General features: G+C 46.2%; 35 protein-coding genes, 6 tRNA genes and 1 pseudogene. 22 read left to right on the forward strand and 20 right to left on the reverse strand.

Annotation, left to right across the window (positions count from 1 at the left end; all coding sequences use genetic code 11):
* The 3 genes and pseudogenes from ACO0K1_RS15730 to ACO0K1_RS15740 all read left to right on the forward strand — a co-directional run.
* Nucleotides 1–458: pseudogene (locus ACO0K1_RS15730) on the forward strand (hypothetical protein); the annotation flags it as partial.
* A gap of 425 nt (nucleotides 459–883) precedes the next feature.
* Nucleotides 884–1989, forward strand: a protein-coding gene (locus ACO0K1_RS15735; RefSeq protein ID WP_423027393.1) for an IS3 family transposase whose coding sequence is annotated in 2 segments (ribosomal slippage) — nucleotides 884–1139 and nucleotides 1139–1989 — 1107 coding nt in all. Because the reading frame shifts where the segments join, the coding sequence is not laid out codon by codon here.
* 154 nt (nucleotides 1990–2143) lie between these two features.
* A complete protein-coding gene (locus ACO0K1_RS15740) occupies nucleotides 2144–2308 on the forward strand; it encodes a hypothetical protein (RefSeq protein WP_423027395.1) in 165 nt (54 codons plus the stop codon).
* Nucleotides 2309–2457: 149 nt separating this feature from the next.
* Here ACO0K1_RS15740 and ACO0K1_RS15745 read toward each other — a convergent pair whose 3' ends face one another.
* Nucleotides 2458–3180: a hypothetical protein gene (locus ACO0K1_RS15745; protein ID WP_423027397.1), complete on the reverse strand. Its 723-nt coding sequence runs from the start codon at nucleotides 3178–3180 to the stop codon at nucleotides 2458–2460.
* 424 nt (nucleotides 3181–3604) lie between these two features.
* Between ACO0K1_RS15745 and ACO0K1_RS15750 the strand changes: the two genes are divergently transcribed.
* From ACO0K1_RS15750 to ACO0K1_RS15785, 8 genes are all read left to right on the forward strand, one after another.
* Complete coding sequence (locus ACO0K1_RS15750; protein ID WP_423027399.1) at nucleotides 3605–4549, forward strand: pseudouridine synthase; 945 nt, start codon at nucleotides 3605–3607, stop codon at nucleotides 4547–4549.
* Nucleotides 4550–4603: 54 nt separating this feature from the next.
* Nucleotides 4604–4680, forward strand: a tRNA-Pro gene (locus ACO0K1_RS15755).
* A 95-nt stretch (nucleotides 4681–4775) separates the two neighbouring features.
* Nucleotides 4776–4852, forward strand: a tRNA-Pro gene (locus ACO0K1_RS15760).
* A 245-nt stretch (nucleotides 4853–5097) separates the two neighbouring features.
* On the forward strand, nucleotides 5098–6492 hold the full coding sequence (gene gltX, locus ACO0K1_RS15765) for a glutamate--tRNA ligase (protein ID WP_423027401.1): 1395 nt from the start codon (nucleotides 5098–5100) through the stop codon (nucleotides 6490–6492).
* Nucleotides 6493–6570: 78 nt separating this feature from the next.
* Nucleotides 6571–6646, forward strand: a tRNA-Ala gene (locus tag ACO0K1_RS15770).
* 36 nt (nucleotides 6647–6682) lie between these two features.
* Nucleotides 6683–6758 (forward strand) — tRNA-Glu (locus ACO0K1_RS15775).
* Nucleotides 6759–6821: 63 nt separating this feature from the next.
* Nucleotides 6822–6897, forward strand: a tRNA-Glu gene (locus ACO0K1_RS15780).
* Nucleotides 6898–7075: 178 nt separating this feature from the next.
* A tRNA-Glu gene (locus ACO0K1_RS15785) sits at nucleotides 7076–7151 on the forward strand.
* Nucleotides 7152–7519: 368 nt separating this feature from the next.
* Here the strand turns inward: ACO0K1_RS15785 and ACO0K1_RS15790 are convergent.
* Nucleotides 7520–8506 carry a sulfate ABC transporter substrate-binding protein gene (locus tag ACO0K1_RS15790; RefSeq protein ID WP_423027460.1) on the reverse strand — a complete coding sequence of 329 codons (987 nt, stop codon included), beginning with the start codon at nucleotides 8504–8506 and terminating at the stop codon, nucleotides 7520–7522.
* Nucleotides 8507–8829: 323 nt separating this feature from the next.
* Here ACO0K1_RS15790 and ACO0K1_RS15795 point away from each other — a divergent pair, with 323 nt between their 5' ends.
* Nucleotides 8830–10410: a thioredoxin family protein gene (locus ACO0K1_RS15795; protein ID WP_423027403.1), complete on the forward strand. Its 1581-nt coding sequence runs from the start codon at nucleotides 8830–8832 to the stop codon at nucleotides 10408–10410.
* Between the two features lie 116 nt (nucleotides 10411–10526).
* On the opposite strand, the gene ACO0K1_RS15800 is transcribed toward ACO0K1_RS15795, so the two are convergent.
* On the reverse strand, nucleotides 10527–12773 hold the full coding sequence (locus ACO0K1_RS15800; RefSeq protein ID WP_423027405.1) for a TonB-dependent receptor: 2247 nt from the start codon (nucleotides 12771–12773) through the stop codon (nucleotides 10527–10529).
* A gap of 272 nt (nucleotides 12774–13045) precedes the next feature.
* Nucleotides 13046–13351 carry a hypothetical protein gene (locus ACO0K1_RS15805; RefSeq protein WP_423027407.1) on the reverse strand — a complete coding sequence of 102 codons (306 nt, stop codon included), beginning with the start codon at nucleotides 13349–13351 and terminating at the stop codon, nucleotides 13046–13048.
* Nucleotides 13352–13868: 517 nt separating this feature from the next.
* On the opposite strand from ACO0K1_RS15805, the gene ACO0K1_RS15810 reads away from it, so the two are divergent.
* The 3 genes from ACO0K1_RS15810 to ACO0K1_RS15820 are packed head-to-tail and all read left to right on the forward strand — an operon-like array spanning nucleotide 13869 to nucleotide 16471.
* Nucleotides 13869–14942, forward strand: coding sequence for a methionine ABC transporter ATP-binding protein (locus ACO0K1_RS15810; protein ID WP_423027409.1), 1074 nt, complete (start codon nucleotides 13869–13871; stop codon nucleotides 14940–14942).
* Nucleotides 14943–14948: 6 nt separating this feature from the next.
* Complete coding sequence (locus ACO0K1_RS15815; RefSeq protein WP_423027411.1) at nucleotides 14949–15608, forward strand: methionine ABC transporter permease; 660 nt, start codon at nucleotides 14949–14951, stop codon at nucleotides 15606–15608.
* A gap of 38 nt (nucleotides 15609–15646) precedes the next feature.
* Nucleotides 15647–16471, forward strand: coding sequence for a MetQ/NlpA family ABC transporter substrate-binding protein (locus tag ACO0K1_RS15820; RefSeq protein WP_423027413.1), 825 nt, complete (start codon nucleotides 15647–15649; stop codon nucleotides 16469–16471).
* A gap of 151 nt (nucleotides 16472–16622) precedes the next feature.
* Here the strand turns inward: ACO0K1_RS15820 and ACO0K1_RS15825 are convergent, their stop codons facing one another.
* The 3 genes from ACO0K1_RS15825 to gloB all read right to left on the reverse strand — a co-directional run bounded on the left by ACO0K1_RS15825 (nucleotide 16623) and on the right by gloB (nucleotide 19410).
* Nucleotides 16623–17198 carry an elongation factor P gene (locus ACO0K1_RS15825; protein WP_423027416.1) on the reverse strand — a complete coding sequence of 192 codons (576 nt, stop codon included), beginning with the start codon at nucleotides 17196–17198 and terminating at the stop codon, nucleotides 16623–16625.
* A 137-nt stretch (nucleotides 17199–17335) separates the two neighbouring features.
* Nucleotides 17336–18496 carry an elongation factor P maturation arginine rhamnosyltransferase EarP gene (gene earP, locus ACO0K1_RS15830; protein WP_423027418.1) on the reverse strand — a complete coding sequence of 387 codons (1161 nt, stop codon included), beginning with the start codon at nucleotides 18494–18496 and terminating at the stop codon, nucleotides 17336–17338.
* Nucleotides 18497–18612: 116 nt separating this feature from the next.
* Complete coding sequence (gloB, locus tag ACO0K1_RS15835; RefSeq protein WP_423027420.1) at nucleotides 18613–19410, reverse strand: hydroxyacylglutathione hydrolase; 798 nt, start codon at nucleotides 19408–19410, stop codon at nucleotides 18613–18615.
* A 15-nt stretch (nucleotides 19411–19425) separates the two neighbouring features.
* On the opposite strand from gloB, the gene ACO0K1_RS15840 reads away from it, so the two are divergent.
* The 3 genes from ACO0K1_RS15840 to ACO0K1_RS15850 are packed head-to-tail and all read left to right on the forward strand — an operon-like array spanning nucleotide 19426 to nucleotide 21494.
* Nucleotides 19426–20190, forward strand: coding sequence for a class I SAM-dependent methyltransferase (locus ACO0K1_RS15840; protein ID WP_423027422.1), 765 nt, complete (start codon nucleotides 19426–19428; stop codon nucleotides 20188–20190).
* Nucleotides 20191–20195: 5 nt separating this feature from the next.
* Nucleotides 20196–20642 carry a ribonuclease HI gene (gene rnhA, locus ACO0K1_RS15845; protein WP_423027424.1) on the forward strand — a complete coding sequence of 149 codons (447 nt, stop codon included), beginning with the start codon at nucleotides 20196–20198 and terminating at the stop codon, nucleotides 20640–20642.
* Between the two features lie 54 nt (nucleotides 20643–20696).
* Nucleotides 20697–21494, forward strand: coding sequence for a substrate-binding periplasmic protein (locus tag ACO0K1_RS15850; RefSeq protein WP_423027426.1), 798 nt, complete (start codon nucleotides 20697–20699; stop codon nucleotides 21492–21494).
* A gap of 206 nt (nucleotides 21495–21700) precedes the next feature.
* Here the strand turns inward: ACO0K1_RS15850 and ACO0K1_RS15855 are convergent, their stop codons facing one another.
* The 6 genes from ACO0K1_RS15855 to bcsZ all read right to left on the reverse strand — a co-directional run bounded on the left by ACO0K1_RS15855 (nucleotide 21701) and on the right by bcsZ (nucleotide 28667).
* Nucleotides 21701–22471, reverse strand: a complete 771-nt coding sequence (locus ACO0K1_RS15855; protein ID WP_423027428.1) for a hypothetical protein — start codon at nucleotides 22469–22471, stop codon at nucleotides 21701–21703.
* Between the two features lie 99 nt (nucleotides 22472–22570).
* Nucleotides 22571–23200 carry a CatA-like O-acetyltransferase gene (locus ACO0K1_RS15860; RefSeq protein ID WP_423027430.1) on the reverse strand — a complete coding sequence of 210 codons (630 nt, stop codon included), beginning with the start codon at nucleotides 23198–23200 and terminating at the stop codon, nucleotides 22571–22573.
* A gap of 153 nt (nucleotides 23201–23353) precedes the next feature.
* Nucleotides 23354–24289: a transaldolase gene (gene tal / locus ACO0K1_RS15865; RefSeq protein ID WP_423027462.1), complete on the reverse strand. Its 936-nt coding sequence runs from the start codon at nucleotides 24287–24289 to the stop codon at nucleotides 23354–23356.
* 22 nt (nucleotides 24290–24311) lie between these two features.
* Entirely contained in the window at nucleotides 24312–25370 is a 1059-nt protein-coding gene (gene selD / locus ACO0K1_RS15870; protein WP_423027432.1) for a selenide, water dikinase SelD, read from the reverse strand.
* 236 nt (nucleotides 25371–25606) lie between these two features.
* Entirely contained in the window at nucleotides 25607–27058 is a 1452-nt protein-coding gene (locus ACO0K1_RS15875; RefSeq protein WP_423027434.1) for a DEAD/DEAH box helicase, read from the reverse strand.
* 352 nt (nucleotides 27059–27410) lie between these two features.
* Nucleotides 27411–28667, reverse strand: coding sequence for a cellulose synthase complex periplasmic endoglucanase BcsZ (gene bcsZ / locus ACO0K1_RS15880; protein WP_423027436.1), 1257 nt, complete (start codon nucleotides 28665–28667; stop codon nucleotides 27411–27413).
* Between the two features lie 118 nt (nucleotides 28668–28785).
* Between bcsZ and modA the strand changes: the two genes are divergently transcribed.
* Genes modA through ACO0K1_RS15900 form a run of 4 tightly spaced genes read left to right on the forward strand, consistent with a single transcriptional unit; the run spans nucleotide 28786 to nucleotide 31623 of the window.
* Nucleotides 28786–29550, forward strand: a complete 765-nt coding sequence (gene modA, locus ACO0K1_RS15885; RefSeq protein WP_423027438.1) for a molybdate ABC transporter substrate-binding protein — start codon at nucleotides 28786–28788, stop codon at nucleotides 29548–29550.
* Nucleotides 29547–30032 carry a TOBE domain-containing protein gene (locus tag ACO0K1_RS15890; protein ID WP_423027440.1) on the forward strand — a complete coding sequence of 162 codons (486 nt, stop codon included), beginning with the start codon at nucleotides 29547–29549 and terminating at the stop codon, nucleotides 30030–30032. Before modA ends, ACO0K1_RS15890 begins: the two co-directional genes overlap by 4 nt.
* Nucleotides 30029–30724 carry a molybdate ABC transporter permease subunit gene (gene modB, locus ACO0K1_RS15895; protein WP_423027442.1) on the forward strand — a complete coding sequence of 232 codons (696 nt, stop codon included), beginning with the start codon at nucleotides 30029–30031 and terminating at the stop codon, nucleotides 30722–30724. Before ACO0K1_RS15890 ends, modB begins: the two co-directional genes overlap by 4 nt.
* Nucleotides 30721–31623, forward strand: coding sequence for an ABC transporter ATP-binding protein (locus ACO0K1_RS15900; protein WP_423027444.1), 903 nt, complete (start codon nucleotides 30721–30723; stop codon nucleotides 31621–31623). Before modB ends, ACO0K1_RS15900 begins: the two co-directional genes overlap by 4 nt.
* Before the next feature lie 160 nt (nucleotides 31624–31783).
* Here the strand turns inward: ACO0K1_RS15900 and fabI are convergent, their stop codons facing one another.
* From fabI to ACO0K1_RS15935, 7 genes are all read right to left on the reverse strand, one after another.
* Entirely contained in the window at nucleotides 31784–32578 is a 795-nt protein-coding gene (fabI, locus tag ACO0K1_RS15905; protein WP_423027446.1) for an enoyl-ACP reductase FabI, read from the reverse strand.
* 806 nt (nucleotides 32579–33384) lie between these two features.
* Nucleotides 33385–34707, reverse strand: coding sequence for a metallopeptidase TldD-related protein (locus tag ACO0K1_RS15910; RefSeq protein ID WP_423027448.1), 1323 nt, complete (start codon nucleotides 34705–34707; stop codon nucleotides 33385–33387).
* Nucleotides 34707–36149 (reverse strand): TldD/PmbA family protein, encoded by a 1443-nt coding sequence (locus tag ACO0K1_RS15915; RefSeq protein WP_423027450.1) that lies wholly within the window; start codon nucleotides 36147–36149, stop codon nucleotides 34707–34709. The genes ACO0K1_RS15910 and ACO0K1_RS15915 overlap by 1 nt, the downstream gene beginning before the upstream one ends.
* Before the next feature lie 263 nt (nucleotides 36150–36412).
* Entirely contained in the window at nucleotides 36413–38122 is a 1710-nt protein-coding gene (locus tag ACO0K1_RS15920) for an ABC transporter ATP-binding protein (RefSeq protein WP_423027452.1), read from the reverse strand.
* Nucleotides 38123–38130: 8 nt separating this feature from the next.
* Nucleotides 38131–39348 carry an ABC transporter permease gene (locus tag ACO0K1_RS15925; RefSeq protein WP_423027454.1) on the reverse strand — a complete coding sequence of 406 codons (1218 nt, stop codon included), beginning with the start codon at nucleotides 39346–39348 and terminating at the stop codon, nucleotides 38131–38133.
* Nucleotides 39349–39357: 9 nt separating this feature from the next.
* Complete coding sequence (locus tag ACO0K1_RS15930) at nucleotides 39358–40296, reverse strand: ABC transporter permease (protein WP_423027456.1); 939 nt, start codon at nucleotides 40294–40296, stop codon at nucleotides 39358–39360.
* Nucleotides 40297–40306: 10 nt separating this feature from the next.
* Nucleotides 40307–42187 (reverse strand): ABC transporter substrate-binding protein, encoded by a 1881-nt coding sequence (locus tag ACO0K1_RS15935; protein WP_423027458.1) that lies wholly within the window; start codon nucleotides 42185–42187, stop codon nucleotides 40307–40309.
* Between the last annotated feature and the right edge of the window lie 1246 nt (nucleotides 42188–43433).

The raw sequence follows: 43433 nt of genomic DNA on the forward strand, positions 1-43433 counted from the left end.
CTTGGGTAAGATGTGTGTATGTCATTTCGGGCAACTTTGACTTGGAGGTCTGGAAGGCCGGATGCTACTGCATCTTCCCACCTTTAACCATTTATCTTCAGTTGCACTTCATAGTTGAACTCGCGATAGTAAAGACAATCGGGTTTTTCATTTTGTTTTTAATCCTTATGCCGCTTTGTTTTGTTTTTCAGTCAAATAAAGAATGGGATAAAAAAATCGGGAACCTCAGTTACCCTATTTACATAGGTCACCTATTGGTTATTTACATAATCAATTTTATTTTTGGTGAAATCACCCCTGATCACAAAATTCTCATTCTGGGAAAACTTGTCCCTATCGATAGAGTCATTTTTGCGGTTAGCGTGGTCACGATTTCTATTGGTTTTGCGATTTTTTTAGATAAAACTATCGCTACACCAGTTGAATCCATCCGGCGGCGCTTCAAAAAAATTGGTTAATGGCGTGGCATGCAGCCACGACTCGTTAAGTGTGAGTGCTCGTTTTGCTCCGATGAGGATGAAGTTCCCTCAGCTTTATTTGAATAGCTTTATACCAGCGTCTCTGGTGGATCTAGGTTAAGCGCCCGGTGAAATTTGAAGTCAAGTGAGTAAGCGTAGATGATCGTGTCCACTTATTAAGTGGACACTTGTACATTATGGAAGATGGAATCAATACGCCTAGAAGGCGTCGGCGTCACAGTGCCGAATTCACTGCTCAGGTAATTCAAGCCTGCAAACAATCGGGTGTTGATTTGCATCTAAAACTGACCCAGCAAGCAGCAGAACAATTCCCGGAGCGATGGCGAGGTGTAACCCTCCCGTAAAATCAAGCCATGCATAACCAGAGTTCTTGAGGCAAACTTATATGCCAAAGGAGAACAGAAATGCGTAAGAGCAGATTTACAGAGACACAGATCATTGGAATATTGAAAGCGGTTGAAGCTGGTAGATTGGTCAAAGATGTTTGTCGGGAACATAGTGTTTCTGAAGCTACCTATTACCAATGGAAAGCTAAATATGGCGGTATGGAAGCAGCCGACGTAAAGCGCCTCAAAGACTTGGAGGAAGAGAATCGTAAGCTCAAAATGATGGTTGCTGATTTATCGTTAGAGAACCATGCGTTTAAAGAGGTGATCTGTTTAAAGCGCTAACCCCGAACCAGAAACGGGATTTCGTCAAACAACTGCAAGAGGTTGGACTTAGCCAGCGTCAGGCTTGCAAAGCGATGCAACTCTCACGTTCAAGCATGAGCTATCAGCGGCGGATGGTACCGGATGACGACATCATTGCAGTTTTGCAGGAATTGGCAGAACGTTTTCCGGAACGGGGATTTGGCAAGTATTTTCAGTTAATAAGGCGACGTGGCCACACCTGGAATCATAAGAGAGTTTATCGCGTTTATTGTGGACTAAAGATGAACCGGCGACGCATTGGTAAAAAGCGACTTCCAACAAGAGACCCGCAGCCATTGGCAGTACCTGGGGAAATCAACAAGAGTTGGTCAATTGATTTTATGAGTGACGCGTTATGGTGTGGCAGGCGTTTTCGTACGTTTAATGTGGTCGATGATTTTAATCGGGAAGTACTGGCGATTGAAATTGATTTAAATTTGCCCGCGTCCCGAGTCATCCGGGTGCTTGAGAGGATCGTTGCCTGGCGTGGCTCTCCGGCACAGATCAGAATGGACAATGGACCTGAATTTATTTCAGCAACCTTAGCAGATTGGGCGCAAAAGCATGATGTCCACCTGGAGTTTATTGAGCCAGGTAGACCCATGCAAAATGGCTTCATTGAACGTTTCAACCGCAGCTACCGCCAAAGGGTGTTAGATATGTATGATTTTAAGAACTTGCAGGAGGTCAAAGAAAGAACAGAATTGTGGATGAACGATTACAACGAGCAATGTCCACATGATTCGCTCAACGGGATGACACTTATTGAATACCGATTATTTCATCAACCTCAAAACTCTAGTAATACATGGCACTGATTGGGGGAGGTTTACAGGCCAGTAGTGGTAAAGTCCATCTGACACAGGCGCAGCTATCCATGCTGCTCGAAGGAATCAACTGGAAACAGCCGGAACGCACCTAGCCACCACTATCGCTCTTGTAAACGTCCCAGAACATGCGTAGACTCCATGCATGGCGACCACTCCCTCACTTCCAGACGATATCGATGCCCTAAAAGCATTGCTGCTCCAGCGGGATGGCGAACTGCAATCTTTGCGCCAAACGGTCTCCACTCTGGAATTAGCCCTGAGCGTACGCACGCTTGAGATCGAACAACTAACACTCACAATTACATGAATGACGTGTTGGGAAGACTGCCATTGCAACCATTCAGCCGCATCAGCGAACCACTTCCGCACAACTGGAAGCCTTCTCAATAAATCCGATCATCAATCTAAGGATTGGTCAATCTGTGTTGACCGGGTGCTTACCTTAAAACTTAATTCTCAAGCCTTCGTCGTCACCACATTCCCCGTCTTAGGGGCTCCCTTGAGATTATTGCTCAGGTTTTGCAAAAATGTCGTCAGGCTGGTGCTGTTGCCTGATTGCCCTTCGGCTGCTAATAGGTTGTTGAAGCTGGACTGTAACGCGTCGATGGCGGAGTTGGAGTTGCTTGAAGTGCCGCTGCCTGTGCCGCTGCCTGAGCTAGTGCCAGTGCTGCTGCTTGAACTGCCGCTGGTGCTTCCAGTTGCGCCTAATTGTTGGATCAGGCCTTGCAGGCTGCTTTCCAGTTGGCTTACACCACCGCCACCACCGTGATGATGTCCATGATGACCGCCGCTCGCGCTTGCTACTGCGCCTGTGGCTGATGTGCCGTTGCTTGATTGTGTGCTGCTTTGCGATTGAAGCGCGGCAAACAGGCTTTGCGCAAAGGCGGACAGGGCTTGCTGTGGGGATTCTGTTCTGGTGGTGGAGCCGGTCGACGCTGCTGCAGCGGAAGATGTTCCTGCTGTCGATGACGTTCCTGACGTTCCTGACGTGGCTGATGTCGACGAGGTGGAACTTAATGAGGCAATCGCTTGGTTGATCGCGTTGGCAAATGCGCTGACGCCACCATTACCGTTCTGACCACCATCATCACCGTCGTTATCTTGGCCGACACGTGAACGACCATGTGTATGTTGTGTTTGGGTTAATGCGGTGTTTGATCCTATCGATGAAATTGACATGATTCTTCCTTTGAAGTGTTAATTTATGGCGGCTCAAAAACCGTCGACCTGTCGTTCATAACGTTATACATAGCTTATCGGTTGTTTAATTTGACGAATAGAGGGGTATTTGTGGGTAACTTGTATGTACATGTAACGTTGTCTGAAAAAATAGGGTATTTCGAAACATAAAGCGTGAAGTTGACGGAAGTTGTGTCGCTAAATAATAAACTTTTTAGTTATTTCGGTATTTGAGCCAGTTTTTTGGGGTGGCGGGTCAGAGGTTTCGTTGGCGCTTTGTTAGTTCTATAGATTGGTGTCGGAGTTGCTATGTTAAGATGAAGACGATCGGGAGAGTCACAAAATCATGGTTAAAATTGCATTGATAGGGTTGCTCGTCCTGTTTTTTTGCGCATATTGTTGAAAGATTTGATTCAGTATTTCCATGTCACAAGCTTCTCCATTGATTCCTCCATTACCTATTCGCGACGGTGTTTCTCCTAGCTATCTTTGGCTGCCAGAAGGGACGTGGCCCAATTTGATGGCATTTTTGACGTCGTATTTTCCCGATGTAGACGAAGCAACATGGCTTGCACGTTTGGAAAAAAAAGAAGTGCTGGATCTTGAAGGGCGGATTCTGCACAAAAATAGTCCCGTTAAGCGCGGGATGTGCATTTTTTACTATCGTGAAATTGATCATGAAACGCCGATTCCGTTTGAGGCAAAGATCTTGTATCAAGATGAGCACTTACTGGTGGTCGATAAGCCGCATTTTTTGCCAGTGACGCCGGGTGGGCGTTTTTTGCGTGAAACGCTTTTAGTGCGTTTGAAAAAGGAAACTGGCTTGGCGCATTTAAGTCCGATTCACCGATTGGATAGGGAAACGGCTGGTGTGATGTTGTTTTCACATAATCCGCTGACGCGAGGTAAATATCAGTCGCTTTTTCAGCAGCGACATGTCCGTAAAACGTACCATGCGCTGGCACCTGCACTGCCGGAGGCGCTTTTTCCAATCACTCATCGTAGTCGGATGGAGGAGGGGGAAAGCTTTTTTATCATGCGAGAGATTGCTGGTGAGGCAAATTCAGAAACGATAATAGAAGTCGCTGAACGCTACGGTAATGTTAATTTATATCGACTTTTTCCCTTAACCGGAAAAAAGCATCAATTGCGTTTGCACATGACGAGTATAGGTGCTCCCATCATTAACGATGGGTTTTATCCCGTGGCATTACCTTGCAAGGGGGACGATTTTTCAGCGCCCCTGCAATTATTAGCTAAATCAATTGCATTTGTTGATCCTATTAGTGGTATCGAGCGGTTGTTTAGTAGTGAACGGGAATTGGATATCAAACAGATTGCTGGTGTTTTTGCTCGCAGCTCACTTTAGCGAGCCGACAAATCTATTGACAGAGTAGGCCCTGCCAGCTATGATGTTGGTCTTCGGAGTGTGGCGCAGTCCGGTAGCGCACCTGGTTTGGGACCAGGGGGTCCAAGGTTCGAATCCTTGTACTCCGACCAGAATTTAATTTAATTGCTCATAAAATGAGTGATAAAAAAAGAAAATAAAAAGTAAGTACAAAGTAAGTAAAGCGTAAATAATTTAAAAAGTTTTTCGGAGTGTGGCGCAGTCCGGTAGCGCACCTGGTTTGGGACCAGGGGGTCCAAGGTTCGAATCCTTGTACTCCGACCAAAATTAAAAGGCTTGTTGATCAATTCAACAAGCCTTTTTTCATTTTTATTGCCATCTCATTGCTGTTGAAATTCTTCTTTTTGCCTTTGTCGTACTTCGTTGTAAATGCTGGTCGATACGGTAGGTCGTAGCGTCGGTATCATAGTGCTCAGTAAAACGGTAAAATGCTGGTTTTAACTTTATCCGCATACAGATGTCGCTTGTTAGGCGCTTCATAACAAGTAGCACGCGGTGCAATTCATCCCATGACTGTTCGTACTCGTTTTGCTCCAAGCCCTACTGGCTATCTTCATGTTGGCGGCGCTCGTACCGCTTTGTTTAGCTGGGCGTTTGCCCGTCATCATGGCGGCACCTTTGTGTTGCGGATTGAAGATACCGATCTTGAGCGTTCTACACCTGAGGCAGTGCAAGCGATTCTGGATGGTATGAATTGGCTTGACTTGCAGCACGATGAAGGTCCGTTTTATCAAATGCAACGTATGGATCGCTATCGTGCCGTGTTAGCAGAAATGCTGGCAAATGGCACCGCCTATCATTGCTATTCGTCGCCAGAAGAAGTGGAAGCAATGCGTGAGCGTCAACGTGCTGCCGGCGAGAAGCCGCGTTACGATGGCACTTGGCGTCCTGAAGCTGGCAAGACGTTGCCTGCAATTCCTGCTGATCGCCAGCCAGTGATTCGCTTTAAAAATCCTGCAGAAGGTGATGTCAGTTGGATTGACGTCGTCAAAGGGCAGATTACGATTAATAACCGCGAATTAGATGATTTGGTCATTGCTCGTCCAGATGGTACGCCGACGTATAATTTCTGCGTTGCTGTCGATGACTGGGATATGCAGATTACGCATGTGATTCGTGGTGACGATCATGTTAATAATACGCCACGTCAAATTAATATCTTGAATGCATTGGGGGCAAAATTGCCGCAGTATGGCCATGTTCCTATGATTTTGGGGACGGATGGTCAGAAATTATCCAAGCGCCGCGATGCGGTCAGTGTGATGGATTATTTCGATAAGGGCTATTTGCCAGAAGCAATGCTGAACTATCTTGCGCGCTTGGGTTGGAGTCATGGCGATGATGAGATTTTTAGTATGGAGCAAATGTGTAGCTGGTTTGATCTGACGCATTTATCTGGCTCGGCGGCACAATTTAATCCTGAAAAATTAGCATGGATTAACAATCACTACATCAAAGCTGCCGACAATCAACGTCTTGCTGATTTGGTACGTCCTCAGATGGTCAAAGACGGCGCTGAATTTGCTGCTGCGCCGGACTTGGCCGCTGTCATTGCATTGTTCAAAGAGCGTGCGAACACGACGGTTGAACTGGGTCAGGCCGCGATGTTATTTTATCGTCAGCCAGCAGCCGAGGCTGCATTATTGCAGCAGCACGTGACTGATGCAGTGTTGCCAGCGTTGCGCCAATATGCCGAGGCATGCAAGACGGTCGAGTGGACCAAAGCGGCGCTGTCGGCAGCATTAAAACAAGTGCTGGCAGATCATGCTTTAAAAATGCCACAGTTAGCGATGCCCTTGCGTCTATTGTTAACGGGCCAGTTGCAAACGCCATCGATTGATGCAGTTGTTGAGTTATTTGGTCCTGAAGTTGTCATTCAACGTTTAAATGTGATCGCTGTATAGGTTTTAACGGTGTTTTAGCGTGGGTGAGGGCTTTACATTAAAGTGTTCATCCCCTATAATCTCGCTTCTGTTCTGCAAGGGGGTATAGCTCAGCTGGGAGAGCGCTTGCATGGCATGCAAGAGGTCAGCGGTTCGATCCCGCTTACCTCCACCACGTAAGTGTGGTTGTATCAGAACAGTAATACTTGCTGTCCCCATCGTCTAGAGGCCTAGGACATCACCCTTTCACGGTGAGTACAGGGGTTCGAATCCCCTTGGGGACGCCAATAAATTTTATTGTGGACAGCAAGTAAAAATCGAAATACAGGTCAGTAACACGGACAGAATATGTCCCCATCGTCTAGAGGCCTAGGACATCACCCTTTCACGGTGAGTACAGGGGTTCGAATCCCCTTGGGGACGCCAGGTTGAGAAGCTTCTACAAGAGAAGAGTAAAAAGTTTTGCTCTTCGTGCAGGGGATTCGAAGGGGCGAGCTTGCAAGCGAGCCAGCGGCCTGCGCGAGTGTAGGCGAATACCCTTGGGGACGCCAGTTTTATCCATTTGCGTATAGGCAAATGCAGGTCAGTAATAAGGACAGAATATGTCCCCATCGTCTAGAGGCCTAGGACATCACCCTTTCACGGTGAGTACAGGGGTTCGAATCCCCTTGGGGACGCCAGGTAGCAGAAATAAAGCCCGCACTAGCGGGCTTTATTTTTTCCGGAGCAGAGAGGAGCAAAAAGTTTTGCTCCTCGTGTAGGGGATTCGAAGGGGCGAGCTTGCAAGCGAGCCAGCGGCCTGCGCGAGTGTAGGCGAATCCCCTTGGGGACGCCAGGTAGTAGAAATAAAGCCCGCGATTGCGAGCTTTTTTGTTTTTGAAGCATTCTCCCAGAAGCGGGTGAATGATAGTAATGAGACGCGTTGATCCACTAAAAAGTTAAAACAGCGGCGTGATTTGATCTGCAATTTAACCAATCGAGCATTTGCAATCACCCAAAGCCCTTCCCAGCTTCTGGGAGAAGGGATTTGGGTGTTCTTAATGTCAAATTACTTTTTACTCTGATAAATCTTGTCAAACTCCGCGCCATCATCAAAGTGCTTTTTCTGCGCTTGTTTCCACCCACCAAACACATCTTCGACCGTGAACAATGTAATGGGTTTAAAGTTGGCGGCATACTTTTTTGCTGCTAATTCTGAATGTGGACGGAAAAAATGCTTAGCAGCGATATCTTGACCAGCCTCAGAAAAAAGAAACTCAAGGTAAGCAGTGGCTACCTTGCGGGTGCCTAATTTATCAACGACTTTGTCCACTAAGGCAACCGGAGATTCAGCCAGAATGGAGAATTTTGGATAAACGATATCATAATTGCTTTCACCAAATTCTTGCTTAACAAGCTGCACTTCGTTTTCAAAGGTGACAAGTACGTCGCCAATTTGTCTTTGTGTAAATGTCGTGGTCGCACCGCGTCCACCTGCATCCAAGACCGGGACATTCTTGAAAATGCGTCCTACCAAATCTTTCGCTTGCGCTTCATTGCCACCATTTTTAATGACAGATCCCCACGCTGCTAAGTAAGTGTAGCGACCATTGCCTGAGGTCTTTGGATTAGGGACGATGATCTGTATCCCAGGCTTACCTAAATCATCCCAATTGGTGACGTGTTTTGGGTTGCCTTTGCGGACTAAAAATACCATGGTCGAATAAAAAGGGGCAGAGTTATTCGGAAACGATTTAGCCCAATTCGCAGGGATTAAGCCTTTATCGGCAATCGCATCGATATCGTTGGCTTGATTCATAGTAACGACTGAGGCAGTCAAGCCATCAATAACGGAGCGCGCTTGCTTGCTTGAGCCGCCGTGTGATTGGTTGATGGCGATCGTTTCCCCCGTTTTTTTCTTCCAATCGGCGACGAATGCAGGATTCACTTCTTTGAATAACTCACGGGTCACATCATACGAAGCATTCAGCAAGGGCTCAGCCGCTCGTGCAACTGGCAGGGCGCATAGGTAAGTAGCCACTATGCCTGCGAACATGCTACCAATGACGATGCGTCGACGAGGGCTATTGGATATCTGCGTGGGAACTAAGTTATTTGTTGTCAGCATTGTCATCACCTTTCATTTAGCTTTCATGTACCTTTAATTAATCTTTATCATCTTCCTGAATTGTCGCTGGAAAGCCAAGTACATTATTCTTCTTTGTTTAGATGCTTTTGACATAAATTGGGGAGGGAGGATGGTTAATAGATGGCGCTATATCGATAGCTGAAAACATTCTACGCCTCGTGGGGTAAAAGTTTTCATGCTGAATGATAACTTTGTTACACTATGAGCTTCATTTTGACCACAAAAGTTTCATGAAAACTCATTCATCTTTTTCCGTTAAATTACTGGCGGGTCTGGTCGCCGGTGCCCTTACGCTACCTATCTGTTTTGCTGCGGAACCAGCGGTTGCTGCAGACCCACATGCAAATCAAGCTGGTGGCATTGAGTGGCGTAAAGATAATAATCTGGATGCGGCGTTTGCTTTGGCAAAGACGAGTAACAAGCCCTTATTTTTGTATTGGGGCGCTATTTGGTGTCCGCCTTGTAATCAAGTGAAAGCGACCATTTTTAATCGCCAGGAATTTATCGAAAAATCCCGTCACTTTATTCCCGTGTATCTCGATGGTGATAGCCCAAGTGCGCAAAAATTCGGCGCGCAATTTAAAGTGCGTGGCTATCCAACGATGATTTTGCTAAAACCGGATGGTACGGAGATTACTCGCTTACCAGGAGAAGTTGATTCTGAGCGCTACTTGCAAGTGTTGACTCTGGCATTAAACACCTCGACCTCCATCAATGAAACCTACAAATTGGCGGCGGCTGGTTCTAAAAAAATCAAAGCACAAGACTGGCGATTACTGGCCGATTATTCGTGGGATGATCCGGATCAGAAGTTGGTGAACCCCAAAGAAGTGCCTGCAACGCTTTTGCATTTAGCTGAGGTGTGCCCGCCTGGCGTCACAGCGACGCGTTTGTACATGAAGGGTTTGTTTGCGCTCGCTACGGCAGAGCCAGGTGACGCTTCTGGTAAAGTGGCGCTCGATAAGACACAAGCATTGGCGAAATTGTCAAAGGCATTGGCTGATCCCAAAGTCGCTCACGATAATCTTGATTTAGTGACAGGTCCTGCCGCCGAATTGACCAACTTTTTAACGGCAGCAAAGTCACCGCAACGATTGAAACTGGTCACTGTATGGAATCAAGCCCTCGCCAAATTATCCGATGACACGAGCATTTCTAAAGCGGATCGACTTGGCGCCGTCATTGCGCAAGTTTCACTGGCAAAATTAGATAGTGCTCAGATCAGCCCGGCGTTACAGGCCGATGTGAAAAAACGTGTTACTGCCATTGACCAGGCGACCACAGATGCTTATGAGCGTCAGTCTGTTGTTCATAGCGCTGCGGCGGCACTTGGCAGTGCAGATTTACTTGATGATTCGGATGCCTTGTTAAAAGCAGAACTTAAACGTTCGCATTCACCGTATTATTTTATGTCTACTCTGGGTAGTAACGCGAAGAAGCGTGGTGATAAGGCGGCTGCTCTAAGCTGGTATGCACAGGCATACGATGCATCAAAAGGCCCTGCCACGCGTTTGCAGTGGGGTGCCAGCTACGTCAGTAACCTGGTTGATCTGGCGCCGACTGATGACGCGCGCATAGAGAAGACAGTGAGCGGTATATTTACCGAGGTGGCAAAGACAGAAAATGCGTTTTATGAACGAAATCGTGCGTCTCTGGACAAAATTGGTAAAAAGCTGCTTGAATGGAATAAAGAGGGAAAACATCAGCTTGTCTTCCAAAAAGTGCACACGCAGCTAGATGGTATCTGTGCGAAGTTGCCTGCAAGTGATCCGCAAAAAGCGGCATGTCAGGGCGTCTTGAATAGATCTTGATGCATGAAGTGCACAGTTATCTGGTTTGATCTGATTTAATCTGATTTGATTTTAAAAATGCGACCGCTTTGGTCGCATTTTTTTGTGTTGCTAAAGATGTGACTTAGCAATTCATCTTAGAAACTCGTTGATATGCCAGCATACAAAGTACGTCGAGCCCCATATTGTGGAGCGCCGACACCGACGCCTGAACCGTCGCGCAGGAGATAGGTTTTATCGAAGATATTGATCAGCGAAAGTCTTCCCTCGATATCGCCAACGGCCGTTTTTTTCCAATTGTGTACGAATGCAGCGTTGAACGTCGTGTACGGATTCAGCGCCGCAGAATTGGGTGTGCCACCGATCGGTGTTTTGCGTAAGCCACTACCATACAAAAAGTCGCCACTAATCTGCGATTCACCAAAATGGTAATGTGCGCCGCCAGATACCGTGTAGGTCTGGTTGTGATCAACGTAAATGTAATGGCTGGCGATATAGGCTAACTCGTCTGGTTGGAATAAGGATTGGCCAGAAATGATATTAGTTGCCTGTGCTTTTTGCAATGAGGTATTGAGAAACCAGCCCCAATTTTTTTTATTATAAATGGCGGAGAGTTCCAAGCCTTTGGCATAGCCTTGCGCATAGTTGAATGGCGATAAAATCAAGGCCTGGCCAAACTGACCTTCGTCTAACATATTGCTGATTTTTTTGTAATAAGCGTCTGCGGTCAGGCTTAAATCATCATTCACTTTGTGGCTGATGCCGATGTCGAAATAATGGGTGCGCTCAGACTTAACGTTGTCGGACGTTGGCACCGTCGGCGCAGTCGTGGTGTTGGCGTACAAGTTGATACTCGCTTGCGATGCCAGTTCTTGCGGTGGCGGTGTGAAATAACGCGAATAGCCAGCATGGATCGCCGTGTCGTCAGTCACTTTATAGGCGAGATTCAAACGTGGGCTCCATTGTTGTTCTTCAACGAAAGCAGAGACACGATCAAAGCGTATGCCGTAATTTACGGTCAATGGCGCAGAAATGTGCCATTCGTCTTGCGCATAAATGCTATAGAGCTGCCCGACTTTGCTGGAGCGATCAACGATGGTCAATGGTATATTCGCAGCTTGATTACCGTTTGCGTCAGCAGGGAATGTAGCAACGATATTGTTACTTTCCGTCGTCTGGCGTGTATAGGCAAAGCCTGTTCTGAACGTATGTTCCGGATTAATTTTATAGCTGGCGTCGCCTTGTAATCCCGCCGAGGAATTGGAGCGAGTCGTGTCCGAAGAGACGCCGTTATACACTAAATCGCCGATGGCATCCGGGGTGTAGTGGAGCTCAGAATATTGTTTAAAACCAGACAGCTGGAAATTGAGCGCGCCAAGCGTTTTTTGATACGACAAAACGACGAAGTTATTTAGCTCATGTTGATTTTCATTGAGCTGCGAAGAAGGTAAAGTGCTAGTTCCTGCTGTCATATCGCTGACGCCCGCGAGTGAGTATGCTGGCGGTTGTGCAGGATTGTTTGGAATCTGAAACTTGCCTGTATAGGTGCCAAACATCATACCAAGACGGGTATCATCGTCAAGGTAGTACGATAAATTGGCAAACGTCTTGGTTTGCTGCGTTTTATCATGAATGGCATCTTTAGCTGGAATGGGATTTTCTATGCCCATATTATTGGACATATAGCTACCGGACAAATAGTAGTTAAACGCGCCCACGGTACCAAAAAATTCCGCGCTGGGATTGGTGTAATTATTTCCACCCACCAAAATACCAATCCGACCACCCGGTGCGGTGTGACCTTCTTTTGTTTGAATATCGACAATCCCCGCAGTACGCAAGCCAAACTGTGCTGGCAAAGCACCCGTCATAAAATCAGTTTCGTCGATTTGACGAGTATCGATTGATTGACCAAAACCAGTGATACTTTCAGGTAATTGGACGCCGTTAATCCTATATTGCACGTTGCCATGCTCGTCACGTATATGCAAGCCACCGGAAGCCTTTGAATCTTGCGCTACTCCTGGAAAACGTAATAGCACCTCATCGAATGGTGTGGAGTCGCCCTGACTCATGGCATCCACCCTATGTTTGTCGATGGAATAGATTGTTGTTCCCACCTTTGGGGAAAGGTCTACCCGTGCACTTTTTAAATGTGCGGACTTTACTTCTACTGTAGAAATAGCTTGGTCAGAGGAATCGCTTGCCGTCGTTGCCGTCATTGGCGTCGTTGCCGTCGTTGCCGTCATTGGCGTCGTTGCTGTCATTGCTAATGCATCTTCATTTTCTGCGGCAATTACTGATGCTGACGCGCTGGCAAACAGTCCAAGCAGCACTAAGGGCAGTGGGCGCAGGCGGAATGAAGGATGAATTTTTTTTGTCATGGTGAACCTTTACTTGAAACTTAGTCAATTACTGTGCGATCACAGACGACATTGCACTGCCATGTGGCGCGCAGAATTGCGTCTTGTTTATCTGTCGAATTGATTGTTGGTCATTGCACCATGCCGCATGTTTTTAACGTGCAGCATGCTATTAATCGGCGCTTATTTATTCATAGTGATTCAAGATGCGCATCGCTAATTCTTCGGCCAGTTTGGTCTATGAGGATGCGCGATGATGAATCAATCAGTGAGATAGATCGATCGAGGTAAGCTTAGGCAACCGCAGGTGGACCGCAGCTTGGTGGCAATAATGTGGGAGACGTAAATTCTGCAGCTTGATGATCGTTGGCAAACAGCGCATAAGCGACAAAATCTAATGTCACTAAGGTGGTTGCCGAAGGTGTTACGTGGTCAAATTTATCTGATACGGCGCTGCACAGAGAACAACCCTGGTCTTCCACTGAACTTGCATGGTGATGCGTTGCAGCCGTTGAAATCAATAAAACAAAGCTCAAGGCCGTCAGTAGCGCTACGCCCGTTTTCCAGCCGCGCAAGGCGACAGACCGCAACAAAGCCATGCTTCGGCTTTGATTTGCTAGTCTTAGTCTGCTTTGATCAGACTTGAGAAATTGACGGCACAGCATGAAAAATAACACTCCGGCGTTTGCGTAAATGTGAAAGGTGCGAAAAATGACTCAGGAAGATAAAGTTATTAGTGAAACCTGCATTACTAAAATTCGTAACTACAGTCCATTACTGCAGCGAGCAGCCAACATTGACAGATAAAAATGTACCACTTGCACACGCATCTCAACGTTTAGCCCAATATCATCGCATCGCCCTCCATCATAACAAATATCAGCGGACCAAACCTGTGAACTCGTGAATGAGATGAGCTGCCGTGGGACTATCATGCTGTTATTTAGTTCCCAACTTCTTGATTCTCCTACTGGATCACAAGTTGCTATCCCAGAAAGACCCTTTATATGAAATTCTTTATGCTAATTTTCGTATATGTAAGTGAATTTATATGATTGGAAAGCATTAACCGATGTCGGTAAGATCGGGTTCTGTGATTTTTTGGTGTGAATATCAGTGATACGTATTGAGCAAGTTCAAAAGTTTTATCGAGTTAGTCGCGGTAGTGGTAGTGCAGGGAAGCAAGTACAAGCCCTACGCGATATTAATCTACATATTGAGCAGGGAAAGATTTTTGGCATTATCGGGCGTTCAGGTGCGGGTAAAAGCACCTTGTTACGTACCTTAAATTTATTAGAGCGACCATCATCTGGAAAAATTCTTATTGATGGCGCAGACATTACGCAATTTGATACTGCGCAGTTGCATGGACTGCGTCAGCGTATCGGCATGGTATTTCAGCATTTTAATTTGCTGAGTTCAAAAACTATTGCAGACAATATTGATTTTCCGCTCAAATTAGCCGGAACCTACACGGCCCAACAACGTCGTCAACGCGTCGATGAGTTATTGGCTTTGGTTTGCTTGACTGATCAAAAGGACAAATATCCGTCACAACTTTCCGGTGGTCAAAAGCAACGTGTAGGGATTGCCCGAGCGCTAGCCAATTACCCGACTTTATTGTTATGTGACGAGGCAACCTCAGCGCTCGATCCAGAAACAACTCAGTCTATTTTGCGCTTACTGTCAGACATTAATCAGCAATTGGGTTTGACGATTGTATTGATTACCCATGAGATGCAGGTTATCCGCACGATCTGCGATCAGGTTGCGGTCATTGATGCGGGTGAGATTGTTGAATCAGGAGACGTCGCTGATGTGTTCTTACACCCGCAGCATGGCGTGACGCAAAGTCTGGTGGCTGAAAATCAAGCCTTAGATATCGATTTAATGACGCTCCATCGCCATCGTGAAAATGGCGTGCTAGCACGTTTAACTTACGTTGGTGCAGCTGCTCATGAGCCAATTTTGAGTCGGGTCGTGGCACAAACGCAAGTGCAGATGGTGATTTTGCAGGGAACGATTTCGCGCATAAAAAATACCCCGTATGGCCAATTGCTCGTCGAGTTGATTGGGACCCAAACCGATATTGACCTAGTCTTAGTATCGTTACGCGATGCTGATGTGCGCGTTGATCAACTTGAGTTGCCTGAACAAGCAGAGCAGAACCATCGATTGAATTGGGAGTAAATAAAAATGGATTTTACAAATATTGATTGGGAAGATATCGGGCAAGCGACATTGGATACCCTGACGATGACCGGATGTTCGCTATTTTTTACGATCCTGTTGGGTTTGCCTTTGGGGGTCTTGTTATTTGTTACAGGTAAGAAGCAATTGTTAGAACAGCGCGGTGTGTACGCTTTGTTGTCAGTCTTGGTGAATGTGTTGCGCTCCGTACCATTCATTATCTTGCTGATTGTCTTGATTCCCTTCACCTTGTTTTTAGTGGGTACATCCTTAGGTGTACCTGGAACCATTCCGCCCTTGGTCATTGGTACCACGCCATTTTTTGCCAGACTGGTTGAGAACGTTTTGCGCGATGTTGATCGGGGCATTATCGAGGCTTGTCAGGCGATGGGTGCTAAAACGCATCAGATCATTATTCATGCCTTGTTACCCGAAGCCTTGCCAGGTTTGATTGCGGCCGCCACCGTAACAACAATTGCTCTAGTTTCTTACGCTGCCATGTCCGGTGTTATTGGTGGTGGCGGTTTAGGTGATTTGGCTTTGCGTTTTGGTTATCAACGCTTTCAGACGGATGTGATGATCGTCACCGTCGCCATTTTGATTGTGTTAGTGCAGGTGTTGCAGTTCTCAGGTGACAAATTGGTCGCCAGATTTACCCGTAAGTAGTTGGTTTTTTCCATTTAATAAAAATAAGGATAGTTACTATGAAGCTCTCATTTCAACAAAAAATCAAACATCGCCTGAGCCTGGCAGTGGCAGCCAGCTTAACGGTCGCGAGTGTTTTTGCCGCTGGTGTCGCCCATGCGAACGACGTGCTGACCATCGCTGCAAGCCCTGTACCGCATGCGGAAATACTCGAATTCATTAAGCCGCAATTGGCCAAAGAAGGCGTCGACTTGAAAATCAAAGTATTTACTGATTACATTCAACCAGCAGTGCAAGTGAATGAAAAGCATTTAGACGGTAATTTCTTTTTGCATCAACCTTACCTGAACGAATTTAAGAAAAGTCATTCTAACGATATCGAAGTACCAGTCGCTAAAGTGCACGTAGAACCATTTGCAGCCTACTCTTCTAAATACAAAAAAGTCGCTGATATTCCGAATGGCGCAACAGTGGCGATCCCAAATGATCCATCTAATTCTGGTCGTGCTTTGCTGCTGTTGGCAAAACAGGGCTTATTAACCCTGAAGGATCCAAGCAATATTTCTGCAACCAAAAAAGATATCATCGCCAATCCTAAAAACTTGAAATTTAAGGAGCTGGAAGCAGCAACGCTGCCACGTGTATTGAATCAAGTTGATTTGGCGTTGATCAATACCAACTACGCGATTGAAGCGAAACTGAATCCAGTCAAAGATTCTTTATTCATCGAAGATGCAAATTCACCTTACGCGAACCTGTTGGTAGCGCGTGACGATAACAAAAATAGCCCAGCTTTCAAAAAACTGATCGCCGCTTTGCAATCGCCAGAAGTGAAGAAATTCATCGAAGAAAAATACAAAGGTGCCGTGGTTCCAGCGTTTTAATTTAGCTAAAGGGTGGGGTAGCTGCAACCCGTGTTGTGATCACGTTAAGAAATATTTGGAGGGTTGCACCTATCCGGAAATTTTAGGACGAAAAAAAAACGCCGCAAATTATGCGGCGTTTTTGTTTGAATCTCAATCGAGATTCAATCGCTTAGTTACGTACAACGCGTTTGTATTCGTTAGTGCGTGTATCGATTTCAATCACGTCGTCTTGGCTCACGAACAGTGGAACTTGTACTGTGTGACGATGCGCTTCGATTGCGTTTTCGATTTTCGCTTCTTTCAACACGTTACCAGAAGTGTTGCCTTTGACTGCTGGCTCAGAGTACACAACTTGACGTGCGATCGTGGTTGGCAATTCAACGGAAATTGCTTTGCCATCATAGAAGACGGCTTCGCATTCCATGCCATCTTTCAGGTAATGCAATGCATCGCCCAAGTTTTCTTCTTCGATTTCGTACTGGTTGTAATCTGTGTCCATAAATACAAACAATGGATCAGCGAAGTAAGAATAAGTTACTGGCTTTTTGTCCAGAACGACAACGTCAAACTTGTCGTCGCCACGGAATACGGATTCTTGTGGGCTGTTAGTCAGAAGATTTTTCATCTTCCATTTGTAGGTGAAGCCCGTGCGGCTTGAACCGTTAACGTCAGAGCGCAAAACGATCATAGGCTTGCTATCGACCATAATAATGTTGCCAACACGAATTTCTTTTGCAGGTTTCATAGTAAATATACGTAAAAAGGTGATTGCATAAAAATCATCTGTTGCCTACTGGTAAAAGCCCTGCAAGCCCACGTCCGATTGAATTTGAAAATACGGTAAAAATTAACCGCACATTTTACCCCATTTTTTACCAACAATTACTGCAGAGTGGCGGCAAACTTGAGTAAATTGGTGCTGAAATTGCCATTTTTGAGCATTTCTTTGTGCCATTCGATGCTCATGGCGGTGATGGATGGTAAGTCTTTTAGCAATGAGCGCCAGATTGCTTCCCAACCAGCGTCAGGTTTTTCAGCATCATTCCATACAAGGGATAAATGCTTCAGGCTGGCAGATGCCGGGGTATAGCGTTTTAAAAATGCCTTGAGTTTAACGTGATGCAGATTGTCGTCTTGCGGATAAATGTGCCAGATAAAGGGCTTGTTCGCCCATTGAGCGCGTACAAACGAGTCTTCGCCACGAACAAAATTCACGTCACAAGCCCACAATAGACGGTCATAGTCTGGCTGCGGCATGAAGGGGATGACACGTAAACTTAGGCCACCTCGTGTCGCGTGAGCGCCAGCTTTTCCGGGGCGCCCCAGGAACTGTTCAACGGCGGCGCTTGCAACGCCTTCCGGTACGAGGCAGGTCACGGCGGATGTGCTGTTTTGCCATGCATCAAATAATGCTACCACCGGCGCATGCGGGTAGCAAAACAACGACACTTTGGTGGCAGCTTGCTCTTTGTCCGTCAATCCTAATTGCGACAGGAATTGTGCTTGCGCCAGTTGGTCGGATTGAAACTGCTGGCGCTGCTCGTTTAAGTTACTTTCTACGATTAAGCCCCCCGTTTTATTCGTGAAACCGGGGAAAAAGAAATATTTCGTCAATGAATAAGACGGATGTGGTGATGGCAGGGTGTGGCAACCTTCCACCCACTCTTCAGCGCTCAAACCCTCAAGGTTGAACCAAAGTGGCCGCGGCGTGCGCACTGCCATCGCCTTAATGTAACCGGGAGGAATGTCACAGCCAAAAAATTCGATGACGAAATCCGCAACGTCACTGCATGTAAAATCAGCATTCTGATCGCGCCAATGCGTCACTTGAATGTCTTGGATTCGCTGTTCTGGTAGCGATGTTTGTACTTCCGGGCAGAGACGTTTGAAACTAACCAAATCATCAACCCATAAGTTGACAGCGATTGCATGCTCATGCGCTAGTTGTTTGGCTAAACGCCAACAAATACCAATGTCGCCGTAGTTATCGACGACCTTGCAAAACAGGGCTAGGGTGGTTTTTTGTTTTGTAACTTCGGCCATGATGATTCTGTGTGATTCTGTGTGATTCTGAGAGAGATTACCCGCTACTGTTCGGTGAATTTCTATGCGGGCAGATTAATCGTGCGATTGTAAAGCCCACCGGGGTTTTTAAAAAATTAAGCGAAATGATTTTTCCATTCACGTAATGCAGCAAAATTAGCCGCTTCATCATGCGAATTTGTAATTTTGTGATGTTTGAGCAAACTGGAAATCACACTTGCTTGTCGGCTTCGCAAAAAAGGATTGGTTTGCTTTTCTAATCCGATTTGCGTGGGTACCGTGGGAATACCCTGATCTCGTTTATGCTTTTCGGTGACCAAACGCTGTTTTAGTTGGACGTTGTCTGGCTCTACCTCCGTGGCAAAACGCAAGTTCGACAGCGTGTATTCGTGTGCACAATAAACCATGGTGTCGTCTGGCAACTGCGCTAATTTGTCGAGTGAGGTCAGCATTTGGGCTGGCGTGCCTTCAAATAACCGGCCACAACCCCCGGCAAACAGGGTGTCTCCACAAAACAGCCAATGTTGAGTTGCTGCGAAGTAGGCTATATGCCCCAGTGTGTGGCCCGGTACGTCGATCACTGAAAGCTGTAAATCCAGTTCTGGCAGGTGTACCGTATCACCTTGGCGTAAGGCTTCTGTAACGACTGAAATACCATCATTTGCCGGACCAAATACGGGAATTTGGCGAGACGTCGCTAACTTTGCCAAGAGCGCCGGAACGCCACCAATATGGTCAGCATGGTGGTGTGTCAGCAAAATCGCAGATAATTCGAGCTTATGTTGTGTCAAGGCATGTAATATAGGCACTGAGTCGCCCGGATCAACAACAACCGCATGTGTTCCATTGTGGATGATCCAAAGGTAATTATCCTGAAACGCGAGTACCGTCAAAATAGTCAGAGAGCTGTTCATAGATATGTGGATGCAATGGAAAAGAACATTATAGACCTCACTGAATGGTTAGAGTTGCCAGCAGGCCGCTACGTGCTCGAATGGGAACAAGCATTGCTGGCAAAACTGACGGTTGATATTTTTGGCTACAATGCCGTACAAATTGGCATGCCACAAATTGACGGTCTGGCAGCAAGTCGTATGCCGAATCGGTGGTTGACTGATTCCGTGTTACCAGTTTCGCCTATTTTTCCTGCGACGACCGCGCCGCGCCCGATTGTGGTTGTCCATGATTTTTCAGAATTGCCGTTCGATACGCAAAGTATTGACCTGATTATTTTGCCGCACGTTTTAGAATTTACTAATGAGCCGCATCAACTGTTGCGTGAAGTTGAGCGAGTATTGATACCGGAAGGCCGCGTCATTATTAGCGGTTTCAATCAGGCAAGCTTGTGGGGGGCGAGGCAATTTGCGGGACGTTTAAATAAGCGTTATTTTCTCCCGCAAGAGGGAGAATTTATCAGTTTCGCACGGATGAAAGATTGGCTGAAGTTATTAAATATGGAAATCGGAGGCCATGAATTTGGCTGTTACGTTCCCCCATGTTACTCAGAAAAATGGTTGCAACGCTTCCAATTTATGGAGAATTCCGGTAAAAAATGGTGGCCCTACCTTGGGGCAGTCTACATGGTGCAGGCTGTCAAACGTGTACGCGGTATGCACCTGGTTGGCCCCGCATGGAAACAAAAACGTCTGGCACGCGGAAACGCGGTTGCCGTCGTCAATAAAGCAAAAAAATAAAAAATATGGATAAAATTGAAATTTATACGGATGGCGCCTGCAAAGGTAACCCAGGTGTTGGCGGTTGGGGTGCGCTACTCGTTGCTGGTGAAAAAGAAAAAGAAATGTGCGGTGGCGAAAAAGAGACCACCAACAATCGTATGGAATTGATGGCGGTAATTCAGGCACTGGGCGCCTTAAAGCGTCCATGCCATATCACTTTGCATACCGATAGCCAATATGTGCTCAAAGGTATTACCGAATGGATTACTGGCTGGAAGGCTAAGGGTTGGAAAACCGCTGCCAAAGCCCCCGTAAAGAACGTCGATTTATGGCAAGCACTGGATGCCGCGCAATCTACCCACAAAATAGAATGGCGTTGGGTGCGTGGTCATACGGGGCATCATGGCAATGAGCGTGCTGATCAACTTGCTAATCGTGGTGTCGAAAAAGTATTGGCGGGTGAGGTTTAATAAATTGCGTAGGCTGGACAGTAAAGTCGTCGCTAAAAGATAGGATTTGGCGGTATGAAGCGCATTAATAATGAAGAAGTGATAAAGCAAAAGGAGACGCCAGACAGGCAGCGTCGATTGGCTTTGGCAGCTTTATTGACGGTCAGTGTTTCTCCTGTTTTTGCAGTGTCAGAAAATGAGGTACCTCTGCTGATCTGGCAGTTAACTGATAATCTTAATCAAGCTTTGCCGACAAAGCCCTCGATACAACGTGTTGTTGATTATCTGCGCATCAAATCTGGCATACGCCTTCATTTACATGCCTATCCATGGAATCGTGCATTGAAGTTGGCCAATGAAGGCAGTGCTCCAATCTGGGGTTTGTCGCAAACGCCAGATCGATTGCAGCGCTTCGTTTTTTCGCATCCTATTTTTGAAACCAATGTATGGATGCTGGTAAGCAAGTCGCAAACCTCAGCGATCAGTAATCTGGCCTCGCTCGCTGGTAAACGCGTGAGTATTTTTCATGGAGTTTCGTACGGTGCTGAGTTTGATGCGGCAAAAAACACCCTGTTTAAAGTTGAAGAAGATAGCGATAATCTTGGCGCCCGCATGGCAAAGCTGATCGCTGGCCGTTGTGACGTGATGTTGCATTCCAATCACGCTAAAACCGCGGAGCAGGTCGTTACAGAGTTGAGTGACTACGGATATGACGCAAATCAATTACGTGTGATCCCAAATCCTTTATTGAGTGAATCGGTATGCATCGCGATACTCAAGGAAAAGGCTGCCAGCTTCCCGTTCGCTGAGCTTAATCTGGCAATTGATGTGGGCAGGCATACTGGTGAGATTGAGCGGCTATTGCGAGATTAAATTTTGGGGAAGATAGGGGGCGTGGGCGAAGATAGTGGGGGCGCAAGTGACGACAATAGCTCAAGTAGTATGGTCAGATTTGACGCGGTATTCGCCATTTGAATTGTAGGCCTAAGCAAATTGTCTGGTCGCAGGTCTTTGTAAGGTAGAAATTCATCATTGAGGCATCATGGGATGTCAGTAAAGTCTCCAATATCAGTGCCTGATTAGCTGCTGCTCCCACAACTACTACCACAACTACTGCCACAGCTTACGCCTCCGGTCGATGAACTATCTGTCATTTGTGATGCCGGATTATTTCTTGCCCGCGCCAAAGCCTGTTCCTGCATAATCTCAAAACTCTGTTCACTGATTAAGCCTAGTGCCAGCATCTCCGTTGGCTGGAAACTTTGTGGAAAATGAAAGCTTCCTTCGGGGACGCCTAGAAAACTGAGGTTTCTATAACCTAATTTTCCAATGTTATTTTGGTAAGCGTATCCATGTGGCATTTTGAGGCGCGCATCCAGTGTAAATAATGCAGGTACTTCCGCACTAAATTCTGAAATTCTATCTTGGTTTCTGGCGGCCATCAGGCATGCGGCTAAGGCATTTTCAAGCGACCTTGGCATCTCTGTCGCTTCAATATGCGGAATGGTGCGGCCAAAGTGTTTAATGCAGAAGTGATCGAGTGAAATCGATGAATACTTGTTCCATGCGTGCCATACTGAGTCCGCTGCTTTAGATGGAAGTGCGCACGCTTGTTTGCTGCAGGTAACACAGTCAAAAAAACGCATTAAACCTTCGCTAGCGCGGGCGAAAAAAAAGGCATTCTGCGGAATGCCTGGGAATTCTGAAGGGGCGACATCTTGCCAGTATAGAAACAGGGCTGGTGGCATGTCGCGTAAAATTAGTTCATAACTTGACTTGCTGATAAAGTTCTTGGCACGATATTGTGCAACTTGGTGACTGAGTTGCAGAGTGAGGTTTTTGATTTGCATTTGATCTCCTTTTTTGTTGTTTTTGTAAAGTCATCATAGAATATTTAAGGTAATGCGGTATCAGGAAAACTACGTATTTATCGTCAAGGAGCGCGTGAGTTAGGATTGTAGTTCTATTTGCAAATGCTCTAAAAATTGGTGTACATGATAAGCATCAACCAACCCGTGAGGGACAAATGTTCCGACCGGCATCAACATTTTCCCATGTCTTTGTTCGCATTTTCCCACTGAAATTTTTGGCACACTGTCACGACCATCATGTTGGCGTGCATGCGTGATGCCACTAAATTTGATCCATGGCATCGCGGAAAAATGGATCACATCGTCGCGCGCGCATTCGTCGTTGAAGCATAGCCCGCAGCTGTCTTTAATTTTTTGCATTGCCATTTCCGCTTCAGCGGCAAAATGTGCAAAATCCGGCTGAAAGTAGATCGGACAGAAGCCAAATGTATGGTCAGCCCGACTAATTGTGGCATTGACGTGAATCGTGTCATACACGACCACTTGTTGGTCTTCAATGCGATAACGCATGGCCTCGGTATGATTGATAGCGAGCAAAGTTTTATGCAAGTAATACAGGAAAAAGGATTGTTCCTCTCGTTTGCAAAACGCATACGCTTTGCTGCAATCGACATCGGCAATGATGCCGTGAAATGGCTCATCCAACTGCGAAAAAAAAGCGTAATGTTCGCGGCGATTCCACGTGTTCAGGTCGAGAGTTTTTTTCATATCGTGTTGGTGCAACAATGTTCAGTGATACGGGCATCGCCAAAAAAATAGGGATAGTCAGGCTATCCCTATTGTGGCATCTGTAGCAAAACTTTTCTTGCGCTAATCGTTTGCTAACTCAGAGCTTATTTAGCACAAAGATTTGCAAAGCGATCAGCGCATTGCTGCGATCAGTTGTTCAAGTTTGACCGTATCAGCACAGAATGCTCGTATGCCTTCGGACAGTTTTTCTGTTGCCATCGCGTCTTCATTGAGTTGGAACCGGAATGCTTTTTCGTTCATGTCGATCTTGGCGACGTCCGAATGCTGTGCCAACTCCTTGCTCAATTTTTGCGTGATGGTACTGTTGGAATCTGCTAATTTTTGCAATAGGTCCGGGCTGATGGTCAACAAATCACAGCCGGCTAATTCGAGGATTTGTGAAGTATTGCGGAAGCTTGCGCCCATGACTTCCGTCTTATAGCCGAATTTACGGTAGTAAGAGTAAATGCGCTTTACTGACAACACGCCTGGGTCATCTGCACCGAAAATCTCTTGACCAGTTTTTGCTTTGTACCAGTCATAAATGCGCCCAACGAAGGGGGAAATCAATTGCGCACCAGCTTCTGCGCAGGCAACAGCTTGTGCCAGACTAAACAGCAAAGTCATGTTGCAACGGATGCCTTCTTTTTCGAGAATTTCGGCAGCGCGGATACCTTCCCAAGTGGAGGCGATCTTGATCAGTATGCGTTCACGTGAAATGCCCGCAGCTTCGTACATGGCGATCAGTTGGCGGCCTTTTGCGACTGTGGCTTCGGTGTCAAAAGACAAGCGTGCATCAGTTTCAGTCGATACACGACCAGGGATTTCTTTCAGGATTTCCAGACCAAAAGCAATCAGCAAATGATCGATCGTTTCATCGATGGATTTGCCCGTTGTCGCGGCAACGGCTTGTTCCAGCAAGTGTTTGTATTCAGGCTTTTGTACCGCTTTTAAAATCAACGAAGGATTGGTGGTCGCGTCACGTGGCGTGTACGCTTTGATCGCCTGAAAATCGCCGGTATCGGCAACGACAGTAGTGAATTGCTTGAGTTGTTCTAATTGATTCATGGTGGGGACAATATCAAAAACTTCAGGGGTTAACGTCAACAATTGGTGATCCTGCAACAATATCACCAATTACGGCAGCTTCAAAGAAACCACCCTCACGGAAAATAGCTAAAACTTGTTCTACTGCATTGGCACTGCACGATACTAACAGTCCGCCCGATGTTTGCGGGTCGGTTAATAATGCTTGTTGGGCAGGGCTGATCTCAGCGTGTAACTTGACATCGTCGCCGTAGGCTGCCCAGTTTCTGGCGGAAGCACCAGTAATAAAACCATCGCTGGCTAATTCCTCCACCTTATCCAGGAGTGGAATCTGGTGCATGTGTAGATTGGCTTGCACCTTGGCACCGCGACAGACTTCCAATAGATGGCCAAGTAGTCCAAAGCCGGTTACGTCAGTCATGGCATTCACACCAGCCAGTTGCGATAAATGCTGACCAGGGCGATTTAATTTGGTGGTACTGGCGATCATGCTGGCGTAGCCAGCGTCATCAAGTACTTGTTTTTTGAGTGCGGCAGAGAGAATTCCCACGCCTAACGGTTTGCCGAGAATTAGCTTATCGCCTGGTTTGGCATCGGCATTGCGTTTCACTTTGGATGGATGAATTAAGCCCATCACAACCAGTCCATAAATCGGTTCAACCGAATCAATGGTGTGGCCGCCAGCGATGGGTATGCCAGCTTCGGCGCAGATGGATTCTCCACCTCGAATGATTTGACCGATTACATCTAATGGCAGTTTATTGATGGGCATGCCAACCAACGCCAGCGCCATGATAGGCGTGCCGCCCATGGCATACACATCAGAAATGGCATTGGTCGCGGCAATGCGCCCGAAATCAAAAGGATCATCGACAATCGGCATGAAAAAATCAGTGGTCGCGATGAGTGCTTGCTCGTCATTGAGCTTGTAAACAGCGGCATCATCGGCCGTCTCGATACCCACCATTAAGGCTGGTGGCACTGGGAAACCAGTCGATTTTTTGAGAATTTCAGATAAAACGCCCGGGGCGATTTTGCAGCCGCAGCCACCACCGTGGGAGAATGAGGTTAAACGTACTGGCGGCTCGGTCGGGTTTGTCATGATTTTTCTATTTTGGCGAACATCAAAATGGTGATTATACGCCGCGGCACCATCTTGAGGCGCAACACAAGGTGCCGATCAATGTGGCGGAGCCAGTTTTTGTCATTCATTTGAGTATAAAAAAAGCGACCACCTTAGTGATCGCTTTTTGATGATATGGCTTATCTGATATTGCCTATATTGCCTATATTGCCCAGGCTGGCTATCTCGGTGATATCAGAGTGCCGTATCAGGTATCAATAGTCGCCGAATGAACGACGAGCGCTGCCTTCGTTAGAACGGTTGCCTTTGTAGCCGCCGCTACCTTCTTTGCGTGGGCCAGAGCCAGTTCCATTGCCATTACCGGCACCTGCTGGTTTACTAAAAGAACGTTGCGCTGGCTTGTTGTTACCAAAATTGTTGCCAGTTTTACGGCTATCGCCTGGTTTCCAGCCCGTTGGCTTACGCGCTGTGGAGGAACGTGATGGCGCTGCTGTTTTCTTTGGTTCAAAACCTTCGATGACATCGACAGGAATCAATTGCTTCGTGAAACGTTCGATGCGCTTAACGTGCATGCTTTCTGCGTGGTTCACCAGAGAAACAGCCAGACCTTTACGGCCAGCACGACCAGTACGACCGATACGGTGTACGTAATCTTCTGGAAACTTAGGTAAATCGTAGTTGAATACGTGTGTGATGCCTGGTACGTCGATACCACGGGCAGCAACGTCAGTTGCAACCAAAACGCGGATCTGACCGCGACGCAAGCCGTCTAATGTGCGGTTACGGGCGCCTTGGTGCATGTCGCCGTGCAATGCGGCAGCAGCGAAACCAGCGATGTTCAGACGATCTGCGATCGTGTCTGCATCACGCTTAGTTGCAGTAAATACCACAGCCTGGTCAACAGAAACGTCACGCAACAGGTGATCCAGCATACGATTTTTGTGCGACAAATCATCCACGAAGTGAACTTTTTGCTGAATGTTTTCATGTTTACTTGCAGAACCAGCGATCTGAACGATCAATGGTTCAGTCGTGATACGTTTTGCCATGTTACCAACAACGCCATCCAATGTCGCAGAGAACAACATGGTTTGACGTGTAGGAGGTGTCGCTGCAACGATTTTTTCGATGTCATCGATGAAACCCATATCCAACATACGGTCAGCTTCGTCCAGAACCAACATTTGCAGTTCGGAGAAGTCGATCTTGCCAGATTCCATGTGGTCGATCAGACGACCAGGTGTTGCCACCAGAATTTCTGGGTTGCGGGACAATAATTGCATTTGTTTTGGGTAAGGCATGCCACCCAAAATCGATACGGCCTTGATACGGCGTGAATACGCGCTGTATTTGTCAGTTGCTGTTGTGACTTGCAAAGCAAGTTCACGGGTTGGTGTCAAAACCAACATTTTTGGTTTTGCGGCAACAAAACGTGGACGATCGCCACGGGAACGTGCAGATTGACGTTCTTGGTTTGGTGTTTTGCTGTTGTCATAGCTGACAACTTCAGCGGAAATCAATTTGTGTAAAGCTGGCAACATAAATGCTGCAGTTTTACCGGAACCAGTTTGGGAGGAGACCATCAGGTCACGACCTTCAATCGCAGCAGGAATAGCTTGTTCTTGTACCGATGTTGGCTTAGTGTAGCCAGAGTCAGTCAATGCGCGGATCAGGTTAACGTGGAGGCCTAGTGCTTCAAAACTCATGGAATTCTTTCGTAAAAATTTAGCGCGATGCAAGCGTAACGCGCGCAAAAATGCAGCGCCAACCAAACGAAATGAACACAGAAAATCCAACAACGGACGACAATGAGATTTCGGCACAAAAGCTTTGCGCCGGGATGATGTCTTTGGTGAAACTAGACATGCAGGGCGGGAGGGCTTTTACATGCACCATCCACGAAGGATGTGCACAGGCTTGCGATGCTACAGTTCTTTTGCTGCGATTTATTGCAGTGAAAAAACGGAATGATACATGATTTTGAGAAATAGCGCAGATTTTTTTATCTCTGCGCTGTGATTGCGTTGTGATTGAGTGTTGTTTGGCCTTGCATTTGCTTTAGCTTTTTTGCTTACAAACACTTTGCCAGGCAAATTCTGCAGTGCCATTCATCTGAAACCGAAAGCGCTGATCTTGCCAGCCTTGAGCGAATAGAGCGAGAACCTGATCATAGTATCGATCTGTCCTGATTGGCTGCGCCGCTAAACGAAGTTGCTGTTGTTGTAATGTTTTGATATTTTTGCTTGCATGCAAAAACGGGATCAGAGCGGCAGAAAAACCGCTTGAACCTACACCTTTTGCTTGTCCGCTCACTATATTAACAAACTCAGGTGGATAGCCTTGGTTTGCGGTCAAATTGGCCATCGGCTGCAACATTTTTAGCAGGCTCGCGCGTTCAATTTCTTTTTCCGCTAACATACCCACCCATAGGTAGACTCGGATTGCATTGTAGCCACCATCGCCTTTTTCTATGCCTTGTAGATCAGGCGAAAAACCTTGCTCCTGATTGAATAATATCCAGTCGGCTGAATATCCTTTAGGCGACGCCCCGTTGATGATTTTTAACGACGACGCAATTACTTTTTTCCAACGTGGATCTCTGTCGTGATGTTCAAGCCATCGCAGAAGCTGCAAAGGCAAATAGCTGGGGTTGAGCTTCCATTGATTGTTTGCAAGGGCGAAACCCTTGGGCGCGGGCAATAGCGTCAAGCCCAGCAATGGTAGTTCAGCGGTTTCTTCATTGAGAATTCGTTGCGCAATTAATGTTGAAAGTGCTGCATACCGTTTATCTTTCCAGACGTCTGCAGCCACACCCAGGGTGTAGGCGATCCAAAGGTCTGCATCCGTGGCGGAATTGCTATCAACCACCCCCCAGCTATTATCGGGACGCTGTCCCCACTGCCACGCCGGCAAGCGTGCTGTCAGGTCGCCATTGGCGAGATTGTTTTCCGTCCATGTGAGCAGCGATTGAAAACTAGCTTTATCATTGGCGGCCAACGCAAAGAACATCGCGTACGCCTGACCTTCTGAGACGGTCGGTTTGATGTTGCCACTATGATCTATCACGCGCCCGTCATCGGTGATGAAGGACCGCTTGAATTGTTCCCATTCAGGCCATGAGGTTGTGCAGTTGGATGAGCTTGCCAACGCGGAATGCGAGCTAATTGATGTGCAAAGCCCAAATCCAACCACGATCGCCATCAATATTTTTTTAACTTGGTAACGCAATGAACGATGCGAATGATGAGGCCTGCTTTGGGTCTGGGGCTGGGTCTGGCTATCGCTATCGCACAAAGGGTAAAACAATGGTTTCATAGTTTCGTTTGAGTAAAGCCAGTTAGCCTGCTACGATACTTCAGGTATTGATTGAATGGAAGACGAGGGCTGACCGGGAGTTTTCTGTTAGTCCACAGTGTAAACCATGGAGTTAAATTTGAGATTCAAAAATCTGATCATCACGGCATTTTGTGTATCGACAGGCTGTATTTGCAGTTTGGCGCAGGCAGAAACTATTTCGGTCGCGGTCGCGGCGAATGTGCAATACGCTTTTGACGATTTGAAGACAGCGTTTAAGCAAGAGACCGGCAATGAAGCGGTAGGGACAATTAATTCTTCAGGTAAATTTGTGGCGCAAATTACGAATGGCGCTCCGTTCGACGTATTTTTGTCGGCAGATATGGAGTTTCCCGAAAAATTATACAAAGAAGGCTTTAGCACTGCGGCTCCCAAGATCTACGCCTATGGTGCGCTGGTCTTATGGACCACAAAGAACATCGATCTGACACAATGGCAGTCGGTCTTAGCAGGCTCTCAGGTGACGCACATTGCGGTTGCTAATCCTAAAGCAGCACCATATGGTCGCGAAACGATGAAGATGCTGAGTGCCTTGAAATTACAACAGAGTTTGCAAGCAAAATTGGTATTTGGTGAAAGTATTGCGCAAACTAACCAATATATCCATTCAGGCGTTGTTGACGTCGGATTTACAGCAAAATCGGTGGTCTTGTCACCGGATATGCAGGGTCAGGGGAAATGGATCGATGTACCTAAATCGACGTATCAGCCCATTGCGCAAGGTGCTGTGATCTTGAATTATGGTAAAGAACATCATGCAAAAGTCGCCCAACAGTTTTATGATTTTTTGTATTCCACGAAGGCGCGCGCGATTTTTGAGCGCTACGGGTATTTGCTTCCATGAACCAGTTATTTGGACATATTGCTACGATTGAGGTGCACGGTAGTGTCGCGCTGGTTGATATGCACGTTAAGACTACAGCGAGCGACTTGCGGTTGTCGGCAACCCTATTAGGCAACCAGGAAACCCTGGCATCGTGGCATAGTGACCAGGCGGTGCACATCTTGTTTAAAGAAACCGAAGTAGCGCTGGCGAAAAATTTGCAGGGACAAATAAGTCTTCGTAACCGTATCCCCGTGCAAATTTTCGCCATTGAAGACGGGCAGATATTGACGCGCATCATTCTGACTATTCATGGGCTTGCTGACGTTCGTATCAGCTCAGTCATTACCACCCGTTCGGCGAAGAGCTTGCAATTGAGGGTCGGTGATGACGTTGATGCACTGGTGAAGTCCAATGAAATGACGATACGGGCAGTACAGACAATACAGGCAATACAGGTGAAGTCGATTCAGACGACAGTCAACGAGGAAAAAATGCGATGATGGATTTGGATATGCAACCGTTATGGTTGACGTTTAAATTAGCGAGTTGGACGACCCTTTTGTTGATCGTCATCGGTATTCCATTAGCTTATAAAATCGCCTATACACAAAGTCGTTTCAAACCTGTGTTTGAAACCTTAGTCAGCATGCCATTGGTGTTGCCACCTTCGGTCTTAGGATTTTATCTTCTGCTGGCGTTTAGCCCGCAGCAAGCGTTTGGCCATTGGCTGGAACAGTTTTTCCATATCAAATTGGTGTTTAGTTTTGCGGGCTTGGTGATCGGTTCGATGATATTTAGTTTGCCGTTTATGGTTCATCCTATCCAGGCAGGCTTGCAGAATTTACCTGGCAGCTTGCTCGAGGCGTCGCGTAGTCTCGGTAAGTCAGACTGGTTTACGTTGCGTCGCGTTTTATTGCCAAACATTAAACCAGCACTCTTGACGGGTATTGTTCTAAGTTTTGCTCATACAGTGGGCGAATTTGGTGTGGTACTAATGATAGGTGGAAATATTCCCGGCGTTAGTAAGGTCGCATCGATTGCCATTTATGATGAGGTCGAAGGCCTTAATTATCCAGCGGCGCATAGGTATGCGGGCGTGTTGTTTGCGCTCAGTTTTAGTATCTTATTGATGGTGTATTTACTTAACCGTCGCCATGCGCATTTGGTCCGCTCAGGAATGGTGCGCTCATGATTTCGATTGAATGTCGCAAACAATTGGCGGGTGCAACTGGTCATTTACAGTTGAACGTGCAAATGCAAATCGAGCAAGGTGCATTTGTGACGCTGTTCGGCGCATCAGGAGCGGGAAAGACGAGCTTGCTACGTATGTTGGCAGGTCTGACGCAACCTGATAGTGGCCGGATAGAAGTTGGTGGTGAGGTTTGGTTTGATAGTGAGAAGCGCCTTAGTTTGTCACCACAACAGCGTCTCGTCGGTGTCGTGTTTCAGGATTATGCCTTATTCCCTAATCTGACCGTGGCTGAGAATGTGGCTTATGCGCTCCATAAATCGCAACTTTCTCAAGCGCCCCGATTAATGGCGTTAACTGGTTTATCTCAGCTGAGTGATCGCTTACCTGCGAATTTGTCGGGTGGGCAGAAGCAGCGTGTGGCATTAGCACGCGCGTTAGCTCGCGTGTTACCGGTGCCGGGTGCGACAATGGCCGCTAAGAAATCCTCATTGCTTTTATTGGACGAACCCTTATCGGCATTGGATGCAGCATTAAGAGGACAATTACAGGATGAGCTTTTGATGCTGCACCGAGAGTTTGGACTTACGACCCTATTAGTGAGTCACGATATTGGCGAGGTATTTAAATTATCGCAGCAGGTTTTTGTCTTAGAACACGGAAAAATTTTACACTCGGGGTCGCCAGCCGAAGTTTTTTTGCAACAGCCATCGCAAGGCAAATTGAATCTGCAGGCACAGGTACTTGCCATCCGCAAAGAGGACGTGGTTTTTATTTTATCCTTGGTGGTCGGACAGGATATTGTTGAAATCATCGCTTCGCACGACGAGGTTGCGCATTTACAAGTCGGTCAACGAATCGCGATTTCGGCGAAAGCTTTTAGCCCGATGTTATTTACCTGATATTTTTGGCGAGCGTACGGAGCCGACATAAAAAAAGCTGCGAATGTTCGCAGCTTTTTTTTAAGCTCGGTTTTTAAGCTCGGTTTTTAAGCTCGGTTTTTTAATCTCACGTTTTAAACTCGCGCTTTAAACTCTAATTGTCGTTACGGTTAATTAAAAATTATTGGCTGTAGGATTCAGCATTCAAACCCATCACATGTGAGAAGCCACCGTCCACATAAGTGATTTCACCGGTAATACCATTAGCCAGGTTGGATAACAGGAATGCCGCAGTATTGCCAACGTCTTCAATTGTGACATTGCGGCGTAAAGGTGCATGATCCGCCACAAAGCCTAATAATTTGCCAAAATCTTTGATCCCACTTGCAGCCAAAGTTTTGATTGGGCCCGCTGAAATACCGTTGACGCGAATGCCTTTTTTACCGAGGTTTTCTGCGAGATAACGCACGGAGGCTTCTAAAGATGCTTTTGCCAGACCCATGGTGTTGTAATGGGGGATAGCGCGGATAGCACCCAGATAGGACAAGGTCAGCAGCGCAGAATCTTCACGCAACATTGGCAAAGCGGCTTTTGCCATTGCCGGGAAACTATATGCGGAGATATCGTGTGCAACGCGGAACGCTTCGCGGGAGAAACCGTCGAGGAATTCGCCCGCGATGGCTTCACGTGGCGCAAATCCAATCGCATGCACCAAGCCATCCAGATGATCCCAATGTTGACTGAGGTCTTTGAAGACCGCGTCGATTTGTTCATCGCTGGCGACGTCGCAATCGAACACCAGTTTGCTGTCAAATTCTGCTGCGAAATCGGTGATTCTGTCTTTGAAACGTTCACCAACATAGGTGAATGCGAGTTCAGCACCTTCGCGTTTGCATGCCTGAGCAATACCGTAAGCGATTGAGCGGTTGGACAACAGACCAGTGATCAGAATTTTTTTGCCTTGCAGAAATGCCATGTTAACTCCAGGTATTGTCGTAATATTGGTGCGGCTTGCAGGGCAAAAAGCCTTGTAGAACCGCGCCAGTATTACACTGTGGTTTTTGCATGAGTGTTCGTTACTAGTCTATTGATAGCTCGCTAGTAGCACTGCCACTCAAACTTTACTCATAGTTCATGCACAAATCAGTTCAGCTTAAGCAACAACGTCAGTAAGACTGCTTGTTGTAATTGCTATCATCCCATCAGGGCTGATTTGTGTAAGACCTAACTAATTGTGTTCCAGGTTTCTCTCAACTGAAAAAATGAATCGAAACCTACTTTGCTTCGAACTGCACCGACGCCATTTCGGGAAACAAAGAAATCATTTCTCTTGCATCAATTTCAGTTGTACAAAAATGTGTCGTATCGTCCCCTGCGTCAACACCGACTGTTTGATTCTTTGACTGTATGGCGCGATATCAATCAGCGGTTTTGCGACAATAGGTCGGAATTGTAGTTGTTAAGCGCGAATCGGGCAAATACTAAGTTCATTCTATTGAAACAATTTATTGTTACAGGGTAATTCTTTCCTGCGAGATGCATGATATTAGTGACGGCTAATCGCAAAGTACGCTGTAAAATCACGCAAGATCGATGCTAGATCGACCCCAAATCGAGTCTATATCGACCTTACTCCAACAATATATTGTTGTGCAGTTCTTCCGTTGTGAGAAAAGTGAGAAAAGTGAGAAAAGTAAGAAAAGTGAGAAAAGTGAGAAAAGTGAGAAAAGTGAGAAGAGTAAGAAACGTACGATCGTCCGTTTTTTTTGATTCTTCGCTGGCTCACAAAACGAAGCGCATCGACTTCAATAAGGCGCCTGGCAAAATTGCGCCGCCTGTATGTCTTTCTCCATATGAGCGATCATCCATGATTGTCTCTGTTTCTTGCGTCAACGCGAAGAGATGCTCACCCAAAATGCGAAATAGTGATTCATCGAAACGCATGACGTTGAGTGGCGCTTTAATTTGGCCGTTTTCCACCCAAAAACTTGCAAAGCGTGTCATGCCCGTGATTCTGCAACTAGCGCGATCAGAGAAGTTCAGGTACCACAAATTACTAATATAAATTCCCGTCCCCAGTTGTTGAAGCGCATCGGCCATCGCTAATGTGCCACCTTGCATGCGCAATGATTTTGCGGCTTCGTCATCACCAGCACCGTTACTTAGAATGCCGTATTCTTTAGCCGTACGCGGCGAAATCATACTGCCGCTCATTTTGCCAGCATGAATGAGTTTAATTTCGTGCGGCTTAATAAAACCTTGCGGTTGAAAAACAGGTTCCAAGCCTGCCAGACTATCTTCACTAAGAAAAACGTCCAGATGCAGGCTGACTTCACCGGAGTGAAGTCGCCGCAAACAGCTTTGGTGGGTCCGGAGCGATTTTTCTGAAAAACCGTCCCAGTTCAGCATGAGCAATAATTCATTCAGTGCGGTCGGTGTCAAATAGACGCGATAATCACCTGGCGGGATACTGATGGAAGCTTGAGCGAGTAGGGCAAGCTGCTGTTTTGCATCATTAAATTTTTCTTTGAACTGCGCTTGATCCCAGGTAAAACCAGCATAATTGGATTTCACTGCCTTATCGCCAGCGTAAAACAAGCTCCAGTCAAAATTAACATTGTGACTTTCAAACCAGTTGCGCTGCCCGTATGAATTGGCGAAGCCACGGTACTGAACGCCCGTGGTCAAAATTCCCACCATATCGACTCCCGCAGAAACCTCCAGAATATCAGCGACCATCTGCATTGCAGACGGTAACGACGATGTTTGAATATGGTTTGTATCTTGGACGTCAGTGGCGATCAATAAATGAGGATCGCGCGGTAAATCACGTAATAGTTCTCGTAGATAAGTCAAAGTACTTGTAAGACTGAAATAATCTTGAGCTAATTGACCGCAAAGGTTCAGACTACTGGAAACAAGTTTTTGATCCTCAAGTAGCTGTAACCGTAAAATGATTTGAACGACATGACCAGGTTGACGAATGGCATTACGATTAAATCGGACAAAATCCGTTTCTTCAGCTGATAACCAGCAGGTAAAAGTTTCTGAAGGCGTGATTTGGGTTTGCAAGTGCAATGCGAGTTGTTGAAAATAATCTTGCATTAGATTTCTCCTCCAAACACGTCGACATGGTCAAATAAACAGGCTGGTGAAGCGTGACCCACTCGGATAACTTGTGACGGCTCACCTTTGCCGCAAAACGGTGTTCCCATGACCACGTAGGTAGACACGTCGCCCACCATTTTTAAAGAACGCCAAAAGCTTTCGGAGATGCCGCGATAATTCGGATTTTTAATTAATCCTTTAATTTCACCATCCTTAATCAATTGGCCATATTCGCAGCCAAATTGGAATTTATTGCGGGAATCATCAATCGACCATGACACATTGGTGTTCATGAGGACGCCATTTTCGACAGCAGCAATCATTTGCTTCAAACTGCTATCGCCGGGCTCAATGTTGAGATTAGCCATGCGATCGATCGGCGGTCGGTTCCAGTCACAAGCGCGTGAATTTGCGAGGCCTTGTATACCTGACCGCGCTTGGGACAGTGCGCTCCCCAAGGGGCGCTGTAAGACGCCTTCCCGAATCAACCAGGTTTTTTCTGCTGGAGTGCCATCGTCATCCCATTGGTAACTGGCAAATTCCTCTGTTCTTTGCGGATCATGGGTGACATTGAGTAATCTGGACCCATATTGAAAATGTCCGAACATGGCCGGCTTGACGAAGCTAGTACCCGCAAAATTTCGTTCGTCACCAAGAATACGATCGAGTTCGAGCGGATGACCGATTGACTCGTGAATCTGTAGCATCATTTGCTCAGGTAACAGGAGTAAATCCATGCGACCTGAAGGACAGTTTTGCGCACTCAACAAGTCAATCGCTTCCTGCGCGATTCGTTGGCCTGAGCCGTAAAAACCGGCATGCTGTAAGATTTCCAGACCACCTTGATGGCAAAAACCGTTGTATTGCCCACCTAGGGTGCGGGTCTGTGTTTCTGATCCTTGATTTGCAGTGACGCGGAGATTGGGAATGAGATAGCTAAAGTGCTGCTGAATATCGGCACCAGCGCTACTCAAAAACCATTGATCAGAGGTGATCCTCGTCATGGATGCACTCCAGTCTACAATACGCGAATCGATCTGACAGGCCTGCGATTCCTGCATCAACAATGCAATCATCTCTGATCGTGACCAAGTGGTGGACGAAGGGCCAACATAGCGGCCTTGCGCTGCGGATTGAGGTATCGCACTAAAATCGGTGACAGACTTTCCGGCACTCATCTTTGCCCATTCACAGGCGTGCCCAATCGCTGTTTGCATGCCACTGGCCGATAAGTCACTTGTCGCCGCGTAGCCGTAGCCGCCTTGATGAATGACCGTAAACATCGCTCCCTGACTGCGTGTACTCGTCAACGGCTGTAAAATATTTTGCCTTACACTGAGGTCTTCACTTCGTTCATTAACGATGCGCATAGAGCAAAAATCGACCGCTGGTAGCAGTTCCTTGAACAAATTATTGAGAGATTCCAATCTTGTCTCCATTTGATTTTGCTGATTGCACCAACTTTGCCCACTGTGATTAAGCGGGGACGGTGTCGTTGAGAGCCTATATGTGCTGAGCCGAGTATATAGATGCTTAAAAAGCAATGTTGCATTAATAGTACTCTATTTTTTAAAAAAATAAGCTTATTTACGGTGAAAATTTTCAGAGGGGTCACTAACGACTCAGGGAACGTATCGTTCTACGCCCCCTGGGTCTTTAGTGATGGTGAAAGTTGACGTTAGCCGTCACCTGTTCACTCCGTTTAGAGATGATGTAAACCACGCGGAATAGCACCCAGCAGGGTTTTGGTATAAGCCTCTTGGGGGTGGTGGTAAAGGTCGTCGGCATTGGCGAGCTCCACCACTTTGCCTTTGTTCATGACCATAACCTGATCAGCGATGTATTTGACGACGGCTAGGTCGTGTGAAATAAAAATATAGGATAGACCAAATTCTTCTTGTAGATCTTGCAATAAATTCAGGACTTGCGCTTGAACAGAGACATCCAGTGCAGACACAGATTCATCGCACACTAACACCTCAGGTTTCATGGTCAGACAACGCGCAATCGCAATACGCTGGCGCTGGCCACCAGAAAATTCATGCGGATAGCGGTGGAAAGCGGCAGCGGGTAAGCCAACCTTGTCGAGCAATTGCTGTGCCATAGAGCTGCGTTCACTATCGTTATTACCGATCCGATGAATCTGCATCGGTTCCATTAAAATTTGACCGATGGTGAAACGCGGATTTAAAGAGGCGTATGGATTTTGAAAGATGATTTGAATTTTGCGTTTGTATTGCAAAAATTCTTTATTTGACATCGACAAAATATCTTTGCCATCAAAAATCGCTTGGCCACTGGTGGCCTGGTGTAAACGCAATAAGCTTAAACCTACAGTGGTCTTGCCAGAGCCGGATTCACCGACGACTCCCAGTGTTTTTCCGCGTGCCAGCTTGAACGACACATCATCGACGGCCTTAAATTCTTTTTTTCCGAACAGTCCCCCACGGGTAAAAAAACTTTTTCCAAGATTTTTAACTTCGAGCACGATTTCTTCGTCACCGTGCAGACCCCGCTGACGTTCCTTTTGAACTGGCACCGCACCGTTATTACTCATAAAATCGGCAATGACAGGCAAACGCCATGGGCGGCTATCAAGAGAAGGGCGGCAATGTAAAAGTGCTTGCGTATAAGTGTCGTTCGGGCGTTCAAAAATTTGTTCAACTGTTCCTGCTTCGCGGATTTCTCCGTGTCGCATGACGATCACGTGGTTTGCAATCTCACCAACCAGTGCCAGATCATGGGTGATAAACAATACCGACATCTGACGTTTGATGCGTAAAGCATTGATCAAGTCAATAATCTGTTTTTGTATTGTGACGTCCAATGCGGTTGTCGGTTCATCTGCAATTAATAACTTCGGTTCACACGCAATGGCCATCGCGATCATGACGCGTTGTTGCTGTCCGCCCGACATTTGACTTGGGTAGGCATCAACTTTATTTTTGGGGTCGGGGATGCCGACTTCTTCTAATAGCTCAATTGCTCTTGTGCGCGCTTGAGCGCCATCCATGCCCATGTGTAAGCGCAATACCTCAGCGATTTGGAATCCCACTGTAAAAACCGGGTTGAGCGAGGTCATTGGCTCCTGAAAAATCATGGAAATATCTTTACCGCACAAACGACGGCGTTCATCAACACTTAGATCCAGTAAGCTTTTGCCTTCAAAAGTAATCTTACTTTCCGATGAAATACTCGAGGTATCAGCAGGCAATAAGCCCATGACGGCAAGCGAACTGACGGACTTGCCACTACCGGATTCGCCGACGAGTGCGACCGTAGCATTATGAGGAATTTCAAATGAAATACCCTTGACAGAGTCGACGCTTTCCTTTTTGGTGACGCGAAAAGATACACGTAGATTCTCTACTTTAAGCAAAGCGGGGGAGGTGGGGGATGAAATATTTTGCATAGTAATTTTTATTTCAGCTTAGGATCGAGTGCATCGCGCAAGGCATCGGTGAATAAGGAAAAGGCCGTCACTAATACTGCCATCGCCGCTGTCGCTGCTACCAACTGCCACCATTTTCCGAGAATTAATTCATTTTGCGCTTCATTGAGCATACTGCCCCAAGAAACGGTACCTACTGGCACGCCAAAACCGAGAAAGCTCAGGATGACTTCTGACTTAATAAAACCAACGACCAGAATCGACACTTGTACTAAGGCGACGTGACTGACATTAGGGAAAATATGTATAAACATTTTGCGCCAATGTGATGCACCGATGGCATCGGCTGCCCACACATATTCTCTTGCCTTATGCTTCATATATTCAGCGCGCATCAGTCGGAAAGGACCAGTCCAGCCAGTAAATGCCAGAATCAAGATAATAGTTGAGATGCCTTTTTGCTGTAATACCGCGGCAACGGACAAGATGAGTAACAAATAGGGAATGGAAGTAAATATGCTGTAAAACCAGTTAAAAAAATCATCGATACGGCCACCGAAATAACCAGCAATAGCACCGAACAGAGTCCCAAGTAGCGTTGCCAGAAAGGCCGCGATAATGCCGACGAGGATAGACGTCTCAGCGCCCTTAATCGTTTTTTTGATAATGTCGTGTCCCCATTTATCTGCGCCAAATGGGAGCGTCGCTAAATGCGTTGTTACTTGCGTTTTGCCTGACTTCGCAAGAACCGCTCTAATTTCTGCCATTTCTTTTTCTAATGGATCGGAAATGCCGTAATCATTGATTGTAGCGGGGGCTGTGCTGTTACTGCCATTTGCGCCATCTTCGCCATTTGTATTATTTGCACTACGTGCATCAGTTTCTTGACGGCGCAACGTATTGATGACATCACGTAAAGGATCTAACGGGTTATCAGTGACTTGAGCCGGTGCAGCGGAGACATTGAATTGTTCGCTATTATGCTCTGGTTTATTTGAAGTTTCTGTATTCGATATGAAGCCAGGCGGTGCATAAGAAATTCCGGATTCTTTTTCCCAGTCCGCAGCGATCAAGCCCATTGAAGATAGCAGTATCGTGAGTAAAAATGCGCCAACAATCGCGAGAGCAATCATTGCAATTTTATCGGCGCGTAGCCGTCGCCATGCCAATGCCCATAGTCCCGCTGAGGTTTGAATTTCGCGGGGGAGATCGGTTGATGGTATGGTTGTTTGTAGCGTTTGATTCATGTTCTATCCTTATTTCAATTGAACGCGTGGATCAACCGCTTGATACAGCAGATCTGTCAGTAGATTAAATATCATGGTGGCTGCTGCTACATACACAGTAATTGCTTTAATCACTGGAAAGTCACTCCGTTCGACGGCGAGAATGACTTCGCGTCCGATACCAGGTATAGAGAAAAAGCGTTCAATCAAAAAAGCACCAATCAACAATGCAGGCAAGTTCGACATCACGTAAGTAATGATAGGAATAGCAGCGTTGCGCAAAACGTGAACCCATTTAATTCGATGTTCAGAAACGCCCTTGGCGCGTGCTGTCCGGACATAGTCTTGATTCACTTCATCTAATACAAATGTACGGAATAAACGCAGACTTGGCGCGACGCTCACGGCCAATCCGATCAGGATAGGTAGTGCGGAATATTTGAATAAGTTTTCTACAAAACTATTTCCCCAACCTTGCACCGGAAATAAGCTCAATTGATAGGCGAAGAAATATTGTCCGACGATGATATAGACCAAAATACTGACGGACATCCCCATCGTACAAGCAATCATGACGGCACGATCCGTCAAAGATCCACGACGAAAAGCAATCGATAGTGCAAGTGCAATTGCGATCAGTGTTTCCAAGATAGTAAGCGGTACCAGGATGGTCATCGACGGCCCTAAGCGCGTCATAATGATTGAAGAAACGGGTTCGCCGGTGCTCCAACTATTGCCGAAATCAAAGGTGACAATTTGCTTGATAAAAATCCATAGCTGCACATAGTACGGTTGATCAATACCCAATTGTTTTCGGATATTGGCAATTTGTTCTGGATTCGACATCTTTCCCGCCAGAATGTAGGCAGGGTCACCACCGACCCAGTTAAACAGAAAAAAGACCAGCAAAATCACACCGAGCATGGTCGGCGCCATTTGCCATAAACGGCGGAGTATGTAGGCAATCATGAAAAGCTCTCTATTTATTTTTGTCAATATCGATATACATCCATTCGGTATGCATAATCGGATGTTTTTTATGGCCTATGACCCGTGCTTGCGAGAGCATGTTGTAATAGCGTGCGTAACCAATACGTTGTGCTGAGTAGACCTCCATGATGCGTACCATTTTGTGATAAAGCAGATCTCGTTCAGGTCCTGCGGGTAATTTCTGTGTCTCTTCATAAAGCTTGTCGTATTCTGGAATTGCAACGCAGCCTGCATTGTTGAGATGAATATTTGCGCCATAAAACAGCTGCATAAAATTATCGCCATCCGGGTAATCAGCAAGCCATGGAGAAATACGTTGGGTAAGTTGGCAATCTTTTTCCGCTTTTAATATCTCGGCAAAAGGTCGGAAGTCGACATTCATACGAATACCCACGCTATCATATGTTTTCTTCCAGACCTCTGCTTGCAGATGCCCTCGCGATTCAGTTTGCGAAGTGTAGTTGATTTGAAATGGCTTTCCATCGGGCAGAGTGCGATAACCATCGGCCCCTTTTTTATACCCAAATTTATCCAGCAGCGCATTGGCCGCAACAGGATCGTATTGGATGCTACTTCTGTAGTCAGGATCGTGGCCGACAACGCCTGGTGGAATCAGATATTGCAATGCGATCGCTTCACCATTCTCAACAATTTTAATTTCGTTGTCGACGTTATGTGCCATTGCGATGGCGCGGCGTAGGGCGATTTTCTCTTTGCTAAAACCACCAAAAATCGGGTCTCGCATATTCCAGTAATAGACAATCAATTCCGGGTCGACAATGCGCGACAGGTGGATGCCTTTTTTCAGAAATTCAGGCTTTAATTTACCGTCGCGCATGACTTGTGGGGCAAGGCCGCCGTATAACTGAAAGAGATCGATTTCGTCTTTTTGAAACGCTAATAAACGCGATTGATCTTCTAGAATATCCGTAACAATAATTTTGCCGATTTGCGGAATCCGCTTTCCTTTCATTGCTGCGTTGATTCTTTGATCTTCCGCATTCGATCCGGGTTCGAAGTTCCACTCGACCAGGCGATAGTCAGACTTGGCATCTAAAATCATTTTCGAGCCACGCACCCATTCGCTCAATTTGTAGGGTCCAGTGCCTACGGGGTTTGCCATTGCTAACCCTTGTAGATCCCGATATTGCTCAATAACCTCGCGTGCAACTGCCGATGTAGCCGTGTAGGCAAGGATCATCGATAAATTGAAATCAGGGCGGGTTAAGTGCAATCGCAATGTATATTTGTCGAGCACCTCGATCCCAGCGATTTTGGCATCGTAATCAAATTTACCGGATTTCTTTGCCTGGGCAACAATGCTATCCAGACCGATAATTTTTCCTTCAAACAGCCAACTGTGGGAGGAGGCGATGCGCGGATCCATTAAACGCTTAATCGAATAAACATAGTCGTTGACGGTTAGCTCACGTTTTTTTCCTTTAAACGCGTCGTCCTGACTAAAATAGATTCCCTTTTTTAATTTAATTGTGTAGGTCTTTCCATCGGCAGAAATTTCCGGTAACCCGTCCGCGGCTTCAGGAATGATTTTTGCCGGGCTTGCCAGATAGTCATAGCCATATAAACGCTCGAAAACAACTTCAATAATAGAGTTCGAATAAATATCGCGTGCCGCAGCTGGATCGAAACCTGTCTCTGCGACTGGAAAAATCGTCCGCAAAACTTTTTCTGGGTCGGCAAATGTTGCTGTATTAGAATTATTGGCCGTTGGCGTGGTTTGTGCAGACGCGTCGTTTGTTGCTGCCAGTGTTGACGTTAGCGCCATCGATGCGAGCAATAAGCCGACGGTTTTAATTTTTAGCATGAAAAAGTAAGTTTTGTTGACGTGGAATGAAAGTTTGATTCGCATACAGCATTTTCTCCTGCTTGTTTTTCTTACTTATGACTAGTTGTTCATTGTAGTCATTGTGTTCTTTTTATTCATTTGCTAGCCCTAAGTTTGGCATTGAGAAGATAAACGAAGTCTCTTTGAATTTTTCGATGCTCTTATGGCCACGGCGTAACCTTAACTTATGTTTCTATTACAAGGAAATCTGAAATTTTTTTTTAGACTTTTCTTGCGCACTAAAAAAGTGCAAAAAATTTCATGGGTGATTCAAAAAAGTAAGTTGATGGGGAATCGCAGATTTTTTTTTGCTGTTCCGCATTAAAAAGCTTTTAGGTTCTGGCGAAATTTACGGGAGATTTTTGATCGCATAGCGCAGAAAAAGAAATTTTATTTGTTTTCAACCACCAATCAGCAAATTTCCCAAGAAATAAGTGGAAATGCTATCTCTACGCACTCAATTTATGCTGCGAAGCACAAAAATATGCATTTCCATTTATTGTTTTTTTTTGGCAGAATGCGCCCTGTTGTTTTTCCGAATAAAAAGGCGCCCGAGGTATTGACAGTTGGTAGTGGGAAATGGTTTTATGCGCCTTTGCAAAATTTTGGCATATAAATTTTCAAGATTGATCGCATAAAATAAATTTTCTTTACAAGAACTTGCCGAAAATAGTCGAATACTGTTGACGGCATAATTTTTGCTAGAAGTTATTGCGCTGCGCAAAGAATACTTTGTCGATATTATCTTTTTATTACAGTTTTTATTAATAAATTGCATTTGTTTCAATTTTTTGGATTTATTTACAAAAATAGGTAAAACTAAGTAAAACTAAATAAAACTAAATAAAAATTTGCAATTAGAATCTTATATAGAATTTTTGTTATCGCCTGCAAGCCCTCTAACTAGAAATTGGTTGAATGATAAATAGAGGTTTGCAAAATTGTATTAGTCGTTTTTGCCAAAAATCACGACTTATATTCTGGCCTTTCCGGTATCAGTAAATTTATAAATGGTTTTGCGTGTCATTGTTTAATTTGTGTCCCGTACTGTGACCCGTAACATTTATAATTATTTTTTTTGTGTGAGACGTTTTGACTTGGGTCAAATAGTAGAAGTAGAACTTGTGCTTCGGGAGGAGTTTTAATGGATTTTTCAGATCGCCAGCAAGAGCCGGGCAAGAAGTTTATCGGCTTGGGGCTGGTATTAGCATTTCACGTGGTGCTGTTGTATGCGCTGCTCAATGGCTTGGGGAACAAGATCGTACAGATC

Source organism: Undibacterium sp. SXout20W (assembly GCF_049340285.1).
Taxonomy (GTDB): Bacteria; Pseudomonadota; Gammaproteobacteria; order Burkholderiales; family Burkholderiaceae_D; genus Undibacterium.

Excerpts from the sequence above, each read along its gene's own strand:
- ACO0K1_RS15740 (WP_423027395.1), top strand. The coding sequence starts at position 2,144 with ATGGCGACCACTCCCTCACTTCCAGACGATATCGATGCCCTAAAAGCA.
- ACO0K1_RS15745 (WP_423027397.1), bottom strand. The coding sequence starts at position 3,180 with ATGTCAATTTCATCGATAGGATCAAACACCGCATTAACCCAAACACAA.
- ACO0K1_RS15750 (WP_423027399.1), top strand. The coding sequence starts at position 3,605 with ATGTCACAAGCTTCTCCATTGATTCCTCCATTACCTATTCGCGACGGT.
- gltX (WP_423027401.1), top strand. The coding sequence starts at position 5,098 with ATGACTGTTCGTACTCGTTTTGCTCCAAGCCCTACTGGCTATCTTCAT.
- ACO0K1_RS15790 (WP_423027460.1), bottom strand. The coding sequence starts at position 8,506 with ATGTTCGCAGGCATAGTGGCTACTTACCTATGCGCCCTGCCAGTTGCA.
- ACO0K1_RS15795 (WP_423027403.1), top strand. The coding sequence starts at position 8,830 with ATGAAAACTCATTCATCTTTTTCCGTTAAATTACTGGCGGGTCTGGTC.
- ACO0K1_RS15800 (WP_423027405.1), bottom strand. The coding sequence starts at position 12,773 with ATGACAAAAAAAATTCATCCTTCATTCCGCCTGCGCCCACTGCCCTTA.
- ACO0K1_RS15805 (WP_423027407.1), bottom strand. The coding sequence starts at position 13,351 with ATGGCTTTGTTGCGGTCTGTCGCCTTGCGCGGCTGGAAAACGGGCGTA.
- ACO0K1_RS15815 (WP_423027411.1), top strand. The coding sequence starts at position 14,949 with ATGGATTTTACAAATATTGATTGGGAAGATATCGGGCAAGCGACATTG.
- ACO0K1_RS15820 (WP_423027413.1), top strand. The coding sequence starts at position 15,647 with ATGAAGCTCTCATTTCAACAAAAAATCAAACATCGCCTGAGCCTGGCA.
- ACO0K1_RS15825 (WP_423027416.1), bottom strand. The coding sequence starts at position 17,198 with ATGAAACCTGCAAAAGAAATTCGTGTTGGCAACATTATTATGGTCGAT.
- earP (WP_423027418.1), bottom strand. The coding sequence starts at position 18,496 with ATGGCCGAAGTTACAAAACAAAAAACCACCCTAGCCCTGTTTTGCAAG.
- gloB (WP_423027420.1), bottom strand. The coding sequence starts at position 19,410 with ATGAACAGCTCTCTGACTATTTTGACGGTACTCGCGTTTCAGGATAAT.
- ACO0K1_RS15840 (WP_423027422.1), top strand. The coding sequence starts at position 19,426 with ATGGAAAAGAACATTATAGACCTCACTGAATGGTTAGAGTTGCCAGCA.
- rnhA (WP_423027424.1), top strand. The coding sequence starts at position 20,196 with ATGGATAAAATTGAAATTTATACGGATGGCGCCTGCAAAGGTAACCCA.
- ACO0K1_RS15850 (WP_423027426.1), top strand. The coding sequence starts at position 20,697 with ATGAAGCGCATTAATAATGAAGAAGTGATAAAGCAAAAGGAGACGCCA.
- ACO0K1_RS15855 (WP_423027428.1), bottom strand. The coding sequence starts at position 22,471 with ATGCAAATCAAAAACCTCACTCTGCAACTCAGTCACCAAGTTGCACAA.
- ACO0K1_RS15860 (WP_423027430.1), bottom strand. The coding sequence starts at position 23,200 with ATGAAAAAAACTCTCGACCTGAACACGTGGAATCGCCGCGAACATTAC.
- tal (WP_423027462.1), bottom strand. The coding sequence starts at position 24,289 with ATGAATCAATTAGAACAACTCAAGCAATTCACTACTGTCGTTGCCGAT.
- selD (WP_423027432.1), bottom strand. The coding sequence starts at position 25,370 with ATGACAAACCCGACCGAGCCGCCAGTACGTTTAACCTCATTCTCCCAC.
- ACO0K1_RS15875 (WP_423027434.1), bottom strand. The coding sequence starts at position 27,058 with ATGAGTTTTGAAGCACTAGGCCTCCACGTTAACCTGATCCGCGCATTG.
- bcsZ (WP_423027436.1), bottom strand. The coding sequence starts at position 28,667 with ATGAAACCATTGTTTTACCCTTTGTGCGATAGCGATAGCCAGACCCAG.
- ACO0K1_RS15890 (WP_423027440.1), top strand. The coding sequence starts at position 29,547 with ATGAACCAGTTATTTGGACATATTGCTACGATTGAGGTGCACGGTAGT.
- modB (WP_423027442.1), top strand. The coding sequence starts at position 30,029 with ATGATGGATTTGGATATGCAACCGTTATGGTTGACGTTTAAATTAGCG.
- ACO0K1_RS15900 (WP_423027444.1), top strand. The coding sequence starts at position 30,721 with ATGATTTCGATTGAATGTCGCAAACAATTGGCGGGTGCAACTGGTCAT.
- fabI (WP_423027446.1), bottom strand. The coding sequence starts at position 32,578 with ATGGCATTTCTGCAAGGCAAAAAAATTCTGATCACTGGTCTGTTGTCC.
- ACO0K1_RS15910 (WP_423027448.1), bottom strand. The coding sequence starts at position 34,707 with ATGCAAGATTATTTTCAACAACTCGCATTGCACTTGCAAACCCAAATC.
- ACO0K1_RS15915 (WP_423027450.1), bottom strand. The coding sequence starts at position 36,149 with ATGGAGACAAGATTGGAATCTCTCAATAATTTGTTCAAGGAACTGCTA.
- ACO0K1_RS15920 (WP_423027452.1), bottom strand. The coding sequence starts at position 38,122 with ATGCAAAATATTTCATCCCCCACCTCCCCCGCTTTGCTTAAAGTAGAG.
- ACO0K1_RS15925 (WP_423027454.1), bottom strand. The coding sequence starts at position 39,348 with ATGAATCAAACGCTACAAACAACCATACCATCAACCGATCTCCCCCGC.
- ACO0K1_RS15930 (WP_423027456.1), bottom strand. The coding sequence starts at position 40,296 with ATGATTGCCTACATACTCCGCCGTTTATGGCAAATGGCGCCGACCATG.
- ACO0K1_RS15935 (WP_423027458.1), bottom strand. The coding sequence starts at position 42,187 with ATGCGAATCAAACTTTCATTCCACGTCAACAAAACTTACTTTTTCATG.